Consider the following 57,671-nt stretch of genomic DNA (forward strand, 5'->3'; position numbering starts at 1 on the left):
ATCGGGTTATCTTATTATCCTGAAGCTACCTTTACCTCCTCCATAGATGAATTAAGCGAGAATATGAATAAGCTTGAACAGAATTACGGCAAGGAAGTTATGATTGTCGAAGTTGGAGGGAATGTCTCCGAGGATGTTGATAGCGTTCACAACATGCTTGTCGCTGTACAGGATAAACTGCATAATGTACCAAACCAGAGAGGAACCGGCATATTCTACTGGGAGCCTACAGGGATAATGTTCGATTATCCGTTATCCGCATGGAATAAAGACGGCAGCCCGACCATTGCTATGGATGCTTTTATTGAGGGAGCCGCTCCAATTAACCGTTATCCGCTTCAAACCATCACCTTTGATCAGCCTGAAACGGTGATAGAGGTCGGCGGGAATGGTGCTTTAACGCCAATCTTCACTCCAGAGAATGCAACCTACAAAGGCGTAAAATTCACCAGCTCTCAGCCTGACATTGTCAAAGTCGATCTTTACAAGGGAACACTCTCCGGGATTTCTGCCGGAACAGCAACAGTAACTGCGGTTACCTATGACGGCGGATTTACAGCTACAAGCGAGGTTAAGGTTATTCCAAGCACAAGCCTGATTCAGAACCCCGGGTTCGAGGACGGTCTGAACTCGTGGACCCTTACCGGAGATGAAAGTGCGGTAACCATCGAAAATGATGTGTATACCGGTTCTTCGGCCTTACACTATTACAGTCCAACACCGGCTGAATTCAAGATTTCCCAGACCCTCACCGGGCTGGAAAACGGAACGTATACTTTATCAGCCTGGGTCTCCGGCGGCGGCGGTGAAGCGATTTCGGAGATTTTTGCCGGAGATGTTGTGCAGAGCTTCACTAATACCGGATGGAAGGAATGGAGCAACCCCGCTATTAAGGATATTGAGGTTACAGATGGTACGCTGACTGTCGGAGCCCATTATAAGCTCGCCGACGGACAATGGGGCAACCTTGATCATTTTGAGCTGAAAGAGAAGGATAATACGGAGTACATTTCGATTACTAATCCAAGCTTTGAAATGGTTAAGGAAGACGGTACACCTGAAGGCTGGACCCTTCCTGATACTTCAGCGCTGACTGAAGGCACTGGTTATACGGGTGAAAAGTCGCTTGGGTTCTGGAAGGAAACTGCGTTTACCTTTGAAGCCTATCAGGAGCTCACTGGCTTAGCGAACGGGACCTACAAGCTGTCAGCCTGGTCGCAGGGTGCCGGAGATGAAATCAATAATGACCTGTACGCTGCGGCGGGCGGTCAGACTCCATTAACAGCCGGCTTCAAGAATAAGGGCTGGAACAAGTGGAACCAGGCGGTTGTAGACAACATTAAAGTCACCGATGGAACAATGAAAATAGGGGTTTCCTTGGAGGCAAAAGCCGGGAACTGGGGCTCTTATGATGACTTTGTTCTGATTAAAGTCAGTGATGAGCCGGGGACAGAGCCAGGAACGAATCCAGGAACAGATCCAGGTACAGATCCAGGAACGCAGCCAGGAACGAACCCAGGTACAGATCCAGGAACGCAGCCAGGCACATCGCCGGATGCTCAGGTTCCCCCAGTCAGCACTCCGGCAGCAGAGCCGGTTGCTTCTGTTGCAGACAATACTAATGTATACAGTCTCACTATCCAGGCGGCAGCGAATGCTGACAAAGAAGGACTAACAGCCAAGCTGGATACTAATGTAATAAACAGTCTGCTGCAAAAAGTTAAAGCGTCTCAGGCAGCCGGTCAAAAAACGGTAATTGAAATCAAGCTTGATGGCGCAGCGAACGGACAGATCGTTCAATTAGCTGTTCCAAAGGAAGCGCTCAAGCTGCTGGCGGATCATACGGAAACAGCATTCAGGCTGAATACCGGCGGAGCTGCAATTACCTTTGACCATCAATCAATTCTGGCTATGAGCAGTGCAGCAGCAGATACCGAGATCAGCGTTAACAGGCTCGCTGCATCAGGCTTCCCGCAAAATGTACGGAGCGTAATCGGGGACAATTCCGTATACGGCTTCACTGTAAAGTCAGCCAATACTGATATCACACAATTTAACGGGGGCAAGGTGACAATCAGTCTGCCATATGCTCCGCGAGCGGGTGAACAGACTAACGCAATTGTTGCCTACTATATTGATCAGGCAGGAAGCCTGACCCCTGTCAGAGGCGGTTATGAGGCTTCGGCAGGAATGGTGAAGCTTCAGACAAGCCATTTATCGCAATATGCTGCGGGATACAATGCAGTGACCTTCAGCGATGTCAGCTCCGGGCAATGGTACAGTGATGCAGTCGGTTATATGGCTGCGAGAGGCATTGCAAATGGGATAGGCGGACATGCGTTTGCCCCTGAGAGTGACGTAACACGTGCTGATTTCCTCATGATGATTATGAAAGCTTACGGGATCGAAGCAAACATGACTGGGACAGTTCCTTTTGCGGATGCGGCAAATAAATACTATTCCGGCTATGTAAGTACTGCGCGGCAGCTGGGATTGGTATCCGGTACCGGGGATAACCGGTTTGAACCGGAAGCAGCTATAACCCGGCAGGACATGTCCGTTATTTTCTACAACATTCTGAAGCAGCTTAATGAGCTGCCCGCCGGGGAGACCGGCCAGAGCTATGAAAGCTTTGCAGATACAGCCGCTGTATCCGGTTATGCACAAGCTGCCATGAAAGCATTGGTGGAAGCCGGATTGCTGAACGGCGATGGAGCCCAACTGGCTCCTGCCGGCTATGCTACCCGGGCGCAGGCGGCACAAATCGTATACAATGCGATTAAATAAGCGGCAGCATGGTTTAAGCCGTATATCAAATGTAAGCTGAATTATCCAGCCATCCGGGCCTAATGCGCCGGATGGTTCTTTTATGTGTAATTTTTCAGGGCTTCAAGAGTATAATCATAGATTCTGTTCAGTAAACAATAATCAAAGAAAATCATATCTTTTCAAAGTATCCACAGCAGCCCAAATGTAATATAATACTAGCCTAGCTCATAGTTTTGTGTGCTCAGGGAGGTCTATATGATCAGGCTGTTAATTGTAGAGGATGAAAATAGAACCCGGGAGCTGCTGCGGAATTACATCCCCTGGGAAGAGCTTGGGATCGGCGAGGCCCGGACAGCACGTAACGGCCTTGCCGCGCTTGAGCTGACGTCAACTTGGACGCCGGATATTATTCTTTGTGATGTGCGGATGCCTAAGCTTAACGGCATTGAATTCAGCAAGAGATACAGGGAGAAGAATCCGCGCTGTAAGATCATTTTTCTGAGCGGATTCTCGGATAAGGAATACTTAAAATCAGCCATATTTTTGAAAGCGTTAACATATCTGGAAAAGCCGATTATTCTTGAAGAGGTACAGGCGGCGGTTGAAGCAGCCGTCAAGCTGTGTGCAGAGGAGCAGAGGAAACATACGGAGGAGCTTCAGCTGCAGGCTGAAGTCGACAGAAGCCTGCCCTTTCTCAGACAGGAGATGGTCCGTAAGCTGATTACAAGCCCGGACTCTCCCCATGTCAGACCGGCGCTGGGCAGCAGTGAAACCTTCCTGCTACCGCTTCAAGGACCTTATACGGTGCTGGCCGCAGAGCTGTACTGGAATCCTGCAGACCTTCCGGAGGACCCGCTTCCGGTACAGGATTCGCTGCTGGATGCCATTAACCGGGAGCCGCAGATGCTGGCTTGGCGTGCCATAGCAGGCTTTGATTCCGGTAACCGTCTGGTGCTTATTGTCCCCGGGGAATACCGCAGCTCCTACCGGGAAGGAAGGGACACTGCGGAGAATCTGGGGGATGTGCTGCTGCGGCTTGCCGGACCGGCAATAGAACTGAAGATTGGCGTCGGCGAGCCGGCAGCTTCCCTATTGGATATTCCAGCTGCGTACAAGCTGGCTGCAGATGCCTGTATGCTGCAATACTACTATAATCAGACCAAGCTTGTCTTTGCGGATGCACTGGGCAGGCATGAGCCGCTTGATACGAACCGGGAAGAAGTCCGCCTGATGCGCGGGCAGGTGCAAAAAGGAGAGATCGAAGCTGCAAAGGTCACTTTGCGCCGGTGGACACAATATGCCGGCTCCCGGATGGATCTGGATATTCTGCGTTTAAAGGATTCATACTTTCAATTTCTGCTTACCATTCTGGAATGTGCTGCCCAGTTAGGGGTTGCCGAGCCGGCGGAGGACGCAGAGCGGAGATATATGTGGAAGGAGCTTGACCGCGTATCTAGTCTTACGGGACTGGAGCGATATGTACTGACTTTTTTGGAGCTGCTTCAGGAGCAGCCGGACGGTGAGCAGGCTGCAGGTGCGGGGAAGATGCGTGAGATTATCCGGTTTATCCACTCCCATCTTCACGAAAAAGGGTTTACAATCAGGTCAATTGCCGACCATGTTCAATTAAGCGAGACCTACTTATGCGCTTTCTTTAAGAAGCAGCGAGGTCAGACGGTCAAGGAATTCATCACCGAAACTAAAATGAACAAAGCAAGAGAACGGCTGCGTGAGCCTAATGTGAAGCTGCTTGAGATTGCGCTGGACCTCGGATTTACAGACGCCAATTATTTCACTACCTTTTTCAAGCGCTGTGAAGGCTGTACACCGAGTGAATACAGGGAGCGTGCTATGAAATGAAGAAGAGACTCCGGTTCACCAATCTCAGCATCCGCTACAAGCTTTTTACAACCTATCTGCTCGTTATTGCAATCCCGTTCCTGCTGCTCCTGTTCATTCATTTAAATCTCACCCAGCAGGAGAACAAGGAAGCGGCAGTTCATTCCTCGCGTAAAATGCTCGACGAAACCAAATCCTATCTCGAATACAAGTCACAGGCTATCAATGAGGTGCTTAATTTTATTGCCTTCAACCCGCTGCTGCAGACCAGTGTCTCGGCTGATTCCCGGCAGTTTGAAGATGTTAACCATTGGCATATGGAGGCGCTGCGGCTATCCCGGCTCGTCAATCAGTTCCGGTATAATGAAGACATTATCTCCATTCAGGTCTATATGAAAGACGGACTAGCCGGCGCCACAGAAAATTCAGATTTTCTGAATATGAGAAACTACATGCGGACGCCATGGCTTCTTCGTTTCGCAGCTGCGAATGCCGCTTTTACGTGGGTTCCATCAACTGAAATAGATGCAGATTCAGGCAGTGCCGAGCTGTCCATACTGCGCAAAATCCCTAATGCCAACAATATAAGAGAATTTGACGGCATTGTCCGTGCGAGAGTCCAGGGGGATGCGATGCAGTCTGTTTTGGATCATGCCATTTTAACCCCGGGGACCTCAGCGCTTTTGTTCAATGAACAGGGACAAATAATCAGCCGGGCTGATTCAGGCCGCAGTCTGGATTATCCGGTTCTGGAGATCGGTGAGCTGCTCTCAGCCGGAGAGGAAACGGGCTATTATGACGAAAATTATTCTTTTAACGGGCAACGCCATATCCTGGGGTTACAGCATATACCCAATACATCGATGACAGTCGCGCTGTTTGTGCCTTACAAGGATATTCTGGAATCCAGCATCAAAGCGCGCAACCGGATCATCTCGATCTTTCTGCTGGTCATTCCGCTGATGCTTCCGCTCTCTTTTTTTGTATCAGCTTCAGCAACCCGGCGGATCAGGCAGCTGATCCTGCATGTCCGTAAGGTTAAAAACGGCAAGTTTCAGCTGGCTCCGCTTCCGGCGAGTGAAGATGAAATCGGTGAGCTTACCCGTAATTTCAATATGATGGTTAACAATATGACCGGCTTGATTGAAGAGACGTATTCACTCGGCAGGGAAGTAAAGAACAAAGAATTAAACGCGCTGCAGGCGCAGATCAATCCACATTTCCTGTACAATACGCTTGATTTGATCAATGTAATGGCCATAGAATCAGGTTCCCGGGAGATCAAGCGTGTCGTAGATGAGCTTGCCGTATTTTATAAGCTCAGTCTAAGTAACGGTAAGGAGTATGTGACACTGGAAAGTGAGCTGCAGCATATTGAGGCTTATGTACGGATTCAGAATATGCGTTTTGGTAACGGAATTGTGCTGGAGCTTGAAGTACCGCGTGATCTGTTTGACTGCGAGCTGCCCAAAATCGTCCTCCAGCCGCTGGTGGAGAATGCCATTCTTCACGGAATTATGGAAAAGGAGGATGAAGCGGGTAAGATCAGAGTTACTGCAGCAGCCGACAAAGGTGATGTTATTATTGAATTAATAGATGATGGAATAGGTATGGACGCGTCAGCCCTGGCCACAATTTTCCTGGAGAAAAGCGGCGGTGTGAGTAAGGGCGGAGGCTACGGGGTGCGCAATATTGAAGAACGGCTGAAACTGTCTTACGGAATATCATACGGAATTACATTTGCGAGTACTCCGGGAATTGGGACCCGTGTGTCGATGCGTGTTCCAGACCGCAGAACAGGAACCTCTTCTGCATGAAATACAATACCAAGATTACAGTGTGTTACAGCATGGGGGGGGACATCATTGAGGAGGGTCATATTCGGCAGTATGTCGGTGCTGATACTGGCAGCCGTTGTACTGCTCTGGCAGTCTGTTGTATCCAGGCAGGTTAATATGCAGGCAGGGGAAAACATCCTGGATTCAGCTTCAGGCAATACGGACAAGAATGAGGTAAAGCTGACCGGATACCTGATCGGTGAAGCACCGGAAGGATTACCGGAGGTCCTGCGTGCACTTAATGACAAATTGAAGCAGGATATCAATGCCACACTGGAGCTGAATTACATCGCCTGGGACGAGCTTGCCTCCAAATATTCTTTGCTGCTTGAATCCGGAGAGAATATCGACTTCATATTTGCTGCCGACTGGTCCTTTTACACTACTGAAGCGGCAAGAGGAGCTTTTATGCCGCTTAGTAAGGAGCTTCTCCGCACCTATATGCCGCGTCATATGGCGCTAATGCCGGATGAGGCGTGGCAGGCGACTCTTGTGAACGGGCAGTCCTTTATTATTCCTACGGCTGTACAGGAACGAAAGATCAATCTGGCATTATTCCGCAAGGATGTAATGGCAAAAGCCGGGCTCAGTACAATCACAGCCTTTTCGGAGATTGAACCTTATCTGGCAGAAATTAAAAAAAGCTATCCGGACATGATCCCGCTTAACCTGGATTCGCAATTTGACCTGTCGACACCCTACGGCTATCTGCTGGCGGAGCAGATAGGCTGGCCGGGTGCTCCTTTTGATTCGGGAGATCCGTCCGCGCAAGGCATAGTGGGTGACATGGACCGTCCTTCATCCGAACTGTGGTCTATGGTCGAGGAGCCGATGCTCAGTATCCAAAAAAAGGCAGCGCATATTATGAAGGACTGGTACGACAAAGGGTACGTGAACCGAAATCCTTTTGCCAATCAGGTGCGGTCCAAACAGAATTTTTGTTACGGTAAATCAGGTATAGCCTTCGGCAACTCGAATGACCTTGCACAAGTATTTACGCTTTGTAAGGAGAAAGGAATTGAGGTGTATCCGTACCCGATGCTGTATCCCTCCGGTACAACCAGCCAATCCTCGTGGCTTAATAACGGGGTCTCCATAAGTGCGAACTCCAGGCATCCCGAGCGTGCGCTGCTGGCTCTTGATCTGATTATGCAGGAGCCCTCCTATGCTTATTTGGCTTACTATGGAATAGAAGGACGGAATTATATCATGCTGAGCGACGGCAGGATCGGTCTGCCGGAAGGGGTAAGCGCCGAGAGTAATACCTATCCGCCCGATGCATCCGGCTTCTGGTTCGTGAATAAGGAATTCCTCCCGCCGATGGCTGAATGGACAGATAGCTACACGGAGATGAGGGGTAGAATCGACAGCTATCTGAAGCCGGTGACTTATCTGGGCTTCCTGTTTAATTCAGGAAACGTTAAAACCGAAATTGCCAATCTGAAAAGCATCTCGATCGAGTACGCCCAGCCGATCTATATTGGAGCGGTGGAGGATGTGGATGCCGCCTTTACCAGACTCTCCGGACTGCTGAAGGCGGCAGGCATCGACAAGGTGAAGGCTGAGGTAGAGCAGCAGGCGGCGGCCTTTTTGCGGGGGGAACATTAGGTTTTAAAAGAAAATCATAGCTTTACTTACTACATCCGGGAGAACGATGCCTTATATAATGGTTGCGAATCAGCATAATCCATTTTGAGGAAGGATGTATGTACATGAAAAAGGGCAGGCTGTTCATCATGTTTCAATGGGCATTGGTTGTTCTGGTTACCGCATTTGCCTTCGGGCCGCTTCCGGCCAAGGCTGCAGCTGGAACGATTACCAACGACGTATTCTGGAAGGATACGGCGGGCAATCCGATTTATTCACAGGGAGGCAACATACTGAAGGTAGGCAATACGTATTACTGGTATGGCGTGAAATACAACGGGGCAGTTACTTACTACAACAATCCAAGCGGCAAAAATAGTGATACGGGCTTTGCCGCTGTTACCTGCTATTCCTCAACCGACTTGGTAAACTGGACGTTCCGCGGCAATGTTATTACAGCTGGTGCCGAAGGGACAACCTGGGACCCGGACTGGCTGGGCAGGCTGGGTGTCGTTTATAATACCAACACTCAAAAGTATGTATTAATTACCCAGTATGCCGGGCCTGAGGGTAGCGGTGTAGCCTTTGCCACCAGCAGCACCCCGACCGGAACGTTTGCCTTCCATCATGTCCAGACCTCTATCACCAATGTGGTTAACAATCTTCCCGGAGACCAGTCCACCTTTGTTGATGATAACGGAAAAGCGTACCTGGTCTTCAGTAATGCCAACGGGCGGTCGCGTACCTATGTGTCAGAGCTGCGGGCTTCCGACTATCTGAATATTGAACCGGCAACCCAGGTGTTTCAGAGCACGTCAGGGGGACGAGAAGGCAATGCAATGTTCAAATACAACGGCAGATATTACATCGCATCCTCGGACCTGCACGGCTGGAATGCCTCTCACGCGTATGTCATTTCGTCTACCAGTATAACCGGACCGTATTCGGCGGAGTCTATCATGACCAATTCAGAAAAGGATTATTCCCACGTGTCGCAGACCGGCTTTTTCATCCATGTACAAGGAAGCGCCGGTACGACCATTCTGTTCGCCGGTGACCGCTGGAGTGACTTTGCCGGCAACGGGCTTGGCTATAACCAGTGGATGCCGTTGTCCTTTAACGGTACGGAGCCAGTGCTAAACTCTCTGAGTAAATTCAATCTGGACGCAGCGGCCGGTACCTGGAGTGTTGCCGCAGGGAACAACTATATTATGAATCCTAGCTACGAAGCTGACCGGATTACGCTTAATACTTTAACAGGCTGGTCCAACTGGAAAAATACCACGGCTGATCCCAACTCCAATATCTCGCCCGGACGTACCGGACGTTATTCAATGACACAGTATAGTGATACTGCTTACAGTGCCAGCATGTACCAGAATGTATCCGGCCTGCCTAACGGAACTTATACCTTGAAGGCCTGGGTCAAGAGCGGCGGAGGCCAGCAGGTGGCCCAGATTTTCGTCAAAAATTATGGCGGGTCCGAGAAAAATGCGGCGGTTAACAGTGTGATGAACAACTGGACCGAGATTACAATTCCCAACATTGCAGTAACGAGCGGCAGCGCACAAATCGGCATATACAGTGTTGCGAATGCTGGCAACTGGCTGCGTGTGGATGACTGGTCATTAACGAAAAATTGAATATTCGAAGTGAAGCAGCCGGCGGAGCGTGATACCGCCGGCTGCTTTTTTGCGTGCGGAATGCTTCATCACCTTAAGATTTCGAAGGTTATCGTAGCTTTGGCCCGTTACTGGCGGAGGGGCTGCTCTTTTACAATAAAAGAGGAGAGAGGCTAACAGAAACTAGACGGAAGGTGATCAATGTGAACATGAAAACCCGGCCAAGAACAGGAGCGGGAACACTGGCGGGACAAAAGCCGGGAAGCATGCCAAAAGGGGGCTGGTTCAAGGATATCCGCTCCCATTGGGTGCTGTATCTGATGTTTGCTCCCATCGCAGTATATTTTATTATCTTTGCCTATATCCCGATGGCCGGCATTGTAATGGCGTTTCAGTCCTATACCGTGAAGGGCGGAATCTTTGGCAGTCCGTGGGTGGGCCTGGATAACTTCAGCTATTTTTTTCAGTCCGGCAAGGCCTGGCTTGTAACACGGAACACGATTATTTATAATTTGGCTTTTTTAACCTGCTACACGGTTTTCTCAATCCTTGCAGCAGTCGTCATCTCGGAAATCAGGCAGAAATGGTTCAAGAAGCTGTCCCAGACCTTAATGTTTCTGCCGTATTTTATATCGTGGGTAACCGTGTCTGCCTTCGTCTACAATTTCCTGAATTATGAATACGGCATCGTTAACCGGATCTTTGCCTCCTTTCAGCTGGATGCGATTGATATTTATTCGACGACCTGGTACTGGTATCTCATTCTTCCGTTCCTGTATGTATGGAAATGGGTCGGCTATGGCAGTGTGCTGTATCTGGCGGCCATTGTCGGAATCGACCAGGAAATCTATGAAGCAGCCACAATTGACGGTGCGACAAAATTCCAGAAAATAACGAGGATCACCCTGCCGCTGCTGAAGCCGACCATGATTATTCTTCTGCTGCTCGGACTGGGCCGGATCATGCGCGGTGAGTTCGATATGTTCTATCAGTTAATCGGTAACAACGGGCTGCTGATGGACGCTACAGATATTATTGACACGCTGGCCTTCCGCTCGCTGATGGGTACAGCTGATTTCGGAATGGCTTCCTCGGTCGGGTTCTACCAATCCGTGCTGACGCTGATCATTATCCTTGGTGCCAACTGGATGGTACGCAGATACGATAAAGACCAGGCCTTGTTCTAACCCTATTATCTTAAAAAGCAGGTGATTACCATAGACAGCAACTCTGTTAACCCGAAGCTGAACTCAGCACCCTTATTCACAGCCATTGCCTACACCATCGTAGGGCTCATTGCCTTAATCTGTGTCCTGCCGTTCATCGTGCTGGTCTCGGGAGCTTTTTCATCCGAAAGCGCAATTTTGCAGGAGGGCTACTGGTTCTGGCCCCGTGACTTCTCGCTTGAAGCATTCAGCTATATTTTCCGCTATCCCGCGGACCTGCTGAACGGTTATAAGGTCTCAATCATCGTTACGGTAGTTGGCACGGTGCTCTCATTGTTCATCTCCATGATGGCGGCTTATGTCCTGTCCCGCAAGGATCTGAAGCACCGCAACGCCTTATCCTTCTTCCTGTTCTTTACAACCCTGTTCAATGGGGGGCTGGCTCCATACTACATCTGGATCAGCCGCAATCTTGATTTGACCAATACCTATGCTGTGCTGATTCTGGCGCCGATGTTCAATGTGATGTACATCCTGATTCTTCGCAGCTTTATCCGCGGGTCTGTACCGGAGCCGCTGCTGGAGTCAGCCAAAATTGACGGAGCCGGAGACTTCCGGATTTTCCTGAAGATCGTGCTGCCGCTGACCAAGCCTGCGCTTGCTTCGATCGGAGTTTTTACAGCACTGGCTTACTGGAATGACTGGTGGACCGCGATGATGTTCACGAACAAAGACCACTTGATTCCGCTGCAGTATCTGCTGTACAAGATGCTGTCTTCCATCAATCTGTCGGCTGCGATGTCCCAGCATGTATCCAATCTGGATATGCCGAAGGAGACCTTCAAGTTGGCGATGACTGTGATCGCGACCGGTCCGATTGTGCTTATCTTTCCGTTTGTGCAGAAGTATTTCGTAAGCGGTATCACCATTGGTGCCGTCAAGGGCTGATATAGGTTCCGCCAGACTGCGGAATGTATATAGATTCATTTATCAGATACAAGGGAGGCCAGAATGATGAAAAGGGTTAAAAGAAAAGGGCTATTGGTATGGAGTGCAGCCATGCTGTTGACTTCCGTTCTTGCGGGTTGCGGCGGGAACAACAATAACAGTACGCAGAATGCGGCTACAAATGCTCCGGCGGGAGCGGCAACCCAGGCACCGGCGGCAGAAAGCGGCAAGCCGGATAACAGCAAGGAAGTGAAGCTGTCCGGCTTCTTGCTCGGTGAAGCGCCAAAGGGCATGCCTGAGGTGATGGAGGCGCTCAACGAGAAGCTGAAACAGGACATTAATGCTACGCTGGAGATCAACTATATCGGCTGGGGAGATGTGGCCTCCAAATATCCGCTGATCCTTGCTTCCGGCCAGGATGTAGACTTTGTATTCACAGCAGACTGGAACTTCTATGTCTCGGAGTCCAACAAGGGCTCGTTTCTTGAACTGAACGAAGACATGATCAAGACCAATATGCCGAAGTACTATGCCAATCAGGACCCGGCTGCCTATAAAGCGGCGGAGGTCAACGGTAAGCAGTATATGATCCCTACCACAACGCCAGACCGCAAGGTGAATGTGATTGTGCTGCGCAAGGATATTATGGACAAAGCCGGACTTACGAATCCGACCCGCATCTCCGAGCTTACTCCGTACTTTGAAGCGGTAAAACAGAATTATCCCGATATGATTCCGCTTAACCTGGATTCGCAATATGACCTGCCGACCCCATTCGGGGCGCTGGCCAGCGAGAAATTTGCTTACCCGGGTGCGCCGCTTGATTCCGGTGACCCTTCTTCAGTCGGCCTGTTCACCGACAATGAGGACCCGGAAGGCAATATTCTCAGCATTACAGACGAGCCTGTACAAAGCGCCTTCAAATATGCGGCGGATACGATGAAGCAATGGTACGACGCCGGCTATGTGAACAAGAACCCTTACTCCAATAAGGTCCGCTCCAAGGATAATTTCATTGAAGGCAAGGCAGGCGTTGCTTTCGGCAATTCCATCGACATCCAGGCTACCCTTGCCGCCAGCGCGGATAAAGGCATTGAAACCTACGTGATGCCGGTGCTGTCCCCGTCAGGCCATGCTCCTACCAGCAGCTGGCTGAACAATGGCGTCGCCATCGCCGCCAATTCGGCCAATCCGGAGCGTGCCCTGCAGGCACTGGATCTGATTATGCAGGATGAAGCCTATGTCTACCTGGCTTACTATGGAATTGACGGCAAGAACTACGCCGTAACCGCAGACGGCAAGCTTACCCTGCCGGAAGGCATTACACCGGAAACGAATACCTACCCTGCGGATGCGGCCGGATTCTGGTTCGTCAACAAGGATTATTTTAAACCAAGCGTCTCGTGGACGGATTCCTACATCGAGCTAAACAATAAAATTAAAGACCTGCTTGCACCGCCGACCTATCTTGGCTTCTCCTTCAATTCGGAGAAGGTAAAGTCGGAAATTGCCAACCTGAAAAATGTCTCCTCCCAGTACTATCTGCCGATTACAATCGGATCTGTTAAGGATGTTGATGCTGCATTTGCCACACTGAATGACAAGCTGAAGGCGGCGGGCATTGAAAAGGTAAAAGTGGAAGTGGAAGCTCAGACTAAAGCCTTTTTAGGGAAGTAAGGAAGCAGGATGATGTCATCAAGCAGTCCGGTTAAGATTACCGCCTCCACATATAAAGGCTTTCATTCTGTCGTACTTGACAGCGGGCTGATCAGGCTGGAAACCGTGCCGGAAATCGGCGGTAAGCTGGTTTCGATTCTATATAAACCGACAGGAAAGGAATGGATGCTGAACTCCGGCTTGCGCAGGCTGCGGAAGCCGGATTACGGCTCATCCTTTGCTGATGGGGATATGAGCGGCTGGGATGAGTGTTTTCCGACAATAAATAGCTGTCATTGGGTTATAGGGGCGAAGGGTGTTATCCCTGATCATGGGGAAATATGGCCGCTTCCCTGGGATTGCAGGCTCAGGGCAGATTCAATTATCAGCTCTGTACGCGGACCCGTGGTTCCGTATGTGTTCACCAGAACCATCTCCTGTCCTTCCGCAGACATCATCCGGTTTGATTACCATGTCGACAATCCAGGTGACGAAACCTTACCTTTTCTATGGGTTCCGCACCCGCAGTTTGCAGTTACTGAGCCGACACGGGTGGTTATACCAGAGAACATGAGAGAGCTCCTGTGTGTATATGGCGGACATGGGCTGAAGACCGGAGGGCTTTACAATTGGGATCAGCTGTCACTTATTATTCCGGCAATGACGGGAGACGGCAGAAAGCTGTATTACCCGGGGAACATTCCCCAGGGCTGCTCCGGTTTATATGGTGAGCATAGCGGTGACTTCCTGTGCCTGACGGTTCCGGCGGATAAAGTACCTTACTTGGGCATCTGGGTGGATGAAGGGATGTTTAATGACCGGGTAACCTGTGCGCTGGAGCCGGGCATCGGCTATTATGATTCACTGGATATGGCAATGCGCAACGGAACGGCCCGCCTGATCCCGCCCCGTTCGTTCTTTTCCTGGCATATGGAGCTGACTCTGGGAAACGGGATGGACAATATGATGAAGATCTATAAATAAATGCTGCTGTAAAGTCCCGGCCGGAGCCTTCTGGTCCGGGATTTTTGTGGTATTAAGCAAGCGCTTACGATAAGCTGTAAAGGAGATAGATCAGCTGTCTGAGAGCAGTTCCAAAAGGAGAAACCCAAGTGAGTGATTTAAGATTCAGCAACAACGATGCAACCTTTGAGCTGACGCACCGTCAGGCGGAGTCCCATAACATGCCGGTATTTCACCTCCATCCGACATATGAAATCTATTATTTGCTGTCCGGAAAAAGAGAGTTTTTCATCCGTGACCGGACAATGGAGATTCAGGAGGGGGATGTGATGATTGTATCGCCTAATGTGCTTCACCGCACGACGAATGCGGCTGAGCCCCAGCATGAGCGGCTGATCGTGAACATCCACAGGGACCTGATGCTGCCAAGCGGGGTGGGCGGCCAGGAGGTATTTGCTCCGCTGCTTGGGGCAGACTACCGGATCATCCGGTGCAGTATACAGGAGCGGCTGTATACCGATGAGCTGGCCAGAAGAATAATCGGCGAGGTTCAGCGCGGTGAGCCGGGGTTTGAGCTGTTTGTACTGACGCTGGTTCAGCAGCTGATCCTGTTTAGCTGCCGCAGAATGACAGAGGACAATGAGGAGCCGGCTGAATACCCCAGCCCGATGCATGAGCGGATATCCGGTATAGTCCGGTATATCAACGAGCATTACATGGAGAAGCTGTCGCTGCAGCTGCTGGCAGAGCGTTTTTTCATCAGTCCGTATTATTTAAGCGGGTTCTTCAAGAAGGCGACAGGGTTTACCTTTGTGGAATATGTGAACAGCGTACGGGTAAAGGAGTCCATCAGGCTTTTGGCTGACACCGGCTTGCCTGCTCATTTGATCGCGCGTAAGGTGGGGTTCGGCAGTGTGAGCCACTTCGGCAGGGTATTCCGGCAGGTGACCGGGAAGCCGCCGTTATTTTACCGCAAGATATAAGAAGGATTACGCCTTTTCCGCAAAAAATGCGCAGATCGCTGTGTTACTATCGGGTTGAGAATGAATTGAATCCGAGGAGGAGCACCGCTCATGACCGAGAAAACAGTACTAACCCCTATCGCCTGGGGAGAAAAAGCCTGTGAAGCGCTAATGCACAAATTTGAACCGGAGCAATTGCCGCCGCATTATTTTCACTATCATCAGGGCGTTTTCTTATCCGGAATGGAAAAGATCTGGCAGCAGACCGGCGAGGATAAATACTTTGACTATATTAAACGCTGGGTGGACTCTCAGGTACAGCCGGACGGCAGCATTAAGGAGTTCCACCGGGAACAGCTGGATGATATCCAGCCGGGTGTGCTGCTGTTCAACCTGTATAAGCAAACGGGGGATGAACGCTACAAGACAGCGCTGTTTACCCTGGTTCCTTTGCTGAAAAGCTGGAAGGTTAATGAAGAAGGCGGATTTTGGCATAAAGACCGTTACCCCAACCAGATGTGGCTGGACGGGCTTTATATGGCAGGGCCAATTGCGGCTATGTTTGCTGAGGCTTTCAGCCAGCCGGAGTACATCGACATGATGACGTTCCAGGCGCTGCTTGTGCATGAGCATACCTATGATGCCCGGACCGGCCTGCTGTTCCACGGCTGGGATGCCAGTAAGCAGGCACCGTGGGCTGATCCGGTTACCGGGCAGGCGCCGGAGTTCTGGGGGCGTGCTATCGGCTGGTACCCTGTGGCGCTGCTGGAAATGTTCGAATATATGCCGGAGGACCATAAAGACAAGGCCAGGCTGGCAGAAATTACGAAGGAGCTGCTGATTGCCCTGACAAGGTTCCAGGACCCGGCAACGGGGCTATGGTATCAGGTGACAGATAAGACTGATCATCCTGATAACTGGCTGGAGAATTCCTGTACTGCCCTGTATGTACATGCGATTGCCAAGGCTGTCCGCTTCGGTTATCTGGATGAACGTTATATGGAATATGCCTGGAAAGGATATCAGGGCGTAATTGACACCTTGATGGTTGATGATGAGGGTTATGTGGTTATCGGCAACATCTGTATCGGAACCGGCATCGGCGAATATGCCCATTACATCGCCCGTCCCACCTGTGAAAATGATCTGCATGGCGTAGGCGGCTTTCTGCTGATGTGCGCGGAGATGAGCCTGGCTAAAACTAAGAGTGCAATCTAATTTGTTCATAAAATAATAGTATAAAAAAAACTACTGATGCTCATCAGTAGTTTTTTTGTTATGCATCTTTTAGATAAAAAGATTATGATTCGCTGAAGCCGCCTCACCCAAATAATAACCGACTCCGCCGATTTTAATCCCGTCCATGAGCTCCTCCTTATGGATGCCCATAACATCCATAGACATTTGACAGGCAACCATGTCCACACCCTGTGCGGCTGCGCTTTGAATGAGCTCTTCAAGAGAGGCGACATTGTGGCCTGCCATGATGCGGCGGATCAGCTTCGGACCTGCACCGAGCATGTTCATTCTGGATAAGCCGAGCTTACGGCTGCTCGAAGGCAGCATCATGCTAAACATCCGTCCGAGCACGGTTTTCGATACAGACGGAGGCTGCGGCTTGCGTAATATGCTCAGACCCCAGAAGGTGAAGAACATTGTTACTTTGCGGCCGCTGGCAGCAGCCCCGTTGGCAATGATAAAAGAGGCTATCGCTTTATCCAGATCACCACTGAAGACAACCATGGTACTTGCCGGCTCCGCAGCAGAAATAACACCAGAAGAAGGTGAAGGGGACGGCTTCGTCTTGGCAATTACCGCTTCTATGATACCACCGGGGCTCCGATTCAGCTGAAGAAGCTGGGCACCGGACATAGACGCCCATGCCTTCACATCCTCATAAAATCCGGGATCAGAAGCTTTTACACGCAGGCTCTGGCCCTCAGCCAGCTGATCCATAGTCTGCTTGATCTGCATTAACGGGCCCGGACAGCTTAAGCCGCATACATCTAATTCGTTGTCCGCCTGAAAAGGAGGCTCGCTTATACCTGAGCCCTCATCACTGTTAAACAGGCCCGTTCCGTTACTGCTGTTCCATCCCGGGATGGGATCAGGCTTATACTGCGACTGCCGGTACGTTTTATAGCCGCCGCTGAGGTTTTTTACTTGATAGCCATGCTGTCTCAGTATTTGGGCAGCAGTATATCCGCGCAGGCCAACCTGACAATAGACCCAAATCTCCTTGGAAGCGTCCAGCTCATGCATCCGTTCGCGGAGCTCATCTACCGGTATGGATATTGAATCCGGGATGTGCCCGTTCTGATGCTCCAGTACGCTGCGTACGTCAAGCAGGATGGTTTGTTCAGGCTCGCGCAGATCGAGCTGGTCATAGTTGAAAAGCTGTACACGGCCGGCTAAATTATTTTCTGCTGCATATCCGGCCATGTTAACCGGATCTTTTGCAGACGAATATGGAGGGGCATACGCCAGTTCAAGCTCTGCCAGATCACTGATATGACCCCCGAAATGAATAGCTGCGGCTATCGCATCAATCCGTTTGTCCACCCCGTCATAGCCGACTGCCTGTGCGCCAAGAATTTTACCTTCCGGCGTATACAGCAGTTTAAGGGTTATCGGACTTGCGCCGGGATAGTAGGAGGCATGGGACCCGGGATGGACGATGACCGCCCTATAGCTGACTCCAAGGCGTTTCAATGTCTTCTCATTGCTGCCTGTCGATGCTCCGGTCAATCCGAATACCTTAATAATGGATGAGCCTTGGGTTCCTTTATATACGGAATTCAGTCCGGCAATCCGGTCGGCAATGATTCGGCCTTGCTTGTTGGCGGGGCCAGCCAGCGGAACCGCCGTCCTGGTGCCATGAATGAAGTCCATAACCTCAATTGCATCACCCGCAGCATAAATATTCGGGAGATTGGTTTCCAGCGCTTCATTAACAAGGATATGTCCGCGTTCGCCAAGCCCGATTCCGCTTCCGAGCAGAAAAGCTGTGTCCGGAGTAACCCCAATCGCCAGAATGACCAGATCTGCAGCCAGCAGGCGGCCGTCGGCAAGCTCTACGCCAATACCTCCGTTAATGGACCTGAAGCCCTGGACACGCTGTGAGAACAGCAGATTAACACCATGCTGTTCCATTTCCTGGGCTATAGAAGCGGACAGTTCGGGATCAAAGGGTGCCAGCAGCTGCTCGTTACCTTCAATCAGTGTTACATCTAATCCGGCCTCCCTTAAATTTTCAGCCATTTCGACACCAATAAATCCGCCGCCGATAACAATAGAATATTGGTTGTTATGAGAAGTAATAAGTGCTTTTATGCGATCAACATCCGGAATGTTGCGGACGGTATGGATGAGCGGATGATCCTTCCCCGGCAGATCCGGAATGACTGGACGGGCACCTGGTGATAAGATCAGCTCATCGTAGCCCTCTTCGTACAGCCCCCGTCCCTCGCTCTGGACTTGAACCGTACGTTTGACAGGATCTACGCCAACAACTTCGCTCTGTATCCGCACATCAATCCGGAAACGGTCAGCCATGCCTTTAGGGGTCTGTACCAGCAGGCGTTCGCGGTCCGAAATTGTACCGCCTATATAATAAGGTAAGCCGCAATTGGCAAATGAGATGTAAGGGCCTTTCTCAAAAAGAATAATTTCGGCATGCTCATCCAGACGGCGCAGACGGGCTGCTGCGGAAGCACCTCCGGCAACTCCGCCAACAATCAATACTTTCCTGCTCATGATTCACAATCTTCCTCTCCAAATAAAATAAGTATAATTTGCGCAATCCGTTGATCAGCAAGTACGTAGTTCACTTCCAGGCCATTGCGCTCGGTCGCAACAATGCCTGCACTGCGCAGCTTCTGCAGATGTTGGGAAACGGTTGATTGCGGAAGGTCCAGGCATTCCTGCATATAGGATACATTACATTTCTTCTTACGCATCAGACCGCGGACAATGCACAACCGGACAGGGTGAGACAAAGCCTTTAGTAATTCAGCCAGTTCGTTAAATTGCTTGGAATCACTGTCAAGAAAAGCGCTATTATTCATGGTGTACCTCCCGTTTGTTATATATCCTTATATTCGAATAATACGATATAGTTTCTGCAAAGTCAAATGCTGCGGGAAATAGAACTTTGCTCCGCAAACGAGGATCAGCCAGAAAAGCATAATGATCCGGGCTTACTTTTATCCAAAATGAATTTAACGTGTTATACTTTTAAGGTATGAACAGGAAAACGGCGCAATACGGGTACGGAGGTTTGTAATGAAAGCTCGGAATGAGGATCATCTTAACGTTTTAATGCAGTTGTTTATTATCTTTTTTAAGCTGGGACCTTCGACCTTTGGAGGCGGCTATGCCATGATCGCGGCGATTGAGCGGGAAATTGTGAATAAAAAGGCCTGGCTGGAGCCGGATGAGATCGGAGATATGGTATCGGTTGCCGGTTCCGCCCCGGGAGGGGTTGCCGTCAATTCGGCTGCTTTTGTGGGATATAAGCTAGCAGGTGTTGCTGGAGCGGCCGTTGCCGTTTTTGCAATTACGCTGCCCACCATTCTCATCGTACTCATCCTGAGCATACTAGGCATGCTGTTTAAGGATGTTCCCAAGGTAGAGGCTGCGCTGAAAGGAGTGCATGCTGCAGTTGTGGCACTAATTATTGTGGCTGCTGTAAAAATTGGCAAGGCATCTATTATGGATATTCCCACGCTGCTGATTGCATCTGGCTGTGTTGTTCTGCTGCTGTTCACACCGCTTCACTCCTTGTATCTGATTCTGGGGGGACCAGTCGCAGGAGTCTCTATTATAGCGGTCAAAAGGGTTTTGGGACTCTCGGCACAAACGGAGAAGAAGGTGAAGGATCAGCAGGCTGATTTGAATTACCTCGAATATTACATCTGAAGGTGCTGGTAACATGTTAGGTGAATTGTTTGTTTTGTTCCTTAAGGTTGGACTGATCTCATTTGGCGGCGGTTATGCCGTGATTGCACTTATCCAACGCGAGATTACGGAAAAGGGCTGGGTTACAGCAGGGCAGTTCCAGGAGCTGGTTGCATTGGCAGGGATGGCACCGGGCTCGATTGCAACAAATACAGCCACATTGATCGGCTACTCGCAAATGGGAGTGATAGGCGGAATCGTGTCTACAATAGGCATTATTCTGCCATCGCTCCTGATTGTCATTCTGTTTACCGCATTTTTTCTCCGGATGAAAAGCAATACCTGGGTACGTTCCTCTTTTTACGGATTACGTCCTATTATTACCGGGCTCATCATTTATGCAGCCATTCATTTTGGGATAGGGAGCACTAACGGATCTTGGGTAAGCTGGTCAGCTGCCGGAATGATTCTGATCTGTGCAGCAAGTCTGATAGCGGTACTTAAATATAAAATCCATCCATTTGCGGTCATTCTGTTATCGGCGGTAGGCGGGATTGTTTTGTTCTAAGCTGCATTATTGTCCATCTAAGTAGTTGCACATCATTAATTCAGTTCATCGGGCAGCCGGATAACCGGCTGCTCTTTTTTTGTACCTTACAGCCGGGCGCTTAAACCCTGCAACTATTTCATAGTCCGGGCGTCTAATAGATTGCATTCCATTATAATCCAATTAGAGAGGTTAACAGGAGGGGATTTCATATGCAGCGACATCGTTTGTTTATCAATAACCGCCGGCTGACGGTCATGCTGGCCGCTGGCTTGTTCACGCTGGCTGCTTTTTTCGGACTTGGGAACACCTATGCACATGCTGACCGCTGGGAGGTGTTTGACCAGGGTGAGCATTTATTTTTTCCGGAAGGTCCCATTGAGATAGACGGGGTTGTTATGGTGCCGCTGCGTCCGGTTGCAGAGCGTTTTGGCTATACTTTTGAATCTGTAGACAATAAAGAGATCGTTCTCAAGGATGCAAAGGGATACAAAGCTGTTATCCGGCTAGGGACCAAGACAGCGCTGCTGGGACATGAAGGCGGCACAAAAACCCAGCTGTCGGCCCAAGTTCCCCGCAACTTCAACGGTGCCTGGTTTATTGATCTTGCGCTGGCAGGCGCGATGGGCGGCCAAGGCCATTCTACAGTTCCCGGAACGAACCTGATTCAACTGCGACCTGTGACCGGTGATGCCAAAACAAAGCTGGAGAGTCAATATTGGTTCAATTTCAATGTCAAAGGTGAAACCGTGTCCGTCGATAATCAGGGGCAGGAGCAGCTGAAGACGTCCTATGCATCAGTGCTTGATTTTGGTTATGAGGAACTGATTCCGGTAAAAAAATCCGGTTACACCGCAGGCTTCATGAACCGTTCTGGAGAATTGGCTATCGAAGCGCCGCATTACCAGCTGGGCCAGTTCAGCGAGGGTCTAGCCTGGTTCAAGGATCTGGTCAAGACGGAGAGCGGCGGGATTACTGTGAAGATGGGCTATATTAACCGTGCAGGCAAGGTGGTCATTCCGGCCATTTACAACCGGGCCAATGATTTCTCGGATGGGCTTGCGAAGGTATCCGGAGCCAAAACATTCTACATCGACCATAACGGCAAAACGGTAATTCCAACCGTAACCGGGCTGCAGAGCAGTGAGTCATTCTCAAATGGCCTGGCTGCCGTTACCGTACGGACAATAATCGGCGGTAAAAGTGTGATCCGTACAGGCTTCATCAACACCAAAGGCAAGTGGGCAATCAAGCCAATTTATGACTACGCCGGTTCATTCTCTGAAGGGGTCGCTACAGCAGCACTGAACGGAAAAAGCGGTCTAATCGACATCAAAGGCAACTGGATCGTGAAGCCCAAATATAGCGGGGGGAGCACGTTCCTCGGACAGTTTCACGACGGATATATTTTGCTGGCCATTAGCGGCAAATACGATTATACGTACCGGCTCGTGGGTACCAAGGGTAATATTATTGCTGTTCCGGGTGCAGGGCAAATTGCCGGTTTTGGCGATGGGATCCTCTCTTACTATGGGGATAACGGAATGGGCTTCATGAATCTGGCAGGCAAAGTAATTGTAAATCCTGCCTACAGCTTTGGGGGGAATTTTACTGCCGGAGCTGGTAAAGCCTTCAAGGGTTTAATGAACAACGAATATTCTGCATTTCTGATTAATAAAGTCGGTGAAGTTGTGTGGAGTGAGGAGTAGATTCGAAATGAACATGTGGTGCAGGCTTATGAGGTGCATAAGGAGCGGGCAGGCTTAGCATACCGGACTTTAAAGGGCTGATGATCCATTACTGGCAGAACCTCCGCTGAATTGTATGGGACTCCATTCAATCCAACGGAGGTCTTTGCTGTATCAGTACTTCCGGCGGTTGCCCTTCTTCACAAAATCCCAATCCACCTCGACATTCTTTCTGACCCTGTGCAGCAGCTGGTGCAGGGTCTCTGACTCTTCCTTAGTGAGCCCGTCCAGGGCAACGAGGTCCGTGTGATCTGCTTCTCTTTTCAGAAAGGCATACACCTGATCTCCTTGCTCTGTAGTATACAGTCTGTTCCATTTCTTGTTGAACTCATCGTCCTTTTTTAGGATAAACCCCTGGCGTTCAAGCTTTTGAACTGCGCGGGCTACGGTTGTCCGGTCTACCTTAAGCATCTCGGCCAGCTTCTCTTGAATGATTCCCGGATGCTCATATATGCGTACCAAATATAAATATTGCCCTTTTGTAAGATGAATTTCTTTAAATTCTATATTACTTATTGAGTCCAGGGCTCTGGCTATCATTCCGACTTCACGAAGGATCTCTCTCATAGGATCACCTTTCAATATTTGATGGATGCTACAGGTATAACTTGCATTTGCATGTTGTATTTACAACAAAGATGATATCATATATAATCGTCCTTGTCGTTGAACTCATTGTGACGGAGGAGTGGAAGGAATGGATATCAGGATTGATGATCTGACCGGTAAGGAAATTGTTGCACTCATAACCGAGCATCTGCAAAGTATGTTTGATCAATCTCCGCCGGAGAGTGTACATGCTTTGGGCATAGACAAGCTTAAAGGACCGGGTATTACCTTCTGGAGTGCCTGGGAGGAGGGGGAGCTACTAGGCTGCGGCGCGCTTAAAGATCTTGGGAATCAGCACGGGGAACTCAAATCTATGCGCACTTCCAGGCAGCACCTCAGAAAAGGCGTTGCCTCCAAGCTGCTGGCTCATATTCTTGAAGAAGCGGACAAGCTGGGATACCAGCGGTTGAGTCTGGAAACAGGGTCTACAGACGGCTTTGAAGCCGCCAGAAAATTATACGAACGATTCGGATTTGAATACTGCGCCCCGTTCGCAGATTATGAGGAAGATCCCTATAGTGTGTTTATGACAAGAGTGACTGCTTCCTGAACTCAATTAACAGACATTAATACCAATGAACCTGATAAAGGATCATTGGTTATTTCTGTTCTACGCCGTGTGCCGGGCATTCAAGGCTCATTGGATTATGAAAAAAATTTCATTTTGCGTTAAGCGCCGTGTTATTTTAACAGGTTATAATGATAGCTATAAGTAATGTCACTATTGGAGGCATAAAGGATGCGCATCCTGGTAATAGAAGATGAGGAAGGCTTGTCTGATTTTATTACACTGGAACTCAAGCATGAAGGTTACGAGGCCAGGCCCGTCTATGACGGAAGGGAAGGCTTGGAAGCCGCGCTCGGCGAGGAGTGGGACATTATCCTGCTGGACCTGATGCTGCCCAAGCTGAACGGTATTGAAATTTGCCGGCGCGTCAAGGCCGTAAAGGATACGCCGATCATCATGATTACAGCGAGAGACAGTGTGATGGACAGAGTTACCGGCCTGGATAGCGGAGCTGATGACTATATTCCGAAGCCTTTTGCCATTGAAGAGCTGCTGGCCAGAATCAGGGTAATCGTGAGAAGGAATGAGAAGCTCAGCAGCCAGCCCTCCATGTTCCTTGTATTTAAGGATTTAGAGCTGCATATTGACTCCAGAATGCTGAAAAAGGGCGACCGCTGGATTGAGCTGACTAAGAAGGAATACGAGCTGCTGTTTATTTTAATGAAAAATATCAACCGGGTACTGACACGGGAAATGCTGGTCGAGCAGGTCTGGGACTACGATGTGGGGATTGAAACCAATGTCGTAGACGTGTACATCAGGCATCTCCGCAACAAGCTGGAGACCGCCGACAAGGAAGAATATATACAAACCATCCGAGGAATAGGATATATAATGCGGGATGAGAAATAAAAGAAAGCTTTCCTTAAGAAATATAAATATTAAGTGGAAACTTACTCTATGGGCTGCTTTTCTGCTGCTCTTTCTGTTTCTGTCCTATAATCTGCTGCAATATACTGTGATCCAAAACTGGGTGAACAATCACGAAAAGGAAATTATCCGCAATAACATGGCAGAGATTGTTGCCTTTATCCAGGATTACGGGGACAGAAGCGATCTGGCAGAGGCCAAGGAATATCTAGAGATTCTTAATGAGCGCTACCAGCTGATCCGGATTGTCGGCGCCGATCACACCCCGATTCTAAGCTTGTCTGACCATGTGCCTGAAGATTGGGTTCAGCCGAGAAATGTCAGCTCAGAGGAGCTGCTTGAGGTATCTCCCGGGGGAGATGCGCTGTTAATCTACAGAAAGCCTGTGGAATTTGACGGCTTCAGCGGTACGGTTGAAATCGTTCGGAATCTTGAGAATTTTGAAAGCTTAATCAATCTCAGCACCACGCTGTTCATCATCACCGGCTTGGCAGCGCTTGTGCTGAGTCTGGTGGGAGGCCGGCTGATCTCGTTCCAGCTGCTTAATCCGATCAATTCGATGATTCGAACGATGAAGCGGATCAGGGAAAACGGGCTGAATGAACGTGTCCAAATCAGCAATCATCAGGATGAAATGACCGAGCTGTCACTGATGTTCAACGAGCTGATGGACAGTCTGGAGAAGTCCTTCAAGCAGCAGCAGCAGTTTATTGAGGATGCCTCACATGAATTAAAGACGCCGCTGTCCATCATCCACGGGCATCTGTCCATGATCAAACGCTGGGGCAAGGATGACCCGGAGGTTCTGGGCAGATCGATTCAGCTCAGCTTGAATGAAACGAACCGGCTGATTCAAATGGTCTCCGAGCTGCTGATTTTGACAAGGGTTGATGATTCCGGCGCTGCCGCCAAGGAGTTCCAGGAGACGATTAGAGTAAAGCAGGTTATCGGGGAGATTGTTGAGAATTTTCAGACACTGAACCGGGAATTCCTTATCAGCACCCGGCAGGAGATCAGCGATGATTATATTCTGCGTGTGCAAAAAAGCCATTTTCAGCAGCTGATGATCATCATTCTGGATAATGCGATTAAATACTCCGGCCCCGCCAAAGAGATCCGCATAAATACAGCGCTGACAAACGGCAATCTGGAAATAGCAGTGACGGATTACGGAATGGGCATACCGGAGGATGAACTGCATCTGATCACTAACCGGTTCTATCGCGTGGACAAGGCGCGAAGCCGCAAGCATGGAGGTAACGGGCTGGGACTTGCCATTGCAACCAGATTAATGGGCAGCTACGCAGGTAAGCTGGAGATAACCAGCGTATATGGGGAATGGACCAGAGTCACCTTACAGTTTCCCTTATCAAATGAACAATCAGCAGGCAGTGACAAGGAGGTGTAATCATGATCCAGAGCAGGTCTTCACAGATAAACGAGTCTTTTCTGCAGGTATTGAATGCACGGCATCAGGCAATTGCCGAGAACATTGCCAACGCGGATACGCCTAATTACAAGAAGAAGACGGTGGAATTCGAGGAGCAGCTCAGGCGTGTCATCAACAGCGGCTCGCAGCAGGAGCTGGATGTCAGAAGGACCCATGATAAGCATATCTCCATCAGGGATACCGGAGCCCCCGTCATTCCGTACAAGATTTCCAGAACAAGCGATACAGCGATGAATAACAACGGGAACAATGTGGATGTGGATCAGGAAATGGCTATTCTGGCGCAAAATCAGCTGATGTACAATTACATGGCCGATAAGGTCAGCGGGCATTACACGAAGATAAGAGATATGCTGCAAAATTTGAAATAGTATTGATGAAAGAGTGCAGACCGCGATGTGCGGCTGGGCTCTTTTTTGCATGTTCAGTAGGAAAAACGGTTATAGCTCCAATGTCTTGCATCCTAAAAATATTTTTCCGACAACAAGCGACACACTGTCAGGCGAGATTATATTACTATGTAAAAAGACCCAGATTAATAGTTGAAGGAGCAATCTAACATGTTAAACAGCTCATTAAAGAAAGAAGCAGTTGTGAAGCTGAAAGCTGCAATGCACAAATATGAGGTTTCTACTGAAGCGGTAAAGGGTAATGCCATCAAATTACATAATGCCAGGACTTATGGCGCCGATGTTATCAAAAAAGTGGAGGCTTATATAAATACACTTGCTAATACCCCGAAGGAGTTTGCCAAGAGTATTGAACAGGTTCGTATTAATCTGGCCAGCTTTAAGGCGTTGAGTGAAATTTCATATGATGAAAAAGCAATGATTAAGCTGGCTGGAGGCGGCGCAGCAGCGGGTGTAGCAGCAGGTGTGGCTACGGCTGCACTTGCCCCAACGGCAGCAATGGCGATCGCTACTACATTCGGCACAGCTTCGACCGGCGCTGCTATTTCCGGACTGACGGGAGCTGCGGCTACAAATGCGGCATTGGCTTGGCTGGGCGGCGGTGCACTTGCAGCCGGCGGCAGCGGTATGGCAGGGGGCAGTGCCCTGCTCGCCCTGGCAGGACCAATCGGCTGGGGCATTGGTGCTGCGAGTCTTGCAGCCGGTGGTTTTCTTGCCAACAAGAAGAACAAGGAGGCAGCGATCAAAGCAGACAATGAGCGGGTGGAAATTGTTAAAGCGACCAGGGTGCTGGAAGCTACTAATACCGAGATTGTGCACCTGAAGGAATCCACGCAGAAGCTTGCAACCGGCCTAGAGCAGAGTCTGCTGACCTTTACCGGGGCTGTCAGATCGATTCGGTCCTTTACGGAGTTCAGCCAGGATCAGCGGGATGTTCTGCGGGCGATAATTAACAATACGGAAAGCCTGTCGGCGTTGTTTATGAAGGAAGTCGGCAAATAAGATGGCTTCACAGGTGTGGAAGGACCAGATTACTGCTGCCGGTATTGGCGCGTTTAATGACTGGAAACAGGAGGCTGCTGCCCGTAATATTGACCAGACTGTAAGGGACATGCTGGCCGCTCAAGGACAACAAGAGTCGTATTTCGAAAATGCCCTGGGCCAGATGCAAAAAATGCGCCAGTTCCTTGCTAAGCCGGATAATATCCTGGGTTCCCAGCAGACGAAGCATGGAGAAGTGGCGGAGCAAATGGAAGTGCATGTGCGCAATGCCCGGGCAGCACTGCACGGCATGCCGGAGGTAGCTACCTTTGAAGGTGTCGGAAGAACGGCACCGGAGGATTTTATACTAAACGGCATTAAGGTTCAGTCGAAGTTTATCAACGGTACCAATAATACACTCAAGCATGTGCTGGAGCATTTTGAGAAATATGAAAGTTTATCGATGGACTACACAATTCCAAAGGATCAATACGAGATCGTTCAGACTATCCGCGCTGGTGGTACACCGGCCGGTTTAAGCGAAAAATCTGTCCGGGCCATTCTTCATAAGGTGGAGGATCTTGAACAGCGTACCGGACGGAGCTTCCAGGATGTAGTCAAGCCTTCTATCTCAGAATATAAGGAAGTCCAGCTGGGTACAGCAGGCGGGACAGTTACCAAAGTTCAGGATCAGCTTGTGGATGAAAACCAGCGAATCCAAAAAGACATCCGTCAGGATGGAAAAGAAAAAGTGAAACAGATTGAAGCGCAAAAGGCTCCTTCCATTCGGGAAGGAGTCAAAGCAGCGGGGACGGCTGCAGCTGTTACAGCTTCGTTAACCGCAATTACCGTCATTTACCGTAAGGTGAAGGAGGGGAAAAGGCTTCAGGACTTTGAACGGGCGGATTGGCAGGAGATCGGGCTTGATGGTGCAAAGGCCGGAGCGAAGGCGGGTGTTACAGCCGGAACTATTTATGCGCTGACTAATCTGACCTCACTATCCGCTCCATTTGCCGGAGCAGCAGCCAGTGCGATGATGGGGTTATCCTCCTTGATGGCAGATTTAAAGCGCGAGCAAATCTCCATGGATGAATTTGTTACACAAGGACAGGTGCTCTGCATCGAAGCGGGAATCGCGGCGACAGGGGGAGCCATTGGCCAGATGCTGATTCCGGTTCCTGTACTGGGCTCCATTATAGGGACAGTAACAGCTAACCTGATTTGGGGTTTTGCCAAGGGGAAGCTTGAGGCAAGAGAGCTGGAATTAAAGCGTATGCTTGATGCTTACACAGATTCCATACTGGCAAAAGTGGACCAGGTCTATCAAGAGATCATTACCCGGATAAACCAGACATACAGCCGGTATCATTCACTGATGGAAGCAGCCTTTGATGTGAAGGCGAATTCGGCCGTGCTGGCTGCAGCTTCCGTTGAGCTGGCAGTGGAGATGGGGGTGGAGGAGTCCAGAATCTTGCGGACCGACGACGATTTGTTTGACTTTTTTATGGGATAACCATTTAAATATGATAAAAGATTGAGCATAAGTAAGGAGGCGGCGCATTGTGCCGTCTCCTTTTAGATTTGAAAACATGAATAAAGATGAATATTTACCCCATTCCCTGCAAATACCAACAATGGGGGGATGTCTAATGGAACAGCAGACAACATTTAGTAAGCGCGAAGAGCCGGAAATGCTGTCTTCAGATCTGGCGTTCAATATTGAGCGGATGCAGCTGGAATTTCTGAATTGTTCAGATGTGTTGTACCGGCACTGCAGTATCGGGGGAATAAACCGGGCAACGCTGATTCATGTGGACGGGATGTGTAATGTCCAGGCGGTGGATGAGTTTGTGCTGCAGCCGCTGATAGAGCATTTCCGCAGCAGTTCGCGGGTGGATGAGGTCCGGAAGGTTGAGCTGAAGGAGATTTTTATACCCTCGATAAAGATCAGCATCGTCTATGAAACACAGAAGGTTATTAAGGCGATCCTGCGCGGGGAAACAGCTATTTTCACAGAGGGAAATGCGTTTGTAATGCTGGCCGATCTGGTCAAAATGGAGCAGCGTTCCATTGAAGAGGCTACTTCGGAAAAGGTTGTGCGCGGGCCGCGGGATGCGTTCATAGAATCGCTTCGTACCAATACCTCTCTGCTCCGGCGGCGGATCCGCTCCTCCAAGCTGAAGCTGGAATGCATGACGCTGGGCAGGCTGACGGAGACAGAGATTGTGATCGGCTATATGGAGGGTATCGTTAAGGAAGAACTGGTCAAGGAAGTGAGGAAGCGTCTGCAAACAATTGAGCTGGACGGTATTATTCATTCCAGCAATATCGAAGAATATATTGAGGACAATATGTTCTCGCCGTTTCCGCAAATTCAGAATACAGAGCGTCCGGATGTGGCAGTCTCCAGCCTGCTGGAGGGCAAAGTCGTTATCATCACGGATAATACGCCTTTCGTGCTGATTTTACCCATGACCTATTGGACTGGACTGCAGGCTGTGGACGATTATACTGACAGGTTTATCTACGCTACCTTTGTACGCTGGATCCGGTATACCTTTGTTCATGTTTCTCTTCTGCTGCCCTCACTGTACGTGGCCTTGACCACATACCATCTGCAGGTAATCCCGACACCGCTTGTGGTCAGCATCGCCTCTGCCCGGGAAGGCGTACCGCTGCCGGCTGTGATTGAGGCGCTGATCATGGAATTTATATTCGAAGGCCTGCGTGAAGCCGGCATTCGGCTGCCCCAGCAGGTTGGACCGGCGGTCAGTATTGCGGGAGCTCTGGTTATAGGGCAGGCGGTTGTGGCTGCGGGAATTATCTCAACTCCGATGGTCATTATTGTTTCCCTTACTGGGATTGCTTCTTTTGCCTTTCCGGTCTATAACCTGGGGACGGCTTACCGGATGCTCCGGTTTCCGCTGCTGTTCGCCTCGGGGGTACTGGGCTTCTACGGAATTGTATTGTTTCTCATTGTACTGTCTGTTCATATGGTAACGCTGGAGCCTTTTGGTGTGCCGTATATGTCACCCTATGCGCCGATGACAATCCGTAATCTGAATGATGTGCTTGTCCGGGCGCCCAAATCCAAGATGCGCTGGCTGCAGCCGTGGCTGGCCCAGAGCGGGGCTGCCCGGTTCCCCAAACGAAAGAAATAACAGGCGGAAAGGGGCGCGGAGGTATGTACAGAAAAATAACGGCGTTGATTCTGATACTGCCGCTGCTCCTCACTGGCTGCTGGGACAGGCAGGAGCTGAATGATCAGGCCATTGTGCTGGGCTGGGGAATGGATCTGGAGAAGGAGGGAGTCTACCTGGCGACCGCCAATCTGGTGCTCCCGCTCGCTTCGAAATCTGGCGGACAGCAGGGCGGGGAACAGGGCGGCCGTTCCGGCTTCATGACAGAAAGCGCATATGGCAAAAACAACCGGGACGCGGAACAGAACATGCAGAGAAAGCTGTCGAGGGTTATTTTTCCGGGGCACCGGCGTAATATCTTTATCGGGGAAAAGCTGGCGGAGCATGGCGTCTTCTCTATCCTTGATGAGTACGGACGAAGCCCAATGGTCCGGCCGCGGACGAATATTTTTGTCGTCAAAGAGGGGACGGCGCAGGATGCAATGAGCCTGGCATACCAGCTTGAGACTAATCCGGCGATAGCAGTGCAGAAAATCCAGGAGAAAAGCGGTGCGCCGATCAGCCGGTCGTTGCTCGACTTCTACATCATGGCTAATGGCACCGGCTGCGGAATTATGCCCGCGCTCATGATTTTGCCCCCCGAAGTGAAGATGGACAAAAAAAGTAAAAATGACAGTCCGCCGCAAACGACACTCAGTTTATACGGGGCGGCTATTTTTAACAGTCAGCTGAAGCTGGCGGGTTATCTGAATCATAATGAATATTGGGTCAGACTGTGGATTACGGATCAGCTGACCGGCTGGAATTTTACTACAATTGTCAATGCTATTGATGCTGATCAGCCGGGCGGGGCGGCCGCAGATGCATTATCCGGAGCGACAAGCAGCCAGGCTGTAACAGTGAACGTGGATACCTTCAAGAGTCAGATCACTCCTGTTTTTGACGGTGAGCTGCCTAGGTTCCGCATTCGGCTTCAGGGAAAGGGCTACATAGAGGAAAATGACTCGCCGCTGAATCTGTCCAAAACGGAGAATATAGAGAAAGTGGAGGCCCGGATGAATGAATACCTTGAAGAACGGGTCAAAGAGGTCGTCAAAAAGGTGCAGAAGGATTTCAAAAGTGATATTTTTGGGCTAGGAGACAAGCTTCACCAGTTTCATCCCTACCGCTGGAAGAAGCTTGCCGCTGACTGGGAGACTGTCTTTCCGGACATTGAGCTGGATATAAAGGTTAAGCTGAATCTCACGGGAACTGGAGTTACAGGCGAATCCCTGCTGCCTGACAGAGAGGGCGGTGATAAGTAATGAAGATCAGCAACCGTCAGCTGTTCTGGATGATTCTGATGATGGAGATCGGCATGAACCTGCTTATCTCGATGACAGCTACGATACACAATGCCAAGCAGGATGCCTGGATTTCCTACATTGTGGCTGGAGCAGCGGGGCTGATCATCACCTATGCCGCCGCCCGGCTCAGCTCCCGTTATCCGCACCAGACTCTAATACAGTACAGCACAGCCATTCTGGGAAAATGGGGCGGGAAACTGATCATCATCCCCTTTATCCTCCAGTGGTTCTGGGTGATGAGCCTGATCCTCAGAGATGAATATCTGTTCATCCGCCTAAGTGTTCTCTACAAAACACCGGACTGGGTTGTGATCGGTACGATGATTGGTGTGGTGCTGTATACCGTATACCATGGAGGGATAGAGGCGATTGGCAGAGTCAGCGAGCTCTGGGGACCGATAGTTATAGTTATTCTGGCGCTAACCTTAGGCCTGACCTTTAATAATCTTAACTGGACAATGGTGCTGCCTGTATATGCAGATACAGGGCTAATGACAATTGTAGAAGGAGCGCTTGCCCCTGTCTCGCTGCTGGGTGAAGCTGTGCTGCTTATGATGCTGTTTCCCTTTGTGGAGCATCCCGGACAAGAAACGCGCAAAGCCGTGCTGCTGGGAGTAGGGTTCTCATCATTCCTGCTGCTGCTCGGCGTTCTGTGGGTCATTATGACCTTTGGTCCGGCGGTTGGGAGCCGGCTGCAATTCCCGTTTTTTGAGATGGTCAAGCTGGTCTACCTGATGGAGTTCATTCAGAATATGGATGTTTTTGTGATGGCAATATGGCTGGTCTGCATCTTCGTGAAGCTGTCGATTTACATGTTCATTACCTGTTATGGATTGGCACAGTGGATTGGGAAAACGCGCAGCTGGAAAAAAATCACTTGGCTGGCAGCACCGGCAACCTTTATTCTCACGATGCTGGTCATCAAGCTGAATCCGCCAGCGGGCCTGCTGTTGAAGGGAGTCTGGGTCCGGTATGTGATGCCGGTGAATATGGTTGCGATTCCGTTGTTTTTACTGGCAGTTTCTTTTATCCGCCATGGAAGGCGTTCAGGAGGCTAGTCCGGGGTTGTTATGTTAATTATGAAAACACACGGAGCATGTAATATGCTGCCGTGTGTTTCGTGTGTGTTTGTATTAAATATTCGTCAGTGATGCAGCCGGGCGATGACCGCGTGGAGATGCCAGCCGGCTTCTCACCGGTGGTGGCACAGGAGCATCCGCTGGTGGGCTATGGCGACTGGCCGCGGCTGCTCGGCTACAATAAGCTTGCTGCCAAGCCGGAGGCCAATGAGCTGCTGAGCTATAATAGCGATGCCATTCTGACCGTAAGCACCTTCGGTGAAGGGAAAACCGCTGCTTTTGCCAGCGATTGCTCCCCGCATTGGGGCTCGACGGAATTTATGGACTGGCAGCCTTACTCTGCATTCTGGTCTAATTTCGTTAAGTCGCTGCAATAGATGAAGCTATACTGGACAGCTTTACGGATGAACCGCACCTTTTGAGGGCGGTTCATCTTTTTTTTACGGTAAATTAACTGTATTAATGAAGAATTATAAAGATATTAATACAGATAAATCATTATATTTTATAAAAAAGAAATTTACCTAAAAATAATTATAAATGGATATGATTGACAATTTGAAAGAGAGAAACTAATATAAGAACAACTCACATACTTACACATCGATTTTCTTTATGGATTATAGGGAAAGGAGGTGACAGATATGGCGGCAGTTGCTGTACAACAAACAGCAGGCTTATTCTCCGGCTTGCTCGAACGTATGGAGAATATTGATTTTGTTAAACAATTTGCTGATAGTCCTGAAGCTGCTTTGAGAGCATCTGGATTGGGGATCAGCCTTGCTGACTTTACGAAGCAATTAAGCGAGAATCCGCAATTATTTGAAGCGGTTGTAGGTAAGCTTTCCAATAACGTGGAGTTTATCAACAAATCGAACATTGCAATGAGTTCATGTGATCAGCCAAAATAAATCGTTTACTTACTGTTGAGCTGAGTATGGGACCTTATCCATACTCAGCTTTTAATTAAGGAGAGCTGAATGTATGGATACAGAAATCTACAGTACAGCTACACTTTCCGATCTTGAGGAGATGTCCCGGTTACACATCCCGTTCATGAAAGAGCTGCCCGCTGAGCTTGAAGCATGGCATAGCAGACTAATCAGATGGGAAGTGCTCAAAAATAATGGCCTTATTATGGGATGCCACCGGACAGTGCTGCTTTCAGGATGGGGATTCTTATACGGGGTCTATGTCCGTCCTGAGAATCATAATATCTGGAGCTGTTATCAATTGGTTCAGCACACCGTAGACTCCCTTTCCGGATGTGTAACGGATGGCTTTATTACATGGATTGACGACATGCCCTCCTGGAAATCTGTGATGATGAAGCGGCTGAAATTCAGTTCATCCGTCAGACCGGTCTACCGGCTGTTTTTTAAGGATACCGGACTTCAGCGGCTGCGGCAGGCAGAGATTAAGGACAGCTGGCTACAGTGGCGGTACGCTGTGCCAGAAGACAGCACCGCTATTGAGAGTCTTGCAGAAGCACAAAGCTCTTTTATTGATAGTGTCAATCTGAGCGGTGATTTTACTAATCCGGAATCAGGCTGGTTTGTCGGAGAGGATGAACTGGGAATAGCCGCAGGCATCCGGTGGTGTATTTATGGAGATACATTGTTCGCAATGTTTACACTTTCTTCCAGACCTGAACTGGATATCACGGCAGCTATTGTTCAATTGCTGGCTGTGCTGAACCGTGACGGGCTAACTACATATAGAATAAACCTGGAGCATCAGCGGAAAATTACGCTCCTTCGTCTTTCGGGATTCTCGCCGTATACCAATGAGTGCGGTCATGAAACCCATTATCTTTTCAAATCCGTTAAAGGAAATGTGCTATGCGAAACTATAAGGTAATTCTGGTCAATCTTAATTCACTGCCGAATCTGGGATTCAGTCCGGTTTTCCCGGTAGGAGCCAATTATGTATGTTCACTGTTATCCGAAATGGGCGCAGAAGTTGATTTTATCGATTTTGTGCAGCGTCCGGACTTGCTGGAAACCTTGGATTTTTTGGAAAAAGAGTTCGACTGCATCGCATTCTCCATCAGAAACCTGGATTCCATGGAGCTGGATGGTGAATATCTGGTAGATTATTATCTGAAAATCACAACCTTTATTATAGAGCAGGGCAGGCAACGGAATCCCGATGTAAAAATTCTTCTGGGAGGAAGCGCCTTTACCGCCTACCCCAAAGGATTTGCTGAAGTATTTCCCTTTGATGCCGCTATAGACAGCGATACAGAGGAACGCTTATTTCAATTTATTACTGGCCATATCGAAGAAATGCAGGATGACCAGCTTGCGGGTATTGGCGGAACCTGCCCTGAACGGTTTGCATTCGAAATTAAGTATCAACCGGAGCTTGTGAAGGCTTATCTGGCACTTGGGGCGAAGCAGATCGGCATTCCGACCCGGTGCGGAGGCCGTTGTCCGATGCAGTGTATTTATTGCTCTTACGGTTTGCTCGACCAGAATACCCATTATACCCGTCCACTGAACCTTTTGCGTAATGAAATTATCCAACTCTATCAAATCGGCGTAAGAGAGCTGTTCTTTACTGATTCTTTAATCAATATTTCACCTGAGCATGCCCGGAATCTTTGTCTGTTGCTGATTGAACTTAATCTGCCGGAGCTTGAATGGACTGCATATGCCAGGCCGACCCGCAATGAAGAGTTTTTGAGGCTGGCGGCTCTCTCAGGCTGTAAGACCTTGAGTGTTTCGTTCGATACCTTTTCTCCCGCTATGCTGACAAACTTGAAAAAAGGCTTTTCTGTTCATACCATCAGCAGATTCATAGCCCTATGCGCCCAATATAAAGTAAATCTTGTAGGTCTGCTGTTATTCGGCGGTCCTGGAGAAACAGAGCTGACTATTAAAGAAACCTGTGAGTTTGCCAACCGGTTTCTAGAGCCGGGTCAGCTTTTCTTTTCCTTTGGGATAAGGATCTCACCGGGAAGCGGACTGGAAACGCTGCTTGGGCAAACGGGCAATGAGCTGCTTATTCCGCACTTTCTGGGCTTTGATGAACGGATCTTTGACTTTGTGCTGACTCACCTGGACGGCAGATTTATCTCAATGAACCTTCTGCTCAAAATCAGTAAATGGAGAGCAGCCTATAAGGCGATGTCTTGTAAACAAACAGCACACCCCCAGCTTTCTATGGTCTGCCCAGAGTGCTGAGCTCCTGAAAAGAGGTGCAATCCGGATGTACACATTTAATGACTACTTGGAGCAATGGGCCGGGCACATCGGCGGCAGTCCTGCGGTGGCCGATGCCGAGCAGGAGCTGACTTACAGTATGCTGCTGTGTAAGGTGCGCGAGCTGCAGGGCTATTTGCACTCACAGGGCTTGCGCGAGGGGGATGTTATAGGGATATCGGCTCCCCGCTGCGTTTCCCTTGTCCTCCTGTATGTGTCTGCATTGGGACTTGGACTGTCTGTCGTTCCGCTTCCCGAGCAGGCAGCGGAAATCCGGCTGCAGCAGATTTTATCCCTGATCCCGGTGAACGTTCTCATTCAATACGAAGGATACAGCCAGCCGGGCAGCAAGTCCTATGTAATGTGTAGGATCAGGCCTGCTAAGGACGGCTATATAAGAGAAACGGACAGTACTTTTATTCCATATGAATTGAGCGACAGCTATGCAGGCTATACGTACTCCCCGTCAGAGGCCAATGCCAGTTACTATAATCTCACCTCAGGCTCTACCGGCAGAGTTAAAGCGGTGAGAACAGGGAGCCGGGAGATTATTATGAATGCGCTGCTTGTCAGCGAGCGCCTCCCTCTTAACACAGAAGACTGTTACTGCTGTCTGTTTGCCCCGGATATGCACCCCCATGAACTATTTACCAGACCTCTGCTGTTTGGAGCCCGGTGTCTGTTGTTAGCCAATCACGAATTACGGAGCTTCGGGCATCACATGCGTGAGCACCGTCTGACACATTTGCTGGCTACTCCGCACACCTTGTCGTACCTGCTGAAAATATGCCAGAGCCGGGAAGACTGGCAGAGCATTAGATTCCTGCTGGGGACCGGGGAGAACGTTCCATACGACCTTAGGTTCAAATTCTATAACAGGACGGGAAAAAAGCTGATATCGGTTTGGGGATGTACGGAGACTACGGGTATCGTACTGGTGATGCCGGAAGCTTCTTTTCTGGAGGAAGGGACTATTCTGGGTCTTCCTGTGCCCGGATATGAGCTGATGATTGAACCGGTCAGCGGTGAATTGCTGATACGCGGGGATAGCGTAATGAAGGGTTATTGGAATTATGAGGAACAGCAGCCTGTTGATCAGAATGGCTACTATCATACGGGAGATACGGTTACCTGTAATTCCGATGGTGTGCTGACGTTTACCGGCAGAACAGATTCTTTCATTAAAGCGGCAGGGAGAAGGATTTCACTGCATGAGCTGGAACAGCAAATCGGGAGCCTGCCCGGCATAGCGGAGACAGCAGCGGTTTATTCGGATGTAAGCCATACGGTAGGCATCTTTTACTCGGCGAATTCGGAATCAAGCAGACTGTATCCTGATATTCTTCAGCTGCTAAATGATGCGCTTGCGCCTACTAAATTCCGTATTATGCAATGCGCCGGATTGCCAAAGCTTACTAGCGGTAAAATTAACAAAAAAGAATTGGAAGCAAAGCTTGAATAAGGAGGCGCCCGGTATGAAATCCCAGGAATTTATTTATGAGCTTTTAGAACGCAAATTTTCTGTACAAACGGCAGGAATTCATAAAGACTCGAAGCTGCGGGAATTGGGTCTCGACAGCTTTGATATATTCTTTTTCGTTACAGAACTGGAGAACAGGCTTGGTTGTAGTATTCCTGATCAGAATTTACTGTCTTTTCAGCGGATTGGTGATGTCATTGACTATATGGATCGTAATCAGGTGAAGGCGGGGGATAACGCTTGAATAAAGATGAAATCATTCAACTCTTAACGGCAGACGGAGAAGAGCAGCAGATGCTTTATGACACAGCGAAAGGGGTCAGAGATAAACAGTTTCCGGAAGGAGTCAGTATTAGAGGAGTCGTTGAGGTATGTAATCTCTGCCTGTGCAATTGCGATTATTGCCCGATGCGGCGGGATAACCTGAAAAACAACTCGCTGTTTACATTGAACGAGGTGGGAATCCTGGGGGCGGTTGAGCAAATGACAGATTGCGGAATCCGTACAGTGTTCCTGCAGGGCGGGGAAAATCCGGCAAATACCCGGATAGCAGGAGGTGCCATCCGCAAGATCCGCTCCATGTACCGGGATGAAGTGAATATTATTCTGAACCTGGGTGTGAAGACGGCTGCGGAGTATGCTTACTTATTCGAGCAGGGTGCGAACGGTTATATTCTGAAATTTGAAACAAGTGATCACATCAATCATGAGCGGCTCCGGCATGAGGCTTTGGATAAAAGGATTGAGGCGATTCAGATGCTGCTTGAGACCGGTTATGAGGTGGGCACCGGAATGATTATCGGTTTGCCCGGCCAGACCATCGACAGTATCGCTGACGATATTCTGTTGGCTAAATCACTGAATGTGCATATGTGCAGTGTGTCGCCTTTTTTGCCGGCTCCGCACACTCCCCTTGAGCATTACAGCAGCGGTTCGATTGATTTGTCGCTGAATGCTATATCTATTATGCGGATTTTACAACCTGAATGGTTGATCCCTTCCGTAAGCGCTCTGGAAAAAGTCAGGGCGGGAGGACAAATTGCCGGACTGAATGCCGGAGCGAATGTAATCACGGTTAACTACACACCCAAACAGGAATCCGGGAAATATCATATCTACGGTGAAAATCGCTTTGTAGTCACCCTCGGACACGCTTTGCAGACCATCGCAGGCGCCGGACTTCAGGCCGCTGCTGATTTGCGCAAGCCAGCGGCAGGACCGAATGCTATTTCTAAGGAGACTAATCATGAGAGTATATCAAGCTAAGCCTTCACTGATTCTGGTCGATCAGGCGGTGCGGAATGCAGGAGCGCCTGCCGGGCTTCCGTTGAACCCATCTTACTATGTACGTGACACTGAGAATAGAAGGACAACGGTATTGGAAACGGAGGCCTTCAGCTTATTGACAGAGCTGATGCAGCCTCTGGAGTACGCTGAGCTGCTGAGCCGGTACGGGGGGGACGAAGAGGAGCTTCAGGCGGTTTTAGATTGGCTGACTGCCCAGGATTTATTATTGGGCGGGCCGGCTTCCGGGCAGGCCAGGCTGCTCACGGGCAGCTCCGAAGAGCGTCTAAAGGGAATACCGATGATTCCCCGGACCATTATGTTCAACTGTACCCCTAAATGTAATTTACGCTGCAAGCACTGCATTGTATCTGACAAGCACTATAAGCAGCAGGATATTCTGCGGTTCGAGGATATGCAAGCTTTTCTGGATGAGGCAGATGCCTGCGGTGTGGAGAATGTAGTTCTATCGGGCGGAGAGCCTTTGCTGTGGCAATCGATCTATACCGTTATTGAGGATTCTTTGAATAGAAGCTACACGGTAATTCTATATACCAACGGCATGCTCATCAATGAGAAGTGGCTAACCCTGTTCCGGAGCATACAGGAGCAGAAACCCGGCGGCTTAAAGCTGCATGTTTCCCTGGATGGAGGAACCCCGGAAACACATGACGGTGTCCGGGGCGTCACTGGAAGCTTTAACCGGATCATCGGGTCACTGGAGCAGCTTAACCGCCGGGGAATACCTGTTGCTGCCGTTGAAAGTATGGCTACAGCGGAGCTGTATTCTGAACTGGATTCGTTAATCGCCATTTGCCGCGAGAATGGCGTCGGGAGTCTGTATCTGCACCCCGTATTCAACTTTGACCGGAATCCGCAGATTCAAGAGCTTGAGCTGGAGTGGGACAGCCGGCTCCGTTACTTGCATAGAGTCAGTGAGCTTTCCGGCCTGGAGCTTGGAGTCGAGTTGTATTACAGCGACCCCTATTTTCCCACGGGACTCTTTCAGGAGAAGCCCTCCCTGGCCCGGAAGAACGCCGAAGCTTTCTTGAACGGTATTCTCAGCGGAAACCGCATGGAGGGCGGCAATTATGATGTTGTTAAAAGGGATAAGGATGTCTTAATGAATTGTGATGGCGGTGTGAGCCAGATGTTTGTTGATTATAACGGGGATGTGTATCCTTGCATGATTTATGCGAATTCGGCCCGTCCGGTTGATCACTGCGGAAATGTTACCCGAAATTCGCTGCTTGAAGTCTGGAATTCCGAGGGGATGAACCGGGTAAGAAAAGTAATGAGCCGCAATGAGCTGACGGTCTGCAGCCAATGTGAACATTTTGACCAATGCGGGCCGACTGTCAAGAAGTGCAGAATCGCATCTGAGATTGCTTTGGGTGATTTTTTCGGACCTTCCTATTTATGTGTAAGATATGCTGCGCAGCTGGGAATTGCCCCTGAATTGCTTGCTTCCTACCGGCAAGAGCTGCTTAATAAGTAGATGGGGCCGCCTATGAATGCTGCAAAAGGAAAGAAGAACCGGCGGCTGTGGAACGGATTCTCTTATCTGTTTATCAGAACGCCGATAGCGGCGTTGCTAATCATTGCAGGACTATGCGGAGGCTTATTCATTTGGGCGAACGGCCTCCTTCTGCAACATTATGTAACGGTCAGCGGCTCGGCATCTTTGTCGGAGGAATATATGCTTGTACGCTTAAAGGGGAATTATGACAGTTCCTATATTGAAATCAGCGATACTGCAAGCTGGTATTTAAGTGCGGACGGAAGGCGATATACGGGAACGGTCGTAGCGGTGCAGGCCGAACCGGGCCGGAGTACTGTCGAGCTTGAAATCAGCCGCAGCGAATGGACACGGGCCAATACAGAATCCGGCAAGGCACTTTCCGGACAGCAGGTCTATGTGGAAATTCCCCAGGGGCAACGAAGCTTGTGGTTCAAAATGATTCATAAGGGAGAACGCCTATGAGGAAAACAATTTATACGCAGATGAAACCGCTGTGGCCGATTATCCGCCGGTACAGGTGGAGTTTCATCAATTTGTTCATCTGCGTTGTGGTTACTTCTGTAATCGGCATGGTTTATCCCTATATCTTCGGAATGCTTATAGATGAAGTGTTCTATCAGAGGAATCTCCAGTTCTTGAAATATATCGTGATTTTGTATGGCGCTGTTTTTGCCGGAGAGCAATGTCTGCATATCTGCTTTAACAGTGCCTGGGCTTATCTGGCTACCCGGTTCTCGTTTGATATCCGTAAGACGCTTTATGATAAGCTGCTGTCACTGCGGCCGGCATTTTTCACTGCAAGCAAATCCGGTGATCTAATGACCATTATTAACCGGGATACCGAAGAAGTCTTGGCCTTCATCCATCTGAATGTTTTTTTTCTAGCAGCTAATATCCTCCGTTTGCTGACAGCAGTAGCTTTTGTGCTGTATGCAAGCTTTTATTTAGGGCTTCTGATGCTGGTGGCCGTTCCGGCGGTTGTTTTTGTAACGGTGCTGTTTAACCGGAGATTACGGACCAGACTGACGGAGCAGAGAGAGCAATATGGCTCACTGATGAGCTGGTGCTTTGAAATGCTGGCAGGCTTGCAGGATATCAGGCTGCTGGGGGCCGGAAAGTACAGCTCCAGAACATTTGTACATATGCTGATCCAATATATGCGTGTTAAGAACAGCTCAAGTAAGCTGGAATGGATCTCTGAAAGAACGGTAGGGTTAATCAGTCTTTGTTCTGACCTTGCTTTGTATATTACGGCATGCTATCTCATTATCCATCAGCAGCTGACGCTCGGCGTCTTTATTGCAAGTATGGAATACTTCTCCAAGGGTGGTGAGCTGCTGCAAAGAATTAGCGGCGCAAGCCGCAGTATTCAGCGCAATAAAGTGGCGATAGACCGGGTTATCTCTCTGCTTCAGGAGCCCGAAGAGAATAAGGGATCAGATTTACCCGGTCTGCGGGTGACAAAGGGAAATATCGAATTTGACAACGTTTCCTTCAGCTATACCCCCGAAACTCCGGTTTTACAGAACCTGAGCCTTGTTATGGAGGGCGGAACGACGGTGGCTCTTGTAGGCAAAAGCGGAAGCGGGAAGACCACATTGGCTTCTCTGCTGCTGGGTCTCTATAAGCCCGATTCGGGAGAAATCAGGGTTGACGGAACCCCCATCAGCCGATGCAGCCTGCGGTCCCTTCGTCAGGTAGTCAGCACCAGCGCACAGGAAACCTTTCTCTTTGCAGGCACACTGCGCGAAAATTTACTTTGGGGAAGCGTTTATCAGGAGGACAAGGCACTGTGGACTGCTTGTGAGCAGGCATTCATTTCAGAATACATACGGACACTGCCCGAGGGCTTGGACACCTTGATTGAAGGAGACCACGGACTGAGAATGTCGGAGGGACAAAAGCAGCGCATATCTCTGGCTCGCTCCTTTTTGCGGCCAGCTCCGATCATTATATACGATGAGGCCACCTCGGCACTCGACGGTGAAGCAGAGAAGGCTGTGCGGGCCCAATGGAATAACCTTGGCGGGAGCAGGACGGCTATTGTTATTGCCCACCGGCTGTCCACGATATTAAGCGCTGACAAGGTAGCGGTCCTGGATAACGGGCGGATCGTTGCTTATGATCATCACTTGCGGCTGTTGTCTGACAGTGAAATCTACCGCCGGCTTTTTTATGAGCAATATGCGGAAAACGGATTGGGGATGAATCATGAAGAAACTGCAGCACAATATCAGGCTTAAGCTACATTACATCAAGGCTTTCAAGGCTGAACTGCAGCCCCGCCGTAATGAGCTGGGTATGCTCGCCGGTTGTAAGATACTGCTGCTTGGTTTAGGGCTGGTCTCACCTTTACTGTTCAAGCTCCTGATTGACAGGGTTATAGTACAGCATGAAATAAAGGCGCTTTGGCTGATTTGTTCCGGTTATGTTGCTGTATATGTTATGCAGTCTATCGTTACGGGCGGACAAACCTTTGTGGGTAACAAATTTACGAACCGTGTAACGTTTGCTATACGCACAGCTTTATGGAACAGATATCTCAACATACCGCTCAGTACGTATAGCCAGCTGAACACAGGGGATCTGAAGGGGAGAATGGACCAGGATACGGATGCGGTGGACCGTTTGTTCAAGGTGCAGATCATGGAGTACGGCTATAGCTTTGCATACCTGCTGGCGGGTGCAGCCATGATGGCGGTCTTCAGCTGGAAGCTGGCACTGGTCGCTTTGCTTATGGTGCCGGTCTCCTTCTGGATTACGGGTAAGCTTGGCATCCGGGCAAGAGAGGTTTCCTCAAGCTACCGGCAGATTTACGGGGAGTACGAGGGGTGGCTTCAGCAATCCATCCAAAGCTGGCGGGAAATTAAGATCAACCGGATGGAGAAGCGGAGTTCGCTCAAATTCACAGGCTATTGGCATGCGATGAGCAAAGTTTTTTTTCAAAAAGAAATGTACTGGTTTCTCAACCGTGTCCTTCAGGAGTTCAAGGACCTTTTTATTACAAGAATGAATCTTTATTTTCTCGGCGGCCTGCTAATCTTTCACGGAGAAATGACGATCGGCGGCCTGCTGGTGTTTATGAAGTATTATGAAATGCTGTTTACGCAATTAAGAGCTATCAACGATTTTGATATGCAGTTTAACGGCGATGTGCCCGGTCTTGAAAAAATCTCCTCCATGCTGGCTGAAACGCCAGATACAAAAAATAAAACTAGAGTGAAGCCAACGGCAGATCAGAATCATCTTCCTGTCCTGCAATTTAAAAACGTTTCTTTCCGTTATAATGATGAAGGTTCCGCTGTGCTGAGGGATATTTCATTTGCTGTTCAACCTGGGGCAAGGATAGCACTTGTCGGCAGGAGCGGCTCCGGCAAAAGCACAATAATCAAATTGATGCTCAGAATCTGTCAGCCTTCTCATGGAAACATCCAAGTGGGCGGACGGGAGCTACAGCAGATTGGTGAAGCCGAATTGCGTAAATCTTTTGGTGTAGTCATGCAAAATCCGGCCATTTTTAACATGTCTATCCTGGAGAACGTCAAGCTGGCCAGGCCAGCCGCTTCAACAGCGGAAATCAAAGAAGCCTGCAGGCTGGCCGAGATGGAAGAGTATATCGGAAAGCTGACCCATGGCTATGATACAGTTATCGGAGAAAAGGGGGTACAGCTGTCCGGCGGACAAAAGCAGCGGCTTGCTTTGGCCAGAGTGCTGCTGTCGAATGCCAAAATCATTATTCTGGATGAAGCGACCTCTATGCTTGATCATATTACAGAGGCAGCCATTCATCAGACCTTTGCCAAGCTGCCGTCTGACCGTACCGTAATTATTATTGCCCACCGTCTTTCCTCAGTAATGTACGCGGATGAAATTCTGTTGCTGGACAACGGGCAGATCGCGGATCAGGGCAAGCATCAGAAACTATGGCTGGAGAATACCCTCTACCGGCTGCTGTTTGAGAATGGAATGGGATCAAGCGGTCCCGTTGTAACAGCTAATCGGACTTAGTGACAGGCAGCTCTGAAGGGCTGCTTTTTTTGTCGTGACAGTTTACTTAAAAAATGAAGGATTTAACAGCATTGCTGTCGAATATACGGTTCGGATATATGTAGCTGCATTTGTTAATAGTAAATCTGTAAATAAAATAATATAGAAGCGGGGAATAGACATGCCATATACCGTTGATTTCAATGAGGTGTCTGCAGTGGGGCTGGAATCGTCTCCTGTGGCAGAGGCGCTGGCCGGATTGCGGGCGAATGAAGCGCGTTATTTTATGAACAAGTACAAGCATGTGTTCACAACCGTACCGGCAGGTGAAAGCCAGGAAGACCTTGACTATGCGAACCGGATTCTGAAGAATGAGCGCAATATCGAGTTTGCCGCCAAGCCGCTGGAAACCTCAAGCTTTCAGGTGGAAAATATCCGGTTTACCTATGTCTTCTATGAGGACGGCCTTGCCATTAATGTAATGTACACCGTAGATGACCCGAAGAAGCGGGCTGTCGGCTTCAAGCTGTCCGAGGGAATGGACGTGCCCAAGGAACTGGAGGAGAAGTTCAAGTTCGCGCGGCAGAAATCGAAGCTGGCCGGAACGATCCGCGGGTCCTTTTTTGTGATCAAAGGAGAGTACTGAGCAGGGCAGCTTCCACGATTTAACACCCGCTTAACATGCTCCATATCTTCACGTGATATAACAGAAACATTCGGTTATAAAGAGGAGAAGATTAGATGAAGCTGAGCAAAGAGGAGAAATCATGGATTCTGTATGACTGCGGCAATTCGGCCTATTCGATGGCGGTGACGACGGCGCTGCTGCCGATTGTGTTCGGCATGTTCAACAATGTGGACAGCAGCATGGATTTGGGCTACTTTAATTCGATTGCCAGCATACTGGTGGCGATACTCAGCCCGATCCTGGGGACGATTGCCGATTATAAGGACCGGAAGAAGCGCTTTTTTATCTTTTTCGCGGCGGTCGGAATTTTGGCTACGGCTTCACTGGCGTTCGTCTCACCGGATAGCGGGCAGTGGCAGCTGCTGATTGCTTTTTACATTCTGTCAGCGATCGGGTTCGCCGGGGCTAATATTTTCTATGACTCCTTCCTGGTGGATGTTTCGGCTGATGAGCGGATGGATAAGGTTTCGACGAGGGGCTTTGCGTTCGGGTATATTTTCAGTGTCATTCCGTTCGGGATCAGCCTGCTGCTGATATTTGTGATGGGCATGGATAAAGCCTTCGGCTACCAGATCGGATTCATCATTACGGCGCTTTGGTGGGGACTGCTGACCGTGCCGATGATCCGCGATGTGAAGCAGCGCTATTATATCGAGCCGGAGCCTAAGCCTGTGGCCAAAAGCTTTAAAAGATTAGCGCTTACCTTCGCCAACATCCGTCAGCATAAGATTGTGTTCGTGTTCCTGCTGGCGTATTTCTTCTATATCGACGGAGTTGATACGATCATCAAAATGGTGGTACCGTATGCAACGTCGGTGCTTGGTGCGGACTCACTGGACACGTTTACCCTGCTCGGGATTCTGCTTATTATTCAGATTATTGCCTTTCCGTGTGCGATTATCTATGGCAATCTGGCCAAAAAGTACTCTGCGCGCAAAATGATCATCGCCGGCATTTTTACATACATCATCTCCTGTATTGCGGCCTTCTTCATTACTTCTGTCTGGCATATCTTCGTTCTGGGAGCGCTGATCGGTTCAGCCCAGGGAGGCATTCAAGCGCTCAGCCGGTCGTATTTCGCCAAAATCATTCCGAAGGAGAACTCCAATGAGTTCTTCGGGTTCTATAATATTTTCGGAAAATTTGCTGCGATACTCGGGCCTGCCCTGATGGCTCTAACCACTACGTTGACGGGCAATGCCAGCTACAGCATTTTGTCGATCATTCCGCTGTTTCTGATTGGTTTGTTTGTCTTTATCACCTTACCTAAGGGGAATTAATATGGAACCGAACACGGCGCTTACGCCAAAAGCGAAGCATCTGATCGTCATCTCCTACGATGCCTTTTCGGAGGACAACTGGGAGCTGGCGAGCCGTCTGCCCAATCTGGCAAAATTAATGCAGAACGGTGCTTACAGCAACCGTCTGCGCAGCGTGTATCCGACGCTTACCTATGTCGTTCATACGACCACTGCGACCGGTGTCTACCCTGATAAGCACGGCATTCATCACAACAATCCGCTGCAGCCGTTCGTGCCGGAGGAGGATCAGCACTGGTTCTGGTTCCGTGAGGCGATTAAGGCTCCGACGATCTATGATGCTGTGCGCAAGCAGGGGATGAGCACCGCAGGAATACTCTGGCCGGTGTCCGGCAAGTCCTCCATTCAATATAATATTCCGGAAATCCGGGCTCTGAAGGGTGAGAATCAGGCGCTCAAAGTGCTCCGCAGCGGCAGCCCGCTATACTCGATCCAGATGGAGCTGAGGCACGGAAAGATCAGGCAGGGGATTCAGCAGCCTTATCTGGATGACTTCACCACAAAGTGTGCTGCGGATACGATCAGGCGCAAAAAGCCCAACCTCCTTATGCTGCATCTGATCGATCTCGATGATGCCAAGCATCAGTACGGGACTGACAGCGAGGAAGTGAAGCAGGTCATCCTGCGGATGGATAACCGGCTTGGCCAGATTATGCAGGCTGTCGAGGATGCCGGGATCAGGGACGATACGGTAATTATGGTGCTCGGGGATCACGGGCAGTTCAATGTGCGGTACAAGGTGCATTTGAACAAACTTTTGCAGGATAAGGGCCTGATCTATGAAGAGAACGGCGAATGGAAATGGCGGGCATACTTCCAGTGCGGCGGCGGTTCGGCTTACCTGCATATCCGGCCGGGGGATGCTGAGGCGGAGCTGCTGGCCCTTGAAGCTGTAAAAGAGTACATGGAGGATGCTGCGTCAGGCGTTGAAGAGGTGTATACGAGAGATAAGCTGGACTCCCTGCATGCCAGTCCGGTAACCGGCGTTATGCTGGAAGCCAGGAAGGGCTACAGCTTCGACGAAAGCCTGGACCAGCCGTTCATTGTTGATCTGGCAGCACACGGCATCCGTTATGCCACACACGGCTATTCTCCTGATAAAAGCGGCTACCGCTGCAATATCGTTGTCTCCGGCAGGCAGATCCGGCAGGACTTTTCCTTCGGGGAACTCGAAATGGTCGACATTGCCCCGACAATGGGACGAATTCTTGGAGTAGCCTTCGGGCACGGGGACGGGCGGGTGCTGGAGGAGATTTTTGCGGAAGCAGAATAAGCAACAGGATAGGAAGGTCTGATGTTTACAGCCTGCCGGGATTATGCCGGCGGGCTGTTTGTGTGCGGAGTGCAGCAGGGCGCCTTATATACGCTAATACCGGAAATGTTCATTCTATACTAGTTTTTGAGTCTTATAATCCTAACGGCATAATTATTCTTTACGTTACAATGGCAATGCAGCCAGCTGAGCTTCAAGAAGAGGCCGCCAAGCAAGAATATAATCCATGAATAGCCGAATAAGATCGATTGGCTTATGTCAGGGACTGCGTTACATTAGGGATAGCTTGAATGAGCTTGCAGAGAGGAAGATTACAGATGTATACATTTAAAGAGTATAAGCAGCCGGAGATCCTGCACAATCACTTAAATCTCGGAGGAAGTAATCCTGCAGGAGAGAAGATTGAGGTATCAAGTTTATATATTACGCGTGGCGGCAAGCCGTTCATTCCGGTAATGGGTGAATTCCATTTCTCCCGATATGCCAGAGAAGACTGGTATGATGAGCTGTGCAAAATGAAAGCAGGCGGTATAACGCTTGTGTCTACGTATGTCTTCTGGATATACCATGAGGAGATTGAGGGAGTATTCGATTTCTCCGGCGACAATGATCTGCGTGCTTTTATACTGGAGAGCCAGAAGGCCGGCCTGGAAGTTGTTCTGCGCATCGGCCCATGGGCGCACGGCGAATGCAGAAACGGCGGATATCCGGATTGGCTGCTTGAGAAGCCCTACAAGCTGCGCGAGAATAATCCGGAGTATCTTGCCAAAGCCAAGATCCTGTATGAGAAAATTTCGGAGCAGGTTCAAGGCCTCTTTTATAAGGATGGGGGTAATATCATTGCCGTCCAGATCGAGAACGAGCTGACCAATGATGCAGAGCATCTGGCTAAATTGAAAGAGATGGCCATAGAGTGCGGAATGATTGCGCCTATTTATACTGTAACAGGCTGGAATGCGGTCTCCGGTGCCAAAATCCCTGTTGACGAGGTGGTTCCAGTATTCGGAGGCTACTGTGAAGCCCCATGGGAGGATCATCTGAATCCGCTTCCGCCGTCGCCGCATTATTTCTTTACCGGTATGCGTAACGATACAGGAATCGGGGCGGATCTGCTTCCGCGCGGGAGTGAAGAAGACGGTGATTGGCAGCTGCCGTATGAACGCTATCCTTTTGCAACCTGTGAACTGGGCGGCGGTGTGCAGGTGACCCATCACCGCAGACCTGTCATCAGAGAGATGGATATTTACGCGATTTCACTTGTGAAGCTCGGTGACGGCAACAACCTGATCGGTTATTACATGTACCATGGCGGGACGAATCAGATCGGTAAGCTGTCTACCTTCCAGGAATCGAAGGCTACGGGCTATCCGAATGATTTGCCGGTGCTCTCCTATGATTTTCAGACAGCGCTCTCAGAGTATGGGGAAGCACGGGGACAGTACCGGCTGCTGAATCTGCTGCATCTGTTTGTGCAGGACTTTGACCAGGCCCTTGCCCCGATGACCCGGGTAGAGGCTGAGCAAACCGTGAAACGGGATGATACGACATCCTTGCGGTATGTTATGCGTACGGATGGTAACAGCGGATTTGTTTTTATCAACCATTACCAGAGACTCTCGCAGCTCGAAGATGTTCGGGGTGCTGTAATCGACACGGGGACCGTTATCTTCCCGGCGATTGATGTGTGCGGAGAGGTCAGCTTCTTTATGCCTTTCCGGATGGATCTGTCCGGGAATGTGCTGAAGGTTGCGACAGCTCAGCCGCTATCCAGATTAGGTAATACCTATTTCTTCGCCCAGATCCCGGGGATTGCTGCGGAATATCAGTTTGAGGACGGACGGACATTCACCCCTGAAGCCGGAATAGAGTCAGCATTCCAGGTGAATGATGTCAGCGTTATTACACTCACTTGGGAGCAGGCCAAATATTTACGCAAGCTGGATGGGGAACTTTATGTCGGAGAGAAGTGTGACCTGTACAAGGCTGACGGCGAAATCCGTTCCATCGCCGATGGGTCATTCGGTTATTGGCACTGGCAGGGCAATGGCTTTGCATATAGCACTGTCGAGAAGCCTTTCTCTGAACCTGTCCTCTCTCTCGAAGGTGTTGAACAGGCTCCATTTGAACCTAAATATGCAGAGGAGCTTCATATCGGCGGCGAGCGTAAGGTCTCCTGGCAGAAAATAAAGGTTACAGGCTCTCAAGGCTTTGTAAATATTGATTATTACGGTGATGTTGCACAGCTATATGCAGACGGAGAGCTGGTTGCTGACAGTTACTATTACGGAGAAAGCTGGAGAGTGCCGGCAAAGCTGCTGGAGGGGAAAAGCTGTTATCTTGCCGTTTCTGAAATCCGTGATGATTTCTATAGGGAGTGAGTTCACACGATAAATGGAGGATGACAAATGTCCGTTGCAGCAGAGACCCAGATTCTTGATTTGTCAGGGCGTTGGCATTATGCGCTTGATCCTGAAGACCAGGGGGAGCCCGAAGAGTGGTTCGCTTCCCATATACCCGGCAGTCCTCAGCTGCTGAGTCTTCCCGGTACATTAACACTGAACGGAATTGGTGAGGTGCAGGAGTGGAACGGTGAAATGAACCGGGAAGCTGTACGCTCCCTGCGTCAGCGCTATATGTATCACGGTGCGGCATGGTATGAATTGGAGTGCAGCGTACCGGCCGAATGGGCGGGCAAGCGGTTCAAGGTGTTTCTGGAGCGGGTCATATTCCAGTCTGCGTTATGGGTGAACGGTCAGCCAGCCGGCAGGCAGGATAGTCTGTCCGTTCCGCATGAATATGACATAACCCCGTTAATAGAGCCTGGAGCGGTGAACCGGTTTACCATCCGGATCGATAACCGTGATGTTCAGAATATCGGTGCTTTTCCAAGTGCATATACTGAGGAGACCCAATCCATCTGGAATGGAATCGTCGGACGAATCGAACTGCAGGCCTCTGAGCGGTTCATGATTACAGATCTTCAGGTTTACCCTGAACCCGGCCTGCGTTCAGTGAAGGTGAAGGGCATCTGTCACAACGCTTCCGGCATTGAAGCATCCGCAGTGTTTAGGGTGGCTGCGAAGATCTGCCATGGTTCTGCAGGCCATGCCGCTCCTGCGGCAGAGCACCCATTGCAGATTGCTGCGAATGAAAACGTAAGCTTTGAATGGCTGTATGACATGGGGGAAGGGCCCTTGTTCTGGGACGAGTTCAATCCCAATGTATATGAGCTTAAGATTGAAGGGGACGTTGCACTCGGCACAGAAATGATGCGGACCGGATGCAGTTGCACCTTCGGCTTGCGCAGCTTTGAGCGAAACGGACGGCTGCTTGAAGTCAACGGAAGACCTGTCTTCCTAAGGGGCACGCTGGAATGCTGCATTTTCCCGCTGACAGGCCATCCTCCGATGGACATTGAGGCATGGTTTACCCTATTCGGGATAGCCAGAGATTACGGATTAAACCATATCCGTTTCCACTCCTGGTGCCCGCCGCAAGCCGCGTTCGAAGCGGCTGACCGGATGGGAATCTATCTGCAGGTTGAAAGCCCGATGTGGATGGATACCTGGAACTGGCCTGCCGGATCACATCCTGAGCATTATACTTACCTGCCTCTTGAGGCACAGCGGATTATCGGGGCGTACGGCAATCATCCTTCTTTCTGTATCTACAGCAACGGCAATGAGCTGAACGGTGATTTCGAGCTCCTTCACCGGATGGTGGCAGATTTGAAAGCTCAGGATAACAGAAGGCTGTACACACTGACGACGAACTGGGACCGGCCGCTTGACCCGGCTGATGATCTGTTCTGTGCCCAGACGGTGGATGAGGCCGGAGCACGCGGTCAGTACTTCCTGAACGAGATGGCTGCCTCCACCATGATTGATTTCCGTGAAGCTGTTTCCAGGAGGACGGTCCCTGTTGTTACCCATGAAGTGGGGCAATACACCGTATATCCTGATGTTGAGGAGATTGGCCTGTACACCGGTGCCCTGCGTCCGGTTAATCTGGAAGCTATCCGGTCAGATTTGGCTGCACACGGCTTACTCGGGGATATCCGCAAGCTTGTGCACGGCTCCGGAATGCTGGCGCTCCAGCTGTACCGTGAGGAGATTGAAGCGGCACTCCGTACGCCGGAGCTGGGCGGCTTCCAGCTGCTTGACCTGCATGATTTTCCGGGGCAAAGTACAGCTACGGTAGGTATCCTGAATGCATTCTGGCAGTCCAAGGGACTTATCGGTCCAGGGCAATTCCGGGAATTTTGTGCTCCGACAGTGCTGCTGCTCCGGATGCCGAAGCGTGTATACACGAATGAGGATATCTTTACAGCACAAGTGGATATAGCCCACTTTGGTGAAGCTGAGCTGCAGCCCTCCTGCATTAAGTGGACCATTAAGAATGGAGAGGGAACTGTTCTGCAGCATAGCTTCATAGAGACGGGGAAGATTTCCTTTGGTTCCGGGATAAGCCTGGGCCAATTTACATCAGAGGCGCTGAAGGAGGTCCGGTCAAGTGACCGGTTAACCGTAACGCTGGAGCTGGACGGTTCGGATATCCGGAATGAATGGCCAATCTGGGTATATCCGGGGAGCGGAATACAGACGGAGATTGGGCCCGGGATCACGCTTGCAGACTCACTGGATGATGAGCTTCTGCGTAAGCTGGCGGCCGGAGAGCGTGTTCTCTTTACAGTCCGGGCTGCAGAGCTGGAGCACACGGCTCCCGGCAAGTTCCATCCTGTATTCTGGAGTCCGGTGCACTTTGCCACTGAGAATCCATGCGGAATTTATGTGGATGCCGGACATCCGGCGCTGGGCGGGTTTCCTACCAGCGAGTACGCGGAATATCAGTGGAAAGACCTGCTGGACCACTCAGTATCCCTTGTCATCAGTGACAATATTCCGTTTAACCCGATTGTTCAGACAATTCCTAACTTCTATCACAACCGCAAGCTGACGAGTCTGACGGAATATGCGGTCGGTGCAGGCAGACTGCTGATCTGCGGCATCAGCATTGAAGAGAATCTGGCAGACAGGCCTGCAGCGGCACAGCTGCGGAACAGCCTGATTAGCTATATTTCCTCTGATGCCTTTAACCCGGTAATATCTCTGGAAACAGACCAGCTGCGCGAACTGCTGAAGAAGAAAGAGCCTTCTACCGGAACAGAAGCCATGCAGGCTCCACGGGGGAGTGAGCTGGCCTTGGGCAAGGCAGCCTCAAGTGACAGTGTGAAGGACAGTGCTCATGAAGCGCACAAAGGGAATGATGGCATCGGCCATACGAAATGGCTGGCGAAAGATGATCTTCAAGGCCACTGGTGGCAGGTCGATTTAGGTAAGGAATATTCGATTACCGGAATCCGTGTGAAGTTTCAGCAGGAGGGGAACTTCCTGTACGTTATTCAGACTTCACTTGACGGGGCGGAATGGAAAGTTGCCGCGAACCAGACCGGTCAAACCTCGACCGTCCAAATACGGACTGACCGATTTGAAACAGCCGGAAGATATGTGAGAATTCTCTACAACGGATTGCCGAAGGATTGTTGTGCAGGACACTATTCTTTTGAGGTTTTCGGTAATTAGCCGGGAGAGAAATGCAGTAAAATCCAGAAAGCTTGAAATAAGTCGCGAAATTTGCGACTTTTTTGTTTTATTCACGTATATGTATCTTAATATAGGCTTAAATACGCAAAAAGGAGCGATGCATCTTGAATTTCATGAATGGGGATGGCGAGAATCCGGTGCCGGGACGCAAGCTGCCGGGGATGAAACCGGGAAATTACAAAAAGATCGGAATATGGGGAGCCGCTGCCGCGGTGTTGATTTATCTGGGCTCAACCTCCTTTTATACCGTGCAGGAGCAGGAACGTGCAGCTATCCTGACTTTTGGGAAATATACGAATGAGTCCTCAGCAGGACTGCATTTCAAATGGCCTTATCCGATACAGGAAGTAATTACAGTGCCTGCGGAGCTGACCCAGAGGATACATATCGGGTACCGTCAGGAGGCTGAGGGTTCGGTAGCCGTTGAAGATGAAGCGATGATGATTACGGGCGATGAGAATATCGTCTCAGCCGATGCGGTAGTACAATGGAAAATCAGCAATATCCGTGATTATCTGTATAACATTGATGATCCGGAACAATTCCTGCGTAACTCAGCCAGCTCATCCATTAGAGCAGTTATCGGTTCTGAGAAGCTGGATTATGCGATTACAGACGGTAAGACGGTTATTCAGGATAAAGTCCGTGAGCTGCTCATCGACCTGCAGAAAAAATATAACACCGGCATTCAGATCATTGATATCAAGTTCCAGGATATTGAGCCGCCGAGTGGCCAGGTAGAGGAAGCCTTCCGTGAGGTAACCAATGCCCGTGAAGAGAAGAACACGAAGATCAACAATGCCAAGAAATATGAGAACGATATCATCCCGAAAGCACGCGGTGAAGCGCAGGCGCTGCTCGAGAGAGCCGAAGGCGAGAAGAAATCTCGTATTCTTAATGCGCAGGGGGATGTAGCCCAGTTTAATGCGATTTTTGCCGAATACAGCAACAACCAGAGTGTAACCGAAAGCCGGCTGATTCTGGAGACGCTGGAGACCATTTTGCCTAGTGCCAAGATCTTCATAACCAACTCGAATAGTGACACTGTGAATTATTTGCCGCTGAATGAGCTGATGCGCAGTACTTCTGTCAGCCCGTCTGCTTCAGCCGCACCGCAAGGAGGAACAGCAGAATGAAAAAAAACCAGATCATCACACTGATATCAGCTGTAATTCTAGTCATACTGCTTGCCGGCTCTATGTATGTAGTGAAGGAAGGTGAATATAAGGTGGTTCTCCGTTTCGGTGAAGCGATGCGTGCCGTTGAGGAGCCCGGCCTGAAGCTGAAAATCCCTTTTATCGAGAATGTCTCAGCACTTCCTAAATATCAGATGACGTACGAAAGCTCGCCAACGAGCATTTTGACCAAGGATCAGAAGCCAATTGTGGTTGATAATTATACCGTATGGAGAATTACCAACGCCTCACAGTTCCTGAGAACCGTACAATCTGTAGGCGGCGGAATTCAGCGTATTGACGAAGCAGTCTATAACTCGGTGCGCCGGAAGCTGTCTGAGGTCAATTACGAAAATATTATCAGTGAAGACACCGGACGGGGCAATATTAACGATGAGATCACCAAAGACGTCATTTCCGCCCTTACCCGTGATAATTACGGGATTGAAGTTATTGATGTACGGATTAAACGCACAGATCTGCCTGAAGAGAACAAGCAAAGTGTATACAACCGGATGATTTCGGACCGCCAATCCATTGCTGCACGCTATCTGTCTGAAGGTGACGAGGAAAGTAAGAAAATAACCTCCAAGGCCGACCGTACCTCTACCGAGCTGATTGCCCAGGCCGAAGCAGACTCCAAGAAAATTATCGCTGAAGGCGAAGGGGAAGCTGCCAGAATCTATAATCAGGCTTACGGCAAGTCTCCTGAGTTCTACAGCTTCTACCGTACCCTGCAGAGTTATGTGACCACACTGAAGAATGAGCCGGTGATCATGATCCCGATTGATTCGCCATATGCCAAAATACTGCTTGGGCAGTAGCATTTCCCTAATAAACGCTTCATAGAATCAAAGCAGCGGTTCTCCTTTACTGGAGGGCCGCTGTTTTTTCGAAATATAAGAATTTATATGTTTTACGCTATCAATAATCCTTATATTTCTCGCAGGAACGGTTACCGCCTTCTCTGAAGGACGGCATAGCCGTTTCTACTTGTTAAAGGCGGCTCTTTCCGCAAAGCAACAAATGTCGATGCAAAAGCAACGTAAGACTATAGTTACCACGTGCCTGATATGTTTAAATACACTAAGATTCTATATTTGAGTTATATGAGAGGGTGCACAATAAAAATGAATAATCAACAGCTTGGCTTAAAGCCGCCATTGGGCTGGAACTCCTGGAACACCTTCACCTGGGACATTAATGAGCAGCTGATCCGGGAGGCCGCGGATACCTTTGTTGCAGAGGGATACAAGGCTGCAGGATATGAGTACATTGTAATTGATGACTGCTGGAGTCTGAAGGAAAGGGATGCAAAGGGCAATTTAGTCGCCGATCCCGAGAAATTCCCGAGTGGAATGAAGGCGCTTGCCGATTATATTCATTCCAAGGGGCTGAAATTCGGGATGTACTCCTGTGTAGGTACGCATACCTGCGCGGGGTATCCGGGGAGCTTTGAGCATGAATTCCAGGATGCGGCATTACTGGCAGAGTGGGGCGTAGACTTTCTGAAATATGATTATTGCTTTAAGCCCAGACATATTTCAGGAGAGCTGCTGTACAAGCGTATGAGCTTGGCGCTAAAAACCTGCGGCAGGGACATCCTGTTCTCGGCATGCAACTGGGGTGAGGATAACGTATATCACTGGATCCGCGAATCGGGAGCGCATATGTACCGGTCTACAGAGGATATTCAGGACAGCTGGGAATCGGTTAAAAAGCTGACGTTGTCGCAGCTGGATAAAGCGCGCTATACGGGGTCATTTTGTCATAATGATCTGGATATGCTGGTCGTCGGCATGTATGGAGGCAGCAACAGCAGCTTCATCGGTAATCAGATCGGCGGCTGCAGCGATGCGGAGTACAAGACCCATTTTTCGTTATGGTGCATGATGGGGTCTCCGCTCATGATCGGCAGTGATATCCGGACCGCTAATCAGGAAACCAAGGATATTCTTTTGAATAGGGATCTGCTCGCCATTAATCAGGATGTAGAGGGGCGCGGTGCCTACCGCATTAAGCCGGAACCGCAGTGGTTCCATACAGATGATGTCTTTATGCTGGTAAAAGTGTTAACAGACGGAGACCTTGCTATCGGCTTTTTCAATCTGAGTGACGGTCAAAGGGAGATCTCGCTGCAATTCTGGGATGTCGGAATCCCGTATGCTTCGGGCAAATCGTTGTCCTTATACGACTGCTGGGAGCACAAAGAGATCGGCGTATTCAAAGAAAGATATGCTCCCGTAGTTGCTGCTCACGATTGTCTGATTGTGCGTGCGAAACTGGTGTGACGGGCAGCATGAGTGTACACAGGACATGCAGAACCTGCGGGGTTCCCTTAATGACCGATGATGTGGCAATATACCTGAAGCTTGTTACACGAAATGCTAAAGACTTCCTGTGTATAGATTGTCTGGGCGAACAGCTGAAATGCGGACGAGAGCCCATTGAGCAGCTGATACAATATTTTCGGGAATCCGGGAACTGTGTGCTGTTTCGCTAAGGGCTGCGATGGGCCTGCCTGTACTCAGACGGAGTATGCAAAGTTGCTTTTTTGAATACTTTTGAAAAATATAACGGGTCCTGGTAGCCCACGGAATAAGCCAGCGACTTGACGGATAATTCAGAATGAACAAGTAATTCACAGGCACGCTGAATCCTGACGGCTGTCAGATAGCCGGAAATAGAGATGCCGTTCACTTGCTTGAACAGCCTGAACAAATAGCTGCGTTCAATCTTAACAAAATCCACGACATCAAGAACGGATAAGGAGGACCTCCAGTAGTTGCTTTCAATATAATCTCTGGCTGACAAGGCATAGTCTTTTTTCAGGACAGCCCGGGAGCTGGGATAGTATTCCATGTAATAGGATAAAAGCAGCTGTAATCCTGCATCCGCACGTTCCCGTTCAAACGGTGCTGTTCCGGCAGTTTTAACCATTTGAAACATTGGCTGAAAATCCTGCGGAGAGGCCTTCAGGACCGGATGGTCAGGTGTAATGCTAATCATCGGCAGCAGCCGGGAGGCCTCCGGCCCGCTAAACTCAATCCAGTAATATTCCCACGGGTCCAGGGGATCAGGATAATAATACACCTCCATGTGCGGGAAAATAATAAAGCTTTCTCCCGTCTGCACTG

General features: G+C 49.7%; 46 protein-coding genes (2 of these 46 cut by a window edge). 42 read left to right on the forward strand and 4 right to left on the reverse strand.

Features of this window, described 5'->3' with window-relative positions:
* The 11 genes from R70331_RS31060 to R70331_RS11405 all read left to right on the forward strand — a co-directional run.
* Positions 1 to 2,787, forward strand: the 3' portion of a protein-coding gene (locus R70331_RS31060) for a glycosyl hydrolase 53 family protein (protein WP_081947583.1). 732 nt of this gene lie to the left of the window's left edge; only the last 2,787 of its 3,519 coding nucleotides appear in the window; the start codon falls outside the window, past its left edge; the stop codon is at positions 2,785 to 2,787.
* Between the two features lie 237 nt (positions 2,788 to 3,024).
* Positions 3,025 to 4,629, forward strand: a complete 1,605-nt coding sequence (locus tag R70331_RS11360; RefSeq protein ID WP_231576450.1) for a response regulator — start codon at positions 3,025 to 3,027, stop codon at positions 4,627 to 4,629.
* Positions 4,626 to 6,425, forward strand: coding sequence for a cache domain-containing sensor histidine kinase (locus R70331_RS11365; protein ID WP_042175468.1), 1,800 nt, complete (start codon positions 4,626 to 4,628; stop codon positions 6,423 to 6,425). The genes R70331_RS11360 and R70331_RS11365 overlap by 4 nt, the downstream gene beginning before the upstream one ends.
* Positions 6,426 to 6,473: 48 nt before the next feature.
* Complete coding sequence (locus R70331_RS11370; protein WP_231576451.1) at positions 6,474 to 8,054, forward strand: ABC transporter substrate-binding protein; 1,581 nt, start codon at positions 6,474 to 6,476, stop codon at positions 8,052 to 8,054.
* Between the two features lie 104 nt (positions 8,055 to 8,158).
* On the forward strand, positions 8,159 to 9,676 hold the full coding sequence (locus tag R70331_RS11375) for a family 43 glycosylhydrolase (protein ID WP_156131109.1): 1,518 nt from the start codon (positions 8,159 to 8,161) through the stop codon (positions 9,674 to 9,676).
* A 245-nt stretch (positions 9,677 to 9,921) separates the two neighbouring features.
* A complete protein-coding gene (locus R70331_RS11380; RefSeq protein WP_042182524.1) occupies positions 9,922 to 10,842 on the forward strand; it encodes an ABC transporter permease in 921 nt (306 codons plus the stop codon).
* 21 nt (positions 10,843 to 10,863) lie between these two features.
* The gene (locus R70331_RS11385; protein ID WP_231576452.1) at positions 10,864 to 11,769 is read left to right on the forward strand and encodes a carbohydrate ABC transporter permease; all 906 of its coding nucleotides are present in this window, start codon (positions 10,864 to 10,866) and stop codon (positions 11,767 to 11,769) included.
* Positions 11,770 to 11,832: 63 nt separating this feature from the next.
* Positions 11,833 to 13,446, forward strand: a complete 1,614-nt coding sequence (locus R70331_RS11390; protein ID WP_081947584.1) for an extracellular solute-binding protein — start codon at positions 11,833 to 11,835, stop codon at positions 13,444 to 13,446.
* Between the two features lie 9 nt (positions 13,447 to 13,455).
* On the forward strand, positions 13,456 to 14,409 hold the full coding sequence (locus tag R70331_RS11395; protein WP_156131110.1) for an aldose epimerase family protein: 954 nt from the start codon (positions 13,456 to 13,458) through the stop codon (positions 14,407 to 14,409).
* Between the two features lie 128 nt (positions 14,410 to 14,537).
* Entirely contained in the window at positions 14,538 to 15,371 is an 834-nt protein-coding gene (locus R70331_RS11400; protein ID WP_042175477.1) for an AraC family transcriptional regulator, read from the forward strand.
* A 90-nt stretch (positions 15,372 to 15,461) separates the two neighbouring features.
* Entirely contained in the window at positions 15,462 to 16,568 is a 1,107-nt protein-coding gene (locus tag R70331_RS11405) for a glycoside hydrolase family 88/105 protein (protein ID WP_042175479.1), read from the forward strand.
* Positions 16,569 to 16,637: 69 nt separating this feature from the next.
* On the opposite strand, the gene R70331_RS11410 is transcribed toward R70331_RS11405, so the two are convergent.
* Entirely contained in the window at positions 16,638 to 19,106 is a 2,469-nt protein-coding gene (locus tag R70331_RS11410; RefSeq protein WP_042175481.1) for a DsrE/DsrF/DrsH-like family protein, read from the reverse strand.
* Complete coding sequence (locus tag R70331_RS11415) at positions 19,103 to 19,417, reverse strand: ArsR/SmtB family transcription factor (RefSeq protein ID WP_042175485.1); 315 nt, start codon at positions 19,415 to 19,417, stop codon at positions 19,103 to 19,105. Before R70331_RS11415 ends, R70331_RS11410 begins: the two co-directional genes overlap by 4 nt.
* Before the next feature lie 217 nt (positions 19,418 to 19,634).
* Between R70331_RS11415 and R70331_RS11420 the strand changes: the two genes are divergently transcribed.
* The 3 genes from R70331_RS11420 (at position 19,635) to R70331_RS30480 (ending at position 22,505) form a co-directional block, all read left to right on the forward strand.
* A complete protein-coding gene (locus R70331_RS11420) occupies positions 19,635 to 20,270 on the forward strand; it encodes a chromate transporter (RefSeq protein WP_042175488.1) in 636 nt (211 codons plus the stop codon).
* A 13-nt stretch (positions 20,271 to 20,283) separates the two neighbouring features.
* Positions 20,284 to 20,817 (forward strand): chromate transporter, encoded by a 534-nt coding sequence (locus R70331_RS11425; protein ID WP_042175490.1) that lies wholly within the window; start codon positions 20,284 to 20,286, stop codon positions 20,815 to 20,817.
* A 191-nt stretch (positions 20,818 to 21,008) separates the two neighbouring features.
* Positions 21,009 to 22,505 carry a WG repeat-containing protein gene (locus R70331_RS30480; RefSeq protein ID WP_052419024.1) on the forward strand — a complete coding sequence of 499 codons (1,497 nt, stop codon included), beginning with the start codon at positions 21,009 to 21,011 and terminating at the stop codon, positions 22,503 to 22,505.
* A gap of 153 nt (positions 22,506 to 22,658) precedes the next feature.
* Here the strand turns inward: R70331_RS30480 and R70331_RS11435 are convergent, their stop codons facing one another.
* Positions 22,659 to 23,111 (reverse strand): MarR family winged helix-turn-helix transcriptional regulator, encoded by a 453-nt coding sequence (locus R70331_RS11435; protein ID WP_042175492.1) that lies wholly within the window; start codon positions 23,109 to 23,111, stop codon positions 22,659 to 22,661.
* Positions 23,112 to 23,241: 130 nt separating this feature from the next.
* Between R70331_RS11435 and R70331_RS11440 the strand changes: the two genes are divergently transcribed.
* The 28 genes from R70331_RS11440 (at position 23,242) to R70331_RS11575 (ending at position 56,825) form a co-directional block, all read left to right on the forward strand.
* Positions 23,242 to 23,703 (forward strand): GNAT family N-acetyltransferase, encoded by a 462-nt coding sequence (locus R70331_RS11440; RefSeq protein ID WP_042175495.1) that lies wholly within the window; start codon positions 23,242 to 23,244, stop codon positions 23,701 to 23,703.
* A gap of 189 nt (positions 23,704 to 23,892) precedes the next feature.
* Positions 23,893 to 24,573: a response regulator transcription factor gene (locus R70331_RS11445; RefSeq protein WP_042175498.1), complete on the forward strand. Its 681-nt coding sequence runs from the start codon at positions 23,893 to 23,895 to the stop codon at positions 24,571 to 24,573.
* Complete coding sequence (locus R70331_RS11450; protein WP_042175499.1) at positions 24,563 to 25,999, forward strand: HAMP domain-containing sensor histidine kinase; 1,437 nt, start codon at positions 24,563 to 24,565, stop codon at positions 25,997 to 25,999. The genes R70331_RS11445 and R70331_RS11450 overlap by 11 nt, the downstream gene beginning before the upstream one ends.
* Positions 26,000 to 26,001: 2 nt before the next feature.
* Positions 26,002 to 26,412: a flagellar basal body rod protein FlgB gene (flgB, locus tag R70331_RS11455; RefSeq protein WP_042175500.1), complete on the forward strand. Its 411-nt coding sequence runs from the start codon at positions 26,002 to 26,004 to the stop codon at positions 26,410 to 26,412.
* A 189-nt stretch (positions 26,413 to 26,601) separates the two neighbouring features.
* Positions 26,602 to 27,453 (forward strand): hypothetical protein, encoded by an 852-nt coding sequence (locus R70331_RS11460; protein ID WP_042175502.1) that lies wholly within the window; start codon positions 26,602 to 26,604, stop codon positions 27,451 to 27,453.
* A gap of 1 nt (position 27,454) precedes the next feature.
* Positions 27,455 to 28,945, forward strand: a complete 1,491-nt coding sequence (locus R70331_RS11465) for a hypothetical protein (protein WP_052419025.1) — start codon at positions 27,455 to 27,457, stop codon at positions 28,943 to 28,945.
* Between the two features lie 136 nt (positions 28,946 to 29,081).
* A complete protein-coding gene (locus R70331_RS11470; protein ID WP_042175504.1) occupies positions 29,082 to 30,593 on the forward strand; it encodes a spore germination protein in 1,512 nt (503 codons plus the stop codon).
* A 23-nt stretch (positions 30,594 to 30,616) separates the two neighbouring features.
* Entirely contained in the window at positions 30,617 to 31,876 is a 1,260-nt protein-coding gene (locus R70331_RS30485) for a Ger(x)C family spore germination protein (protein WP_052419026.1), read from the forward strand.
* Positions 31,876 to 32,976, forward strand: coding sequence for a GerAB/ArcD/ProY family transporter (locus R70331_RS11480; protein WP_042175507.1), 1,101 nt, complete (start codon positions 31,876 to 31,878; stop codon positions 32,974 to 32,976). Before R70331_RS30485 ends, R70331_RS11480 begins: the two co-directional genes overlap by 1 nt.
* 92 nt (positions 32,977 to 33,068) lie before the next feature.
* Entirely contained in the window at positions 33,069 to 33,374 is a 306-nt protein-coding gene (locus R70331_RS11485; RefSeq protein ID WP_081947585.1) for a glutamine amidotransferase, read from the forward strand.
* Between the two features lie 267 nt (positions 33,375 to 33,641).
* Positions 33,642 to 33,908, forward strand: a complete 267-nt coding sequence (locus R70331_RS11490; RefSeq protein ID WP_042175510.1) for a hypothetical protein — start codon at positions 33,642 to 33,644, stop codon at positions 33,906 to 33,908.
* Between the two features lie 73 nt (positions 33,909 to 33,981).
* Positions 33,982 to 34,857 (forward strand): hypothetical protein, encoded by an 876-nt coding sequence (locus R70331_RS11495; protein WP_042175511.1) that lies wholly within the window; start codon positions 33,982 to 33,984, stop codon positions 34,855 to 34,857.
* Entirely contained in the window at positions 34,839 to 36,185 is a 1,347-nt protein-coding gene (locus R70331_RS11500; protein ID WP_042175513.1) for a B12-binding domain-containing radical SAM protein, read from the forward strand. Before R70331_RS11495 ends, R70331_RS11500 begins: the two co-directional genes overlap by 19 nt.
* Before the next feature lie 25 nt (positions 36,186 to 36,210).
* The gene (locus R70331_RS11505) at positions 36,211 to 37,665 is read left to right on the forward strand and encodes a class I adenylate-forming enzyme family protein (protein WP_042175514.1); all 1,455 of its coding nucleotides are present in this window, start codon (positions 36,211 to 36,213) and stop codon (positions 37,663 to 37,665) included.
* Positions 37,666 to 37,678: 13 nt separating this feature from the next.
* Positions 37,679 to 37,927, forward strand: a complete 249-nt coding sequence (locus R70331_RS11510) for an acyl carrier protein (RefSeq protein ID WP_042175518.1) — start codon at positions 37,679 to 37,681, stop codon at positions 37,925 to 37,927.
* Positions 37,924 to 38,949, forward strand: coding sequence for a biotin synthase BioB (locus tag R70331_RS11515; RefSeq protein WP_052419027.1), 1,026 nt, complete (start codon positions 37,924 to 37,926; stop codon positions 38,947 to 38,949). The genes R70331_RS11510 and R70331_RS11515 overlap by 4 nt, the downstream gene beginning before the upstream one ends.
* Positions 38,930 to 40,465: a radical SAM/SPASM domain-containing protein gene (locus R70331_RS11520; protein WP_042175520.1), complete on the forward strand. Its 1,536-nt coding sequence runs from the start codon at positions 38,930 to 38,932 to the stop codon at positions 40,463 to 40,465. The genes R70331_RS11515 and R70331_RS11520 overlap by 20 nt, the downstream gene beginning before the upstream one ends.
* Before the next feature lie 12 nt (positions 40,466 to 40,477).
* On the forward strand, positions 40,478 to 40,951 hold the full coding sequence (locus R70331_RS11525; protein WP_156131111.1) for a hypothetical protein: 474 nt from the start codon (positions 40,478 to 40,480) through the stop codon (positions 40,949 to 40,951).
* Positions 40,948 to 42,732, forward strand: coding sequence for an ABC transporter ATP-binding protein (locus R70331_RS11530; RefSeq protein ID WP_042175523.1), 1,785 nt, complete (start codon positions 40,948 to 40,950; stop codon positions 42,730 to 42,732). The genes R70331_RS11525 and R70331_RS11530 overlap by 4 nt, the downstream gene beginning before the upstream one ends.
* Entirely contained in the window at positions 42,701 to 44,497 is a 1,797-nt protein-coding gene (locus tag R70331_RS30490) for an ABC transporter ATP-binding protein (RefSeq protein WP_052419028.1), read from the forward strand. The genes R70331_RS11530 and R70331_RS30490 overlap by 32 nt, the downstream gene beginning before the upstream one ends.
* A gap of 160 nt (positions 44,498 to 44,657) precedes the next feature.
* Positions 44,658 to 45,122, forward strand: a complete 465-nt coding sequence (locus tag R70331_RS11540; protein WP_042175526.1) for a DUF8821 family protein — start codon at positions 44,658 to 44,660, stop codon at positions 45,120 to 45,122.
* A 95-nt stretch (positions 45,123 to 45,217) separates the two neighbouring features.
* Entirely contained in the window at positions 45,218 to 46,444 is a 1,227-nt protein-coding gene (locus R70331_RS11545) for an MFS transporter (protein ID WP_042175528.1), read from the forward strand.
* 1 nt (position 46,445) lies between these two features.
* Positions 46,446 to 47,756 (forward strand): alkaline phosphatase family protein, encoded by a 1,311-nt coding sequence (locus R70331_RS11550; RefSeq protein WP_042175529.1) that lies wholly within the window; start codon positions 46,446 to 46,448, stop codon positions 47,754 to 47,756.
* A 317-nt stretch (positions 47,757 to 48,073) separates the two neighbouring features.
* Complete coding sequence (locus R70331_RS11555; protein ID WP_052419029.1) at positions 48,074 to 50,134, forward strand: beta-galactosidase; 2,061 nt, start codon at positions 48,074 to 48,076, stop codon at positions 50,132 to 50,134.
* 27 nt (positions 50,135 to 50,161) lie between these two features.
* Positions 50,162 to 53,338, forward strand: a complete 3,177-nt coding sequence (locus R70331_RS11560) for a DUF8487 domain-containing protein (RefSeq protein ID WP_042175531.1) — start codon at positions 50,162 to 50,164, stop codon at positions 53,336 to 53,338.
* 134 nt (positions 53,339 to 53,472) lie between these two features.
* Complete coding sequence (hflK, locus tag R70331_RS11565; RefSeq protein ID WP_081947842.1) at positions 53,473 to 54,495, forward strand: FtsH protease activity modulator HflK; 1,023 nt, start codon at positions 53,473 to 53,475, stop codon at positions 54,493 to 54,495.
* On the forward strand, positions 54,492 to 55,358 hold the full coding sequence (gene hflC, locus R70331_RS11570; protein WP_042175532.1) for a protease modulator HflC: 867 nt from the start codon (positions 54,492 to 54,494) through the stop codon (positions 55,356 to 55,358). The genes hflK and hflC overlap by 4 nt, the downstream gene beginning before the upstream one ends.
* 306 nt (positions 55,359 to 55,664) lie before the next feature.
* Positions 55,665 to 56,825 carry a glycoside hydrolase family 27 protein gene (locus tag R70331_RS11575; RefSeq protein WP_042175535.1) on the forward strand — a complete coding sequence of 387 codons (1,161 nt, stop codon included), beginning with the start codon at positions 55,665 to 55,667 and terminating at the stop codon, positions 56,823 to 56,825.
* 208 nt (positions 56,826 to 57,033) lie between these two features.
* Here the strand turns inward: R70331_RS11575 and R70331_RS11585 are convergent, their stop codons facing one another.
* Positions 57,034 to 57,671: the 3' portion of an AraC family transcriptional regulator gene (locus R70331_RS11585; RefSeq protein ID WP_042175539.1), read on the reverse strand. The gene runs 163 nt beyond the window's last position; only the last 638 of its 801 coding nucleotides appear in the window; its start codon lies beyond the right edge, outside the window; the stop codon is at positions 57,034 to 57,036.

The organism is Paenibacillus sp. FSL R7-0331, from assembly GCF_000758645.1.
In the GTDB taxonomy this organism is placed as follows: domain Bacteria; phylum Bacillota; class Bacilli; order Paenibacillales; family Paenibacillaceae; genus Paenibacillus_AQ; species Paenibacillus_AQ camerounensis.

Excerpts from the sequence above, each read along its gene's own strand:
- R70331_RS11360 (WP_231576450.1), top strand. The coding sequence starts at position 3,025 with ATGATCAGGCTGTTAATTGTAGAGGATGAAAATAGAACCCGGGAGCTG.
- R70331_RS11365 (WP_042175468.1), top strand. The coding sequence starts at position 4,626 with ATGAAGAAGAGACTCCGGTTCACCAATCTCAGCATCCGCTACAAGCTT.
- R70331_RS11375 (WP_156131109.1), top strand. The coding sequence starts at position 8,159 with ATGAAAAAGGGCAGGCTGTTCATCATGTTTCAATGGGCATTGGTTGTT.
- R70331_RS11380 (WP_042182524.1), top strand. The coding sequence starts at position 9,922 with ATGCCAAAAGGGGGCTGGTTCAAGGATATCCGCTCCCATTGGGTGCTG.
- R70331_RS11390 (WP_081947584.1), top strand. The coding sequence starts at position 11,833 with ATGATGAAAAGGGTTAAAAGAAAAGGGCTATTGGTATGGAGTGCAGCC.
- R70331_RS11395 (WP_156131110.1), top strand. The coding sequence starts at position 13,456 with ATGATGTCATCAAGCAGTCCGGTTAAGATTACCGCCTCCACATATAAA.
- R70331_RS11405 (WP_042175479.1), top strand. The coding sequence starts at position 15,462 with ATGACCGAGAAAACAGTACTAACCCCTATCGCCTGGGGAGAAAAAGCC.
- R70331_RS11410 (WP_042175481.1), bottom strand. The coding sequence starts at position 19,106 with ATGAGCAGGAAAGTATTGATTGTTGGCGGAGTTGCCGGAGGTGCTTCC.
- R70331_RS11415 (WP_042175485.1), bottom strand. The coding sequence starts at position 19,417 with ATGAATAATAGCGCTTTTCTTGACAGTGATTCCAAGCAATTTAACGAA.
- R70331_RS11420 (WP_042175488.1), top strand. The coding sequence starts at position 19,635 with ATGAAAGCTCGGAATGAGGATCATCTTAACGTTTTAATGCAGTTGTTT.
- R70331_RS11425 (WP_042175490.1), top strand. The coding sequence starts at position 20,284 with ATGTTAGGTGAATTGTTTGTTTTGTTCCTTAAGGTTGGACTGATCTCA.
- R70331_RS30480 (WP_052419024.1), top strand. The coding sequence starts at position 21,009 with ATGCAGCGACATCGTTTGTTTATCAATAACCGCCGGCTGACGGTCATG.
- R70331_RS11435 (WP_042175492.1), bottom strand. The coding sequence starts at position 23,111 with ATGAGAGAGATCCTTCGTGAAGTCGGAATGATAGCCAGAGCCCTGGAC.
- R70331_RS11440 (WP_042175495.1), top strand. The coding sequence starts at position 23,242 with ATGGATATCAGGATTGATGATCTGACCGGTAAGGAAATTGTTGCACTC.
- R70331_RS11445 (WP_042175498.1), top strand. The coding sequence starts at position 23,893 with ATGCGCATCCTGGTAATAGAAGATGAGGAAGGCTTGTCTGATTTTATT.
- R70331_RS11450 (WP_042175499.1), top strand. The coding sequence starts at position 24,563 with ATGAGAAATAAAAGAAAGCTTTCCTTAAGAAATATAAATATTAAGTGG.
- flgB (WP_042175500.1), top strand. The coding sequence starts at position 26,002 with ATGATCCAGAGCAGGTCTTCACAGATAAACGAGTCTTTTCTGCAGGTA.
- R70331_RS11460 (WP_042175502.1), top strand. The coding sequence starts at position 26,602 with ATGTTAAACAGCTCATTAAAGAAAGAAGCAGTTGTGAAGCTGAAAGCT.
- R70331_RS11465 (WP_052419025.1), top strand. The coding sequence starts at position 27,455 with ATGGCTTCACAGGTGTGGAAGGACCAGATTACTGCTGCCGGTATTGGC.
- R70331_RS11470 (WP_042175504.1), top strand. The coding sequence starts at position 29,082 with ATGGAACAGCAGACAACATTTAGTAAGCGCGAAGAGCCGGAAATGCTG.
- R70331_RS30485 (WP_052419026.1), top strand. The coding sequence starts at position 30,617 with ATGTACAGAAAAATAACGGCGTTGATTCTGATACTGCCGCTGCTCCTC.
- R70331_RS11480 (WP_042175507.1), top strand. The coding sequence starts at position 31,876 with ATGAAGATCAGCAACCGTCAGCTGTTCTGGATGATTCTGATGATGGAG.
- R70331_RS11485 (WP_081947585.1), top strand. The coding sequence starts at position 33,069 with ATGCAGCCGGGCGATGACCGCGTGGAGATGCCAGCCGGCTTCTCACCG.
- R70331_RS11490 (WP_042175510.1), top strand. The coding sequence starts at position 33,642 with ATGGCGGCAGTTGCTGTACAACAAACAGCAGGCTTATTCTCCGGCTTG.
- R70331_RS11495 (WP_042175511.1), top strand. The coding sequence starts at position 33,982 with ATGGATACAGAAATCTACAGTACAGCTACACTTTCCGATCTTGAGGAG.
- R70331_RS11500 (WP_042175513.1), top strand. The coding sequence starts at position 34,839 with ATGCGAAACTATAAGGTAATTCTGGTCAATCTTAATTCACTGCCGAAT.
- R70331_RS11505 (WP_042175514.1), top strand. The coding sequence starts at position 36,211 with ATGTACACATTTAATGACTACTTGGAGCAATGGGCCGGGCACATCGGC.
- R70331_RS11510 (WP_042175518.1), top strand. The coding sequence starts at position 37,679 with ATGAAATCCCAGGAATTTATTTATGAGCTTTTAGAACGCAAATTTTCT.
- R70331_RS11520 (WP_042175520.1), top strand. The coding sequence starts at position 38,930 with ATGAGAGTATATCAAGCTAAGCCTTCACTGATTCTGGTCGATCAGGCG.
- R70331_RS11525 (WP_156131111.1), top strand. The coding sequence starts at position 40,478 with ATGAATGCTGCAAAAGGAAAGAAGAACCGGCGGCTGTGGAACGGATTC.
- R70331_RS11530 (WP_042175523.1), top strand. The coding sequence starts at position 40,948 with ATGAGGAAAACAATTTATACGCAGATGAAACCGCTGTGGCCGATTATC.
- R70331_RS30490 (WP_052419028.1), top strand. The coding sequence starts at position 42,701 with ATGAAGAAACTGCAGCACAATATCAGGCTTAAGCTACATTACATCAAG.
- R70331_RS11540 (WP_042175526.1), top strand. The coding sequence starts at position 44,658 with ATGCCATATACCGTTGATTTCAATGAGGTGTCTGCAGTGGGGCTGGAA.
- R70331_RS11545 (WP_042175528.1), top strand. The coding sequence starts at position 45,218 with ATGAAGCTGAGCAAAGAGGAGAAATCATGGATTCTGTATGACTGCGGC.
- R70331_RS11550 (WP_042175529.1), top strand. The coding sequence starts at position 46,446 with ATGGAACCGAACACGGCGCTTACGCCAAAAGCGAAGCATCTGATCGTC.
- R70331_RS11555 (WP_052419029.1), top strand. The coding sequence starts at position 48,074 with ATGTATACATTTAAAGAGTATAAGCAGCCGGAGATCCTGCACAATCAC.
- R70331_RS11560 (WP_042175531.1), top strand. The coding sequence starts at position 50,162 with ATGTCCGTTGCAGCAGAGACCCAGATTCTTGATTTGTCAGGGCGTTGG.
- hflK (WP_081947842.1), top strand. The coding sequence starts at position 53,473 with ATGAATGGGGATGGCGAGAATCCGGTGCCGGGACGCAAGCTGCCGGGG.
- hflC (WP_042175532.1), top strand. The coding sequence starts at position 54,492 with ATGAAAAAAAACCAGATCATCACACTGATATCAGCTGTAATTCTAGTC.
- R70331_RS11575 (WP_042175535.1), top strand. The coding sequence starts at position 55,665 with ATGAATAATCAACAGCTTGGCTTAAAGCCGCCATTGGGCTGGAACTCC.